Annotated in this window: 40 protein-coding genes and 1 pseudogene; 27 read left to right on the top strand and 14 right to left on the bottom strand. The window is 71.4% G+C overall.

Translation table 11 applies throughout. The features are described 5' to 3' along the window. Window positions 1–202: pseudogene (locus tag Asi02nite_RS29430) on the bottom strand (hypothetical protein); the annotation flags it as partial. An 82-nt stretch (window positions 203–284) separates the two neighbouring features. Next, window positions 285–917, bottom strand: coding sequence for a GntR family transcriptional regulator (locus tag Asi02nite_RS29425; RefSeq protein WP_203717249.1), 633 nt, complete (start codon window positions 915–917; stop codon window positions 285–287). A gap of 109 nt (window positions 918–1,026) precedes the next feature. Between Asi02nite_RS29425 and Asi02nite_RS29420 the strand changes: the two genes are divergently transcribed. From Asi02nite_RS29420 to Asi02nite_RS29405, 4 genes are read left to right on the top strand one after another with little or no spacing between them, the layout of a single operon-like run. After that, window positions 1,027–1,713 carry a 4-carboxy-4-hydroxy-2-oxoadipate aldolase/oxaloacetate decarboxylase gene (locus tag Asi02nite_RS29420; RefSeq protein ID WP_203717248.1) on the top strand — a complete coding sequence of 229 codons (687 nt, stop codon included), beginning with the start codon at window positions 1,027–1,029 and terminating at the stop codon, window positions 1,711–1,713. After that, on the top strand, window positions 1,703–2,755 hold the full coding sequence (locus Asi02nite_RS29415) for a PrpF domain-containing protein (protein WP_239127216.1): 1,053 nt from the start codon (window positions 1,703–1,705) through the stop codon (window positions 2,753–2,755). Before Asi02nite_RS29420 ends, Asi02nite_RS29415 begins: the two co-directional genes overlap by 11 nt. A 9-nt stretch (window positions 2,756–2,764) precedes the next feature. Continuing rightward, window positions 2,765–3,715 carry a VOC family protein gene (locus Asi02nite_RS29410; protein ID WP_203717247.1) on the top strand — a complete coding sequence of 317 codons (951 nt, stop codon included), beginning with the start codon at window positions 2,765–2,767 and terminating at the stop codon, window positions 3,713–3,715. Next, complete coding sequence (locus tag Asi02nite_RS29405) at window positions 3,712–4,722, top strand: amidohydrolase family protein (RefSeq protein WP_203717246.1); 1,011 nt, start codon at window positions 3,712–3,714, stop codon at window positions 4,720–4,722. The genes Asi02nite_RS29410 and Asi02nite_RS29405 overlap by 4 nt, the downstream gene beginning before the upstream one ends. A gap of 5 nt (window positions 4,723–4,727) precedes the next feature. Here Asi02nite_RS29405 and Asi02nite_RS29400 read toward each other — a convergent pair whose 3' ends face one another. After that, window positions 4,728–5,078, bottom strand: a complete 351-nt coding sequence (locus Asi02nite_RS29400; RefSeq protein WP_203717245.1) for a DoxX family protein — start codon at window positions 5,076–5,078, stop codon at window positions 4,728–4,730. Between the two features lie 48 nt (window positions 5,079–5,126). Between Asi02nite_RS29400 and Asi02nite_RS29395 the strand changes: the two genes are divergently transcribed. Further along, window positions 5,127–6,095 carry a ketopantoate reductase family protein gene (locus Asi02nite_RS29395; RefSeq protein WP_203717244.1) on the top strand — a complete coding sequence of 323 codons (969 nt, stop codon included), beginning with the start codon at window positions 5,127–5,129 and terminating at the stop codon, window positions 6,093–6,095. 7 nt (window positions 6,096–6,102) lie between these two features. Here Asi02nite_RS29395 and Asi02nite_RS29390 read toward each other — a convergent pair whose 3' ends face one another. After that, window positions 6,103–6,651: a dihydrofolate reductase family protein gene (locus Asi02nite_RS29390; RefSeq protein WP_203717243.1), complete on the bottom strand. Its 549-nt coding sequence runs from the start codon at window positions 6,649–6,651 to the stop codon at window positions 6,103–6,105. Between the two features lie 72 nt (window positions 6,652–6,723). On the opposite strand from Asi02nite_RS29390, the gene Asi02nite_RS29385 reads away from it, so the two are divergent. Next, on the top strand, window positions 6,724–7,473 hold the full coding sequence (locus tag Asi02nite_RS29385) for a 2-phosphosulfolactate phosphatase (protein ID WP_203717242.1): 750 nt from the start codon (window positions 6,724–6,726) through the stop codon (window positions 7,471–7,473). On the opposite strand, the gene def is transcribed toward Asi02nite_RS29385, so the two are convergent. Next, window positions 7,439–7,975, bottom strand: a complete 537-nt coding sequence (gene def / locus Asi02nite_RS29380; protein ID WP_239127215.1) for a peptide deformylase — start codon at window positions 7,973–7,975, stop codon at window positions 7,439–7,441. The two genes, Asi02nite_RS29385 and def, sit on opposite strands and share 35 nt — an antisense overlap. A 59-nt stretch (window positions 7,976–8,034) precedes the next feature. On the opposite strand from def, the gene Asi02nite_RS29375 reads away from it, so the two are divergent. Together Asi02nite_RS29375 and Asi02nite_RS29370 are read left to right on the top strand one after the other, a co-directional pair. Continuing rightward, complete coding sequence (locus Asi02nite_RS29375) at window positions 8,035–8,541, top strand: winged helix-turn-helix domain-containing protein (RefSeq protein ID WP_203717240.1); 507 nt, start codon at window positions 8,035–8,037, stop codon at window positions 8,539–8,541. Beyond that, on the top strand, window positions 8,538–9,065 hold the full coding sequence (locus Asi02nite_RS29370) for a GNAT family N-acetyltransferase (RefSeq protein ID WP_203717239.1): 528 nt from the start codon (window positions 8,538–8,540) through the stop codon (window positions 9,063–9,065). Before Asi02nite_RS29375 ends, Asi02nite_RS29370 begins: the two co-directional genes overlap by 4 nt. Here the strand turns inward: Asi02nite_RS29370 and Asi02nite_RS29365 are convergent. Further along, entirely contained in the window at window positions 8,987–9,610 is a 624-nt protein-coding gene (locus tag Asi02nite_RS29365) for an NUDIX domain-containing protein (RefSeq protein WP_203717238.1), read from the bottom strand. The two genes, Asi02nite_RS29370 and Asi02nite_RS29365, sit on opposite strands and share 79 nt — an antisense overlap. Window positions 9,611–9,692: 82 nt before the next feature. On the opposite strand from Asi02nite_RS29365, the gene Asi02nite_RS29360 reads away from it, so the two are divergent. Then, window positions 9,693–10,487, top strand: a complete 795-nt coding sequence (locus Asi02nite_RS29360; protein ID WP_203717237.1) for an SMP-30/gluconolactonase/LRE family protein — start codon at window positions 9,693–9,695, stop codon at window positions 10,485–10,487. Here Asi02nite_RS29360 and pdxR read toward each other — a convergent pair. Then, window positions 10,484–11,845 (bottom strand): MocR-like pyridoxine biosynthesis transcription factor PdxR, encoded by a 1,362-nt coding sequence (gene pdxR / locus Asi02nite_RS29355; RefSeq protein ID WP_203717236.1) that lies wholly within the window; start codon window positions 11,843–11,845, stop codon window positions 10,484–10,486. The genes Asi02nite_RS29360 and pdxR overlap by 4 nt on opposite strands. Before the next feature lie 47 nt (window positions 11,846–11,892). Between pdxR and Asi02nite_RS29350 the strand changes: the two genes are divergently transcribed. From Asi02nite_RS29350 to Asi02nite_RS29340, 3 genes are all read left to right on the top strand, one after another. Beyond that, complete coding sequence (locus tag Asi02nite_RS29350) at window positions 11,893–12,342, top strand: carboxymuconolactone decarboxylase family protein (protein WP_203717235.1); 450 nt, start codon at window positions 11,893–11,895, stop codon at window positions 12,340–12,342. After that, a complete protein-coding gene (locus Asi02nite_RS29345; RefSeq protein ID WP_203717234.1) occupies window positions 12,339–13,064 on the top strand; it encodes an isocitrate lyase/PEP mutase family protein in 726 nt (241 codons plus the stop codon). The genes Asi02nite_RS29350 and Asi02nite_RS29345 overlap by 4 nt, the downstream gene beginning before the upstream one ends. Window positions 13,065–13,159: 95 nt before the next feature. After that, complete coding sequence (locus Asi02nite_RS29340) at window positions 13,160–14,350, top strand: endonuclease/exonuclease/phosphatase family protein (protein ID WP_203717233.1); 1,191 nt, start codon at window positions 13,160–13,162, stop codon at window positions 14,348–14,350. Window positions 14,351–14,412: 62 nt separating this feature from the next. Here Asi02nite_RS29340 and Asi02nite_RS29335 read toward each other — a convergent pair whose 3' ends face one another. Further along, the gene (locus Asi02nite_RS29335) at window positions 14,413–15,324 is read right to left on the bottom strand and encodes a sulfite exporter TauE/SafE family protein (protein ID WP_203717232.1); all 912 of its coding nucleotides are present in this window, start codon (window positions 15,322–15,324) and stop codon (window positions 14,413–14,415) included. Here Asi02nite_RS29335 and Asi02nite_RS29330 point away from each other — a divergent pair. Further along, window positions 15,257–17,317 (top strand): propionyl-CoA synthetase, encoded by a 2,061-nt coding sequence (locus Asi02nite_RS29330; protein ID WP_308440187.1) that lies wholly within the window; start codon window positions 15,257–15,259, stop codon window positions 17,315–17,317. The genes Asi02nite_RS29335 and Asi02nite_RS29330 overlap by 68 nt on opposite strands. A 4-nt stretch (window positions 17,318–17,321) precedes the next feature. Here Asi02nite_RS29330 and Asi02nite_RS29325 read toward each other — a convergent pair whose 3' ends face one another. Further along, complete coding sequence (locus Asi02nite_RS29325) at window positions 17,322–18,638, bottom strand: NAD(P)/FAD-dependent oxidoreductase (RefSeq protein WP_203717230.1); 1,317 nt, start codon at window positions 18,636–18,638, stop codon at window positions 17,322–17,324. Between the two features lie 234 nt (window positions 18,639–18,872). Here Asi02nite_RS29325 and Asi02nite_RS29320 point away from each other — a divergent pair, with 234 nt between their 5' ends. From Asi02nite_RS29320 to Asi02nite_RS29255, 13 genes are all read left to right on the top strand, one after another. Further along, a complete protein-coding gene (locus tag Asi02nite_RS29320) occupies window positions 18,873–22,007 on the top strand; it encodes a glycosyl hydrolase family 95 catalytic domain-containing protein (RefSeq protein WP_239127210.1) in 3,135 nt (1,044 codons plus the stop codon). Between the two features lie 114 nt (window positions 22,008–22,121). Beyond that, entirely contained in the window at window positions 22,122–23,273 is a 1,152-nt protein-coding gene (locus tag Asi02nite_RS29310) for a ThuA domain-containing protein (protein ID WP_373312346.1), read from the top strand. A 137-nt stretch (window positions 23,274–23,410) separates the two neighbouring features. Further along, window positions 23,411–26,284, top strand: a complete 2,874-nt coding sequence (locus Asi02nite_RS29305) for a ricin-type beta-trefoil lectin domain protein (RefSeq protein ID WP_203717228.1) — start codon at window positions 23,411–23,413, stop codon at window positions 26,282–26,284. Between the two features lie 81 nt (window positions 26,285–26,365). Beyond that, on the top strand, window positions 26,366–28,477 hold the full coding sequence (locus Asi02nite_RS29300; protein WP_203717227.1) for a ThuA domain-containing protein: 2,112 nt from the start codon (window positions 26,366–26,368) through the stop codon (window positions 28,475–28,477). Window positions 28,478–28,488: 11 nt separating this feature from the next. Continuing rightward, window positions 28,489–31,320: a PQQ-dependent sugar dehydrogenase gene (locus Asi02nite_RS29295; protein WP_239127209.1), complete on the top strand. Its 2,832-nt coding sequence runs from the start codon at window positions 28,489–28,491 to the stop codon at window positions 31,318–31,320. Window positions 31,321–31,452: 132 nt separating this feature from the next. Further along, entirely contained in the window at window positions 31,453–32,760 is a 1,308-nt protein-coding gene (locus Asi02nite_RS29290) for an L-fuconate dehydratase (protein WP_203717225.1), read from the top strand. 46 nt (window positions 32,761–32,806) lie between these two features. Next, window positions 32,807–33,865 carry a sugar ABC transporter substrate-binding protein gene (locus Asi02nite_RS29285; RefSeq protein WP_203717224.1) on the top strand — a complete coding sequence of 353 codons (1,059 nt, stop codon included), beginning with the start codon at window positions 32,807–32,809 and terminating at the stop codon, window positions 33,863–33,865. Next, window positions 33,865–35,463 carry a sugar ABC transporter ATP-binding protein gene (locus Asi02nite_RS29280; RefSeq protein ID WP_203717223.1) on the top strand — a complete coding sequence of 533 codons (1,599 nt, stop codon included), beginning with the start codon at window positions 33,865–33,867 and terminating at the stop codon, window positions 35,461–35,463. Before Asi02nite_RS29285 ends, Asi02nite_RS29280 begins: the two co-directional genes overlap by 1 nt. Continuing rightward, complete coding sequence (locus Asi02nite_RS29275; RefSeq protein ID WP_203717222.1) at window positions 35,460–36,485, top strand: ABC transporter permease; 1,026 nt, start codon at window positions 35,460–35,462, stop codon at window positions 36,483–36,485. Before Asi02nite_RS29280 ends, Asi02nite_RS29275 begins: the two co-directional genes overlap by 4 nt. A 12-nt stretch (window positions 36,486–36,497) precedes the next feature. Continuing rightward, window positions 36,498–37,169, top strand: coding sequence for a FadR/GntR family transcriptional regulator (locus Asi02nite_RS29270; RefSeq protein ID WP_203717221.1), 672 nt, complete (start codon window positions 36,498–36,500; stop codon window positions 37,167–37,169). Between the two features lie 107 nt (window positions 37,170–37,276). Further along, window positions 37,277–37,729 (top strand): hypothetical protein, encoded by a 453-nt coding sequence (locus Asi02nite_RS29265; protein WP_203717220.1) that lies wholly within the window; start codon window positions 37,277–37,279, stop codon window positions 37,727–37,729. Next, window positions 37,726–39,294, top strand: a complete 1,569-nt coding sequence (locus Asi02nite_RS29260; RefSeq protein WP_203717219.1) for a multicopper oxidase family protein — start codon at window positions 37,726–37,728, stop codon at window positions 39,292–39,294. The genes Asi02nite_RS29265 and Asi02nite_RS29260 overlap by 4 nt, the downstream gene beginning before the upstream one ends. An 86-nt stretch (window positions 39,295–39,380) precedes the next feature. Continuing rightward, on the top strand, window positions 39,381–39,926 hold the full coding sequence (locus Asi02nite_RS29255; protein WP_203717218.1) for a hypothetical protein: 546 nt from the start codon (window positions 39,381–39,383) through the stop codon (window positions 39,924–39,926). Window positions 39,927–39,946: 20 nt separating this feature from the next. On the opposite strand, the gene Asi02nite_RS29250 is transcribed toward Asi02nite_RS29255, so the two are convergent. From Asi02nite_RS29250 to Asi02nite_RS29235, 4 genes are all read right to left on the bottom strand, one after another. Next, window positions 39,947–43,174 carry an EAL domain-containing protein gene (locus Asi02nite_RS29250; RefSeq protein ID WP_203717217.1) on the bottom strand — a complete coding sequence of 1,076 codons (3,228 nt, stop codon included), beginning with the start codon at window positions 43,172–43,174 and terminating at the stop codon, window positions 39,947–39,949. A 380-nt stretch (window positions 43,175–43,554) separates the two neighbouring features. Continuing rightward, a complete protein-coding gene (locus tag Asi02nite_RS29245) occupies window positions 43,555–44,160 on the bottom strand; it encodes a hypothetical protein (RefSeq protein WP_203717216.1) in 606 nt (201 codons plus the stop codon). Window positions 44,161–44,227: 67 nt separating this feature from the next. Next, window positions 44,228–45,013, bottom strand: coding sequence for a MerR family transcriptional regulator (locus Asi02nite_RS29240; RefSeq protein ID WP_203717215.1), 786 nt, complete (start codon window positions 45,011–45,013; stop codon window positions 44,228–44,230). 4 nt (window positions 45,014–45,017) lie between these two features. Beyond that, on the bottom strand, window positions 45,018–46,130 hold the full coding sequence (locus Asi02nite_RS29235; RefSeq protein WP_203717214.1) for a serine hydrolase domain-containing protein: 1,113 nt from the start codon (window positions 46,128–46,130) through the stop codon (window positions 45,018–45,020). Between the two features lie 125 nt (window positions 46,131–46,255). Here Asi02nite_RS29235 and Asi02nite_RS29230 point away from each other — a divergent pair, with 125 nt between their 5' ends. Beyond that, window positions 46,256–46,864, top strand: a complete 609-nt coding sequence (locus Asi02nite_RS29230) for a short chain dehydrogenase (RefSeq protein WP_203717213.1) — start codon at window positions 46,256–46,258, stop codon at window positions 46,862–46,864. A gap of 875 nt (window positions 46,865–47,739) precedes the next feature. Here Asi02nite_RS29230 and Asi02nite_RS29225 read toward each other — a convergent pair. Further along, window positions 47,740–48,171 carry a peptidoglycan-binding domain-containing protein gene (locus Asi02nite_RS29225; protein ID WP_203717212.1) on the bottom strand — a complete coding sequence of 144 codons (432 nt, stop codon included), beginning with the start codon at window positions 48,169–48,171 and terminating at the stop codon, window positions 47,740–47,742. Window positions 48,172–48,353 lie beyond the last annotated feature (182 nt).

The following is a 48,353-nucleotide window of genomic DNA, read 5'->3' as shown; positions in this document are numbered from 1 at the left end:
CCGGCTCCCGCTCGCCGCGTGGCGCCGGCTCCCGCTCGCCGCGTGGCGCCGGCTCCCGCTCGCCGCGTGGCGCCGGCTCCCGCTCGCCGGCCGGCGCCGCGGGCCGCGGGTCGTAGCCGCTCACCTCCGCACCGGCCCGCACCAGATCGGCCGCGAACCGCCCACCCGCCTCACCGAGCCCCAGCACCGCGAACGCGGTCATGCCGACTCCTCGCCCGCGACGCACGGCGACGCCGGTCGCGCGCAGGTGCCCGGCTCGGCCTCGCGGCGTGGGCGCCGGCCCGTCATGGCGTGCCGTCCAGGGTGTGCAAGGCGTCGATGACGCTGGCGATGTGGGCGCGCATCGCCGCCTCCGCCGCCGCCGGGTCGCGGGCCAGGATCGCCGTGATGACGTGTTCGTGTTGCGCGAGCGAGACCGCCGGTCGCCCGGGCAGGAGCGAGAGCATGAACTGGTGCCGGACCAGTTGCCCGTGCAGCCGGCCGATCAGGTCGTCGGCCGTGCGGTGCCCCGCGATCCGCCGGATCAGCGCGTGCAGCCGCTGGTTGAGGTCGCTGTAGCGGCGGAACTCGCCCGCCTCGACCGCCGCCCGCATCAACCCGCCGACCTCCGCCAACTCGGCCGCGCCGGCGTCGTCGACGGTGGCCGCCGCCCGGGACGCGACCAGGCCTTCGAGGACCATCCGTACCTCGGTGATCTCGATGGCCTCCGCCAGGGAGACCTTGCGGACGTGCGCTCCGCGGTGGGGCTCGGCCACCACGAGGCCCTCGCCGGCCAGGTCGCGCAGCGCCGCCCGTACCGCGGACCGGCTCGTCTGGAAGTGCGCCGTGAGCTGCGCCTCGACCAGTCGCTCGCCGGGCAGGTAGGTGCCGCCCAGGATCGCCGCGCGCAGCGCCGTGCGGGTCTGTGCGGGGGTCATGGCGCGACGGTAAGCCGGAACGCATCGACGGGACAAGATGGTCGACAGGATTGTTGACAATCCGCCGCCCGAGCGCGCATCGTGGCCCGTGAATGGGAAAGGGGGCGCCGTGCGTACCGTCGTGATCACCGACCCGCCCCGCGCGGACGTCGCCGTCGCCGCGGACCTGGCCGGGCACGGGGTGGCGACCGTGCACGAGGCCCTCGGCCGGGTCGGCTATCTCGGCCCGGAGTTCCGGCCCGCCTGGGCCGGCGCCCGAACCGGCGGCACCGCGGTCACCGTGCTCTGCTGGCCCGGCGACAACCTGATGATCCACGTCGCGGTGGAGCAGTGCCGCCCCGGCGACGTGCTGGTCGTGGCGACGACCTCGCCGTCCACCGACGGGCTGTTCGGCGAACTGTTCGCGGTGTCGCTGCGCCGGCGCGGCGTACGCGGGGCGGTCCTGGCGACCGGGGTGCGGGACGTCGCGGCGCTGCGTGAGATGGAATTTCCCGTCTGGTCGCGGGCGGTCAGCGCGCAGGGGACCGTCAAGGCCACCGCCGGCGCCGTCAACGTGCCGATTGTGCTCGGCGGCCAGACCGTGCACCCCGGCGACGTGGTGCTCGGCGACGACGACGGGGTGCTGGTGGTGCCACGCCTGGACGTGCCGCGGGCCCTGGCCGCCGCCCGCGCGCGCACCGAGAAGGAGGCCGCGACCCGGGCCGCGTTCGCGGCGGGGGAGGTGGGCCTCGACCGGTACGGGCTGCGGGAGCGCCTCGCCGCGCTGGGCATCGAGTACGAGCGCCATGGCGGGTGACTACGACGCCACCGGGGTGCGGTGCATGATGCTGCGCGGTGGGACGTCCCGGGGCCTCTACTTCCTCGCCGACGACCTGCCCGACCCGCCCGACGAGCGCGACGACCTGCTGCTGCGGCTGATGGGTTCGCCCGATCCCCGGCAGATCGACGGCCTTGGCGGCGCGACGTCGCTGACCAGCAAGGTCGCGGTCGTCTCGGCGGGCGCCGACGGCGTCGACTACCTGTTCCTGCAGGTGGGCGTCGAGGAGGCGACGGTCAGCGACCGGCAGAACTGCGGCAACCTGCTCGCCGGGGTCGGGCCGTTCGCGGTGGAGCGCGGCCTGGTCGCCGCCGACCCCTCGGAGACCAGCGTCCGGGTACGGATGGTGAACAGCGGAGCCGTCGCCGTGACCACCTTCCCGACGCCGGGCGGTCGGGTCGAGTACCGCGGCGACGTCGCGATCGCCGGCGTGCCGGGGACGGCGGCGCCTGTGCTGGTGGCCTTCGAGGACACGGCCGGCGCGCGCGGGTTGCTGCCGACCGGCCGGGTGCGCGACGTCGTCGAGGGGATCGAGGTGACCTGCGTCGACAACGGGATGCCGGTCGTGCTGGCGCTGGCGTCGTCGTTCGGGCTGACGGGGTATGAATCACCATCCACTTTGGAGGCTAGCGGTGCGCGGATCGACGTCGTGCGGCGGGCGGCCGCCGTCCTGATGGGACTCGGCGACGTCGCCGCCGCGCCCGTCCCCAAGACCGTGCTGCTCGCGCCGCCCCGCGCCGGTGGGCAGGTGTGCACGCGGTCGTTCATCCCCGTGCGGCCGCATACCGCGATCGGGGTGCTCGCCGCCGTCAGCACGGTGACCGGGATGCGATTGCCGGGTGCGGTCGGCCACGCGCTGACCGCCGGTTGGGCCGGGCCGCGGGTCGAGGTCGAGCACCCGACCGGCTCGATGCTCGTCGACGTCGTCGTGGACACGGCCACCGATCCGCCCCGCGCCGTCCGCTCCGGCGTCGTGCGTACCGTCCGCAAGCTCTTCGACGGAGTCGCGTACCCCCGCTGAAGGAGACCCATGCCACCCTTGCACGACGTCGCCCATCTGGCCCATGTGGAGCTTCGCACGCCCGTACCCGAGGAGAGTCTGCTGTTCTTCACGCGGTTTCTCGGGCTGCACGAGAACGGCGCGGCCGGCGACTCGGTCTTCCTGCGGGCGTTCGACGACTACGAGAACATCACCGTCAAGCTGACGGCGCACACCACCTCCGGCGTGGGGCGCACGAACCTGCGCGCGTCGAGTCCCGCGGCGCTGGCGCGACGGGTCGCCGCGGTGGAGTCGACCGGGCGGGGGATCGGTTGGCAGGACGGGGATCCGGGCTACGGACCGACCTATGTGTTCACCGACCCCGACGGGCACGAGTTCGGCCTCTACCACGAGAGCGCCTGGTACGAGCCGCCCGCCGAGTTGCGGCCGGCGTTGAAGAACCAGGCCTCGGCGTACCCGGGTCGCGGGGTCAGCGTCCGCCGCCTGGACCACGTCAACTTCCTCGGCGTGGCGGTCGAGCCCAACCGCGACTACCTGCGCGACACGCTCGGCGCGATGGTGACCGAGCAGATCGTGCTCGACGGCGGCGCCGTGGCCGGAAGCTGGACGACGTTCACCAACAAGGGGTACGACGCGGTCTACACGCGGGACGGCACCGGCACGGCGGGGCGGCTGCACCACCTGGCGTTCGCGGCGGACACCCGCGAGGACATCCTGCGGGCGGCCGACATCGCGCTGGAGCAGGGCGTGTTCATCGAGACCGGGCCGCACAAGCACGCGATCCAGCAGACCTTCTTCCTGTACGTCTACGAGCCCGGCGGCAACCGCATCGAGCTGTGCAACGCCGGCGCGCGGCTGGTCCTGGCGCCGGACTGGCAGCCGGTCGACTGGACGGAGGCGGAACGGGCCAAGGGTCAGGCGTGGGGCCTGAAGACGATCCCGTCGTTCCACACGCACGGCACGCCGCCGGTGACCCCGTGATCATCGACTGCCACGGCCACTACACGACGGCGCCGGCGGCCCACACGCGGTGGCGGGCCGCCCAGCTCGCCGCCTACGACGCGGGGGTCGCGCCGCCGCCGTACCCGGTGTTGTCCGATGAGGACCTGCGAGCGTCCGTCGTGGACAGTCAGCTCGCGCTGATGCGGGCGCGGGGCGTCGACCTGACGCTGTTCTCGCCGCGGGCGTCGGCGATGGGCCACCACGCCGGTGACGAGTCGGTCAGCGTGGCCTGGACCACGGCCTGCAACGACCTGATCGCGCGGGTGGTCGGGTTGTTCCCGGAGTCGTTCGCGGGCGTGGCCCAGCTCCCGCAGTCGCCGGGGGTGCCGATCGCGCGGTCGGTGGGCGAGCTGCGGCGCTGTGTCGAGCAGCTCGGCTTCGTGGGCTGCAACCTCAACCCGGACCCGAGCGGCGGGCACTGGACGTCGCCGCCGCTGACCGACCGTGCCTGGTATCCGCTCTACGAGGCGCTGGTCGAGCTGGACGTGCCGGCGATGGTGCACGTGTCCGCGGTGACCAACCCCAACTTCCACGCGACGGGCTCCCACTACCTGAACGCGGACACGACGGCGTTCATGCAGTTGCTCCAGGCGGTCCTGTTCCACGACTTCCCGACACTGCGGCTGGTGATCCCGCACGGCGGCGGCGCGGTTCCGTACCACTGGGGTCGTTTCCGTGGCCTGGCCGACATGCTCGCGCGCCCGGCGCCGGAGGACGCGCTGCTGGGCAACGTCTTCTTCGACACCTGCGTGTATCACCAGCCGGGCATCGACCTGCTGTTCGCCGTGCTGCCCGTCGAGAACCTGCTGTTCGGCTCGGAGATGATCGGCGCGGTTCGCGGCATCGACCCCCGGACCGGCGACCACTTCGACGACACCCGCCGGTACGTGGACGCGCTGGCGCTGGCGCCGGCCGACGCCGCCGCGGTCTACGAGCGCAACGCCCGCCGGGTCTATCCCCGCTTGACCACAGGCAGCGGAGGCTGACCTGATCACAGGTAGCAGAGGCTGACCAGCGCCGAGGTGAGGCCGAGCGCCGCCGCGTTGCGGAAGTTGCGGCCGAGGTCGCGGGCGCGGATGTGCATCGTGACCGCGATGGCGAAGTAGGCGACCAGGGCCGCGCAGGTGAGCACGCCCAGGTACGGGACGACCAGGCCCAGCAGGAGCCCCGAGCCCGCCGCGATCTTGATCGGGGTGAGCAGGCGGCGGACCAGCGGCGGGGCGTGCACGTCGTCCAGGCAGCGGCGGACCGCGTCGACGGGGCGCCAGCAGACGGCCGCGTCCACGTACTGGATCGTCGCCAGGAGCGCCACCGGCCAGATCGGGTCAGCGAGGATGGGCATGGTCACAGGACGGGATGACCATGCGGGACGTGACATAGGTTCGACGGCGTGCGATGGGTGATCGTGGGTGCGGGCGCTGTCGGTGGTGTGGTCGGTGGGCGGTTGGCCCTCGCGGGACACGAGGTCGTGCTGGTCGCGCGCGGTGCGCACCTCGACGCGATCCGGCGAGACGGGCTCGCGCTGCACTCGCCGGAGGGCCGCCGGACCCTGCGGCTGCCGGCCGTCGGCGCCGTCGACGCGCACGAGTGGCGGGCCGGCGACGTCGCGGTGCTGGCCGTGAAGGGCATGGACACCGACGGCGTGCTGCGCCCGCTCGCGGCCGTCGCGCCGCCCGAGACGCCGGTGCTCTGCCTGCAGAACGGCGTCGCCAACGAGCGGGCCGCACTGCGGCAGTTCGCCAACGTGTACGGCGTGCACGTCATCCTGCCCGCCACCCACCTCGCTCCCGGTGTCGTGGTCGCGCACAGCGCGCCGACCCCCGGCGGCCTGGACCTGGGCCCCTACCCGGGCGGCGTCGACGAGACCGCCAGGACGCTGGCCGCCGGGTTGCGGGAGGCCGGGTTCGCCAGCGAGGCGCGGGCGGACATCATGCGCTGGAAGTACGCGAAGCTGCTGATGAACCTCGGCAATGCCATCCAGGCCCTGTGCGGCCCGGACGCCGACGGGATCGACAAGGTCGACGCCCTCCTGCGCGCGGAGGCCACGGCCGTGCTCGACGCGGCGGGCATCGACGTGGCCAGCCCGGCCGAGGACGCGGCCCGCCGTGCCGGCCTGCTCACGATCAAGCCGGTCGACGGCACCGCCCGGGGCGGCGGCTCGACCTGGCAGAGCCTCACCCGCGGCACGGGCTCGGTCGAGGCCGACTATCTCAACGGCGAGATCGTGCTGCTCGGCCGCCTGCACGGCGTGCCGACGCCGGCCAACGAACTCGTCCGCCGCATCGTCAACCGCGCGGCCCGCGACCAGGCGCGCCCAGGCGCCCTCACCCCCGATGCCTTCCTCGCGATGGTGCCGTGACGCGGCGTCAGGACGACACCCGGTAGGTCAGGTAGGCGAACGGGCCCGACTGCTCGACCCCGGTCAACGCCAGCCTGGCCGAGGTCAGGCGGCGGGGTAGGAGTGGGGCGCCCGAGCCCAGCGTCACCGGTGCCACGCCCACGATGATCTCGTCGAGGAGGCCCGCGTCGGCGAACGAGCCGACCAACTCGCCGCCGCCGAGCAGCCAGATGTCGCGGTCGCCCGCCGCCTCGGTCATCGCGGCGTGCACCGGCCGGACGTCACCCGAGACGAACGTGATCGCCGCGCCCGGGATCCGGGGTAGCTCACGGTGCGTGAACACCCAGGCCGGGCGGTCCGCATACCACTCCTGCCATTTGGCCGGCTGCTCCAGCAGCTTCTCGTGATCGAGCACCCACTCGTAGGTCGTGGCGCCCATCGCCATCGCGCCGATCGACGCGAAGAACGGGCTGAACTTGTCGTCGCGCTCGCTGACCTCGAAGAGCCAGTCGAGCGAGTTGTCAGCATCGGCGATGAAGCCGTCGAGCGAGGTCGCGGTGTAGTAGCGGGTAGCCATGCGACAACGAGACCACGGGGGTACGACAGAAAATCAGAGGCTGCCGCGCCAGGGCTGTGTGACCCTCGCGGCGTGGAGGAGTGGCTGCAGCACGGGTACGGCGTGCGGTTCGACTGGGGCCCGGAAGGCGCGCGCCGGCTCGCACCGGGCAGCGCGTACGCCGTGATCGTCGACGTCCTCTCGTTCACCACCTCGGTGTCGGTGCTCGTCGACGCCGGCACCCGGGTCCACCCGCGCGCCTGGAGCGAAACCCGGACAGAAGGCGGCCCACCGGTCGCGGTCGGCCGCCGCGCCGTGACCGCCGATCGGCCGTGGTCGCTCTCGCCGGCGGCTTTGCGCCGCGCGCCGCGCGTCCCGGACCTGGTGCTGCCGTCCCCGAACGGCTCGGCCATCGCGGCCGCCGTCAAGGATTACTGCGGCCTCGTCGCCGCGAGCCTCCGCAACGCCGGCGCGGTCGGTCGGTGGTTGCGAGAGCAGGGCGTGGGTACGCCCGACCGCCCGCTGACCGTCATCGCGGCGGGGGAGCGCTGGCCCGACGACACCCTGCGCCCGGCCCTGGAGGACCTCCTGGGCGCGGGCGCGGTCATCGCCGCGACGGGCGCGACGGACCTCTCGCCGGAGGCCCGCGCCGCCGCGAGCGTCTACAAGGGAATCGACGACATCGCCCGCGCCGTCGTCGACAGCGCATCCGGACGCGAACTCGCCGCGCAAGGCTTCGCCGAGGACGTCGCGATCGCCGTCGAGACGGACGCGAGCGACGCCGTCCCGGTCCTGCGCGACGGCGCGTTCACCGCAGCAGCCCCCGGATCGGGTGTGGACTGACCTTCACCGCGCCGCCCCACGGGGCGTCCCGGATGTCCCGCATCGCCACGCGCCGCGTCGCCGGGTCGAGCCGGTCCAGGAACAGCACGCCGTCGAGATGGTCGGTCTCGTGCTGCAGGCAGCGCGCCACCTCGGCCGTCCCGACCACCTGGGCGGCCCGCCCGTGCTCGTCGACGCCGCGCCCGACCGCGTGCATCCGCCGTCGCGTGTCGTAGTAGAGCCCCGGAATCGACAGGCATCCCTCCGGCCCGACCTGTTCCTCGTCGGACGGGAAGTCCAGGGCAGGGTTGACGAGATGCCCGCGTACGCCGTCGACGTCGAACACGAACACCCGCAGCGGCACGCCGATCTGCGGTGCGGCGAGCCCCGACCCCCGCTGGTCGCGCAACGTCTCCGTGAGGTCCTTGACCAGCGTCCGCAAGGACTTGTCGAACTCCGTGACCGGCTCGGCCGTCATCGTCAACACGGGATCGCCGAAGAGCCGCACCGGCCGGACCGTCACCGCTGACCTCCTCGCAAGACTTTGCAAAGCTTTGCAAATCAGAGGGTACGATGCGAGGCGTGATCGGGCAAGAGTCGGAGATGGCGCTGCGGCACCCGCTGCGGGTGGCGCTGCTCGACCTCCTCGCGGACGCCGGCTCCGTGACCGCCAACGAGGCCGCCCGGCGGTTGGGGGAGAGCTCCGGGGCGTGCTCGTTCCACCTGCGACAGTTGGAGCGCTACGGCTACGTCGAGCCGGTCGCCGGCGCGCACGGCCGCGCCCGCCCGTGGCGGCTGCGGGCACCCACCCCGCCGCGGCCCGGCGCCGACCTCGGTCCGCTGGCCCGCGAGCTGGAGGACGAGGGCTACCACCGCTGGCTGGCCCGCCGGGCGACGGCGCCGGAGCGGTGGCAGCGCGACGAGGCGTTCAGCGAGGTGCTGCACCTGACCCCCGCCGAGCTGACGACGGTGGCCGACGAGATCCGGGCGGTGCTGGCCCCCTACGCCCGCCGCCGCGCACCCCGGGGCAGCGCTCCGGTCGGCGTCGTCGCCCGCGTCTTCCCGCTGCTCCCGGAGGCGGACGCGTGATCGAGCTGATCCACACGAGCGCCGCGGCGCCGGCCGCGCTGGGCGCCGCGTACCGCCTGCTCGAACTGGTCTTCGAAGGCGACTTCGGCGCCGAGGACTGGGAGCACTCGCTCGGCGGCATGCACGCCCTCGCCTGGGAGGGCGACACGCTGGTGGCACACGGCAGCGTCGTCCAACGCCGGCTGCTCCACAACGGACGGGCGCTACGCTGCGGCTACGTCGAGGGCGTCGGCGTCCACCCGGACCACCGCCGCCGCGGCTACGGAGCGGCGGTGATGGCGGCACTGGAGGGCGTCATCCGCGGGGCTTACGACCTGGGCGCGCTCGGCACGACGGACGAGGGCGAGCCTCTGTACCGCGCCCGCGGCTGGCTGCCCTGGACGGGCCGACTCTCGGCCCTGACCCCCACGGGCCTGACCCCAACCCCGGAGGAGGAAGGCGCGGTCTACGTCTTCCCGGGCGTGCTCCCCCTGGACCTGACGGCCCCGTTGACCTGCGACTGGCGCGACGGCGACGTCTGGTAACCGACGGGCTGGCCGTTCCCGGGCGCGAGGTCGCTCGTCGTGAGCGCCGCCTCGACCCCCGACCCGCGCGACGGAGCGGGCTCGTAGCCCTCCTCCAGGTAGACCGGCGTGTTCGGGTCCAGCGCCGCCACGACCCGGCGGGACAGGCGGGGCGGGAGGAACGATGGCAGGTCCGTCGGTGGCACGAAGCGGAACTCCGACAGCTCGTCGGCCGGCAGCACGATCCGGGCGGTGACCTCGGGGTCCAGGACGCCGCCGTCGAAGATGAACATCAGGCCGGCGTCCCATGGGGGTGTCGCGGCGATCCAGTCCAGCACCAGGAGGCGGCCGATCGGGGCGGTCACGCCCAACTCCTCCCGGACCTCCCGGTGTGCTGCCGCCAACGGCGACTCGTCGGCCTCGATGCCGCCGCCCGGCACCTCCCAGCCGTCCTTGTACGTCGGGCGGACCAGGAGCACCCCGCCCGCCGCGTCGCGGAAGAGCACGCCCGCGGCCGATCGGAGGCGGGGTAGGCCGGCGATGTGGGCCAGCAGGTCGAAACTCACCCGGAAATTCTTCCCGAGGGATGTCGAGAATCCGGCGCCGGGTGGCACGTACCAGGTGAAGGCAGCATTCGAGGAGGACGAGATGAGCGAGCTTCGTACGTTGGTGTCCGGTATCGCGATGGGTGAGTCGCCCCGCTGGCACGCCGGGCGGTTGTGGTTCTGCGACTGGGGCGCCGGTCAGATCGTCCGGGTCGAGTCCGACGGCGCCGCGACCGTCGTCGCCGAGGTCGGTGACATGCCGCTCTGCATCGACTGGCTGCCCGACGGCCGGCTGCTCGCCGTCTCCAGCCAAAAGGGGATGCTGCTGCGGGTCGGCGACGACGGCACCCTGGAGCGGCACGCCGCGCTCGGCGCCGGGCAGTGGAACGAGATCGCCGTCGACCGGCGCGGCAACGTCTTCGTCAACGACATCGGGTTCGAGTTCCCGGGTGGCGAGTTCCGGCCCGGCCGGATCTGCGTGCTCACCCCGGGTGCGGACGGGCCGCGCGAGGTCGCCGGTGGGCTGGCCTTCCCGAACGGCATGGTGGTACGCGGCGACACGCTGATCGTCGCCGAGTCGTACGCCGGCCGCCTCACCGCCTTCGACATCGCCCCCGACGGCGCCCTCGAGAACCAACGGGTGTTCGCGGCCGTCGACGGCTCGGCGCCGGACGGCATCTGCCTCGACGTAGACAACGACGACGCCGCCGTCTGGTTCGCCGACGTCCCCAACCAGCGCTGCGTCCGCGTGGCCGAAGGCGGCGAGATCCTGTCCACCGTGGACGCCGACCGCGGCTGCTTCTCCTGCGCCCTGGGCGACGAAACCCTCTACATCACCGCCAACCGGTGGAGCGACCAGGGCGTCGGCGACGGTGTCGTCTTCGCGGCAACGCTCTAAGCACGCAGCACCCGGGCGAGCACGTCGAGCGCCGCCGGATACCGGCTCTCGCTCGGCGTGCCGTACCCGATGATCAGCCCTTGTGGATGGTCACCCGGCGCGTGCCAGTGACTGCCGAGGTCGCCCAGCGCCAGCCCACGCGACGCCGCCGCGGCCAACACGTCCCGCTCGAGCGGCCCGCCCGGCGGCAGCGGGAACAGCGCGTGCAACCCCGCCGCGACCCCGCCCAGCGCCGCGCCCCGCAGCCGGGCCAGCAGCAGATCGCGGCGCGCCCGGTAGCGGGACCGGACCGCCCGCACGTGCCGGTCGTACCCGTGGCTCGTGATCAACTCCGCCAGCGTGAGCTGGCCGACCACCTCGGTGTGGTAGTCGCTGTGCCGCTTGGCCTCCACCACCGGCTCGACGAGCCGCTCGGGCAGCACCACCCACCCCAGCCGCAGTCCTGGGCCCAGCGTCTTGGCCGCCGAGCCGACATAGGCGACCTGCTCCGCCGCCACGCCCTGCACGGCACCCACCGGCTGCCTGTCGTAGCGGAACTCCCCGTCGTAGTCGTCCTCGATCACCAGCGCGCCGTGCTCCCGCGCCCAGTCGGCCACCAGACGGCGGCGGGCCGGCGCCAGCGTGACCCCGGTCGGGTACTGGTGCGCCGGCGTGAGCACCACCGCGTCCACCGTGGACTCCAGCAGGTCCGTGCGAGCGCCGGCCGCGTCGACCGGCACCGGGACCACCCGGGCGCCGGCCCGCCGCACCACCTCGCGGTGGAACGCGAGGCCCGGGTCCTCCATCGCCACCACCCGGTGCAGCCCGGCCAGCAGCGCCAGCGCCTGCACGTAGCCCGACGTGACCACGATCCGGTCGGGATGGGCCAGCACACCGCGGGCGCGGCCCAGGTACTCGGCCAGCGCCGCGCGCAGCGCCGGGTGGCCGCGCGGGTCGCCGTAGTCGAAGGCCGCCGCCGGCGCCCGCGACAACGCCCGCCGCGTCGCCCGCAGCCAGGCCGACGTCGGGAACGAGGTCACGTCGGGCGCGCCGGGCCGCAGGTCGAATCGAGGCGCCGGGGGCGCCGCGGCGGCGGCCGGGACCGGTGACGCGGGCGGCAGCAGCGCCACGGTGGTGCCCGAACCGGTCCGCGCCGTCAGGTAGCCCTCCGCGACGAGTTGGTCGTAGGCGGCCGCGACGGTGCCCCGGGCAACCCCGAGCTCGGCGGCGAGCGTCCGGGTCGCCGGCAGGCGGCTGCCCGGCGCCAGCCGCCGCGACCGGATCGCCGCGCGCAGGGCCTGCTCGAGCCCGGCCCGCCGCTCACCGGCGGGCAGGTCGAGATGGAGATCGACACCAAAATCGGCCCAATCAAACGCCACGGTATTGGACCTTAGCGTCAGGCCATTCGCGCCCTAGCGTGGTGGGCATGACGACCTCGACCATCCGCCTCGCGGCCGACAAGCTCGCGCCGCACATGAACAAGGCCATGAATGCCTTCGACGCCGCCTCCCGCAGGACCACGCTCGAGGCACCCCTGCTGGAGCTCGTCCGGGCCCGCGCCTCGCAGCTCAACGGCTGCGCCTACTGCGTCGACACCCATAACGCCGACGCCCGGGCGGGCGGCGAGACCGAGCGCCGGCTCTACGCGCTGCCGGTCTGGTCGCAGACGCCGTTCTTCACGGAGCGGGAGCGGGCCGCCCTCGCGCTCACCGAGGCGATGACCCGGCTGACCGACGGGCCGGTCCCGGACCCGGTCTTCGCGGCGGCGCGGGCCCAGTTCGACGAGACCGAGCTCGCGGAGCTGGTCTGGTCGATCACGGTGATCAACGCCTGGAACCGGGTCGCCGTCACCACGCACGCCTGGCCGCTGTCGTGAGCGCCGAGCAGCTGCGCGCGCTGCACCGCCCCGGCCACCCCGTCGTGCTGGCCAACGCCTGGGACGCCGCCTCCGCCCGGGCCGTCGAGGCGGCGGGCTTCCCCGCCGTCGCGACGAGCAGCGCCGCGGTGGCGCTCAGCCTCGGCTACGCCGACGGCGAGGCCACCCCGGTCGAGGAGATGCTCGACGCGGTGGCGCGGATCGCCCGCGCGGTCGACGTGCCGGTCACGGCCGACCTCGAACGGGGGTACGGCCTGCCGCCCGCGCAGCTCGTCGAGCGGCTGCTCGCCACCGGCGCGGTCGGCTGCAACCTGGAGGACTCCGACCCGCGTACCAAGGAACTGGTCGATGTGGACGGACAGGCCGACTTCCTGGCGGCGGTGCGCGCGGCGGCCGGCCCGGACGTGGTCCTCAACGCCCGGGTGGACGCGTACATCCGGGGAGTCGAGGATCCGCTGGGCGTGGCCGAGGAACGGGTCCGCCGCTTCCTGGCGGCCGGCGCGGACTGCGCGTACCCGATCATGGCCACCGACATCGCCGCGCTGGCCGCTCTGGGCCCCGTCAACGTCCTGTTCACCCCGCACACGCCGAGCCTGCCGGACCTCGCCGCCCTGAACGTGGCGCGGATCAGCTTCGGCGACGGCATCCACGAGGCGCTCACCGCCCGGCACGCGCGGATGCTCGCCGCGATCGCCGACGGTGCCTCGCCGTACGCGGAATGACCGGGTGGCCATCGTCCGCGAGCTGACAGGCCACTTTCGAGGGTCGCGTCGGGCGGCCGACACTTCGGCGGCGAACCCGGTCGTACGGTGCGGGCGTGACCCTCCGGCTGGCGACGTTCAACGTCGAGAACCTGTTCGCGCGCGCCAAGGCGCTCGACACCGAGGACCGTGACGAGGGCCAGCCGGCCCTCTCCGCGTTCGAGACCTTCAACCGCATCGCGAGCAAGCCGGTCTACTCCGACCCGGACAAGGCCGAGATGCTCACGGCGCTGACGACCCTGCGCGTGCTCGTCGAGACGGAGCAGGGCCTGCGCCTCAACCCCGCCCAGTTCGACAACGCCTGGGCGCTGCTGCGGGAGAACCGCGGCGACTTCCTCGCGGCGCCGGGCAACGCACCGCCGCGGATCGTCGCGAAGGGGCGCGGTGACTGGCTCGGCTGGGTCGAGCTGACCGTCGAGCCCGTCGACGAGACCTCGACCCGGATGACCGCCAAGGTGATCCAGGACCTGGCCCCCGACATGCTCTGCGTCGTCGAGGCCGAGAACCGGCCCGCGCTCGCCCGGTTCAACGAGGAGCTGCTCGACAACCGGTTCGCGCACTGCATGCTGGTCGACGGCAACGACCCGCGCGGCATCGACGTCGGGCTGTTCTGCACCGACCGGGTCACGGTGCGCTGGGTGCGCAGCAACGTCGACGTGCCCGACCCCAAGCGCAAGGGCAAGCGGCTGTTCAGCCGGGACTGCCCGGTCTACCAGCTCCGGATGCCGGGCGGGCAGGACCTGTTCCTGCTGCTCAACCACCTCAAGAGCCAGTCGTTCAGCAGCGGCGACCCGGACCCGCTGCGCACCCGGCAGGCCGAGGAGGTCCGCGCGATCTACGACGGGCTGCGGGCCGAGGGCGCCGACTTCGTCGCGGTGCTCGGCGACCTCAACAAGGGGCCCGTCGGCGACCGGCACCCGACCCTGGAGGCGCTGATCGGGCCGGGCTCGCCGCTGGTCGACGCGTACGGGCACGAGAGGTTCTCGCAGCTCTTCGGTGACAAGGACGTCGACCACGAGCGCCCCGGCAGCTTCCAGTCGTGCTCGCTGAAGAACCGCCTCGACTACATCCTGCTCTCGCCGGAACTGGCCGAGCGGGTGGTCGACGGCGGCGTCTTCCGCAAGGGGCTGTGGGGCACGCCGAGCAACATCAAGCCGCCGAAGCTGTGGACCGTCTACGACGAGATCACCGCGGGCCGGCACGGCGCCTCCGACCATGGCGCCGTCTGGGTCGACCTCGACCTGTGAAAGGAACGGTCCGTTATTAACATCGCCGCTCAGCAGCGTTAATAACGGACCGTTCCTTCGCCTTAGACGCGGGCCGCCTGCGGGGCGGGGGCTTCCGCGGCGGCCGCGCGGTTGGCGGCCAGGTGCGCCCGCACCGAATAGGCCACCGCCGCGGCCCAGGCCGCGTAGATCACCGCGTACACCGTGTAGCGCACGCCGTCCGAGGCGTCGATCCAGTCGCTGCGCAGCAGCGTCCGGCTGTTCGTCAGGATGATGACGCCGCCGACGGCGGAGCCGAGCACCCGCGGCGGGATGTGCCGGACCAGCCAGGCGGCGATCGGCGCGGCGATCACGCCACCGGCCAGCAGCGCGAGGACCCAGCCGAAGTTGATCTGCTCGGAGCCGATGCCGACGATGAAGCCGATGCTGGCCGCGATCGCGACCAGGAACTCGCTCGTGTCGATCGAGCCGATCGTCTTGCGCGGCTCCAGCCGCCCGCTGGCGAGGATCGCCGGGGTGCCCACGGGGCCCCAGCCGCCGCCACCGGTGGAGTCGACGAAGCCGGCGACCAGGCCGAGCGGGGTGAGGAACCGCTTGCGCAGCGGCTTGCCGAGGTTGCCCTTGGGCAGGCCGGAGACGGTGAACCGGGTCAGGATGTAGAGACCGAGCGCCAGCAGGATGATCGACATCAGCGGCGCGGCCGTCTCGGTGGACAGGTTCGACAGGAACGTCGCGCCGGCGAAGGCGCCGATCGCGCCCGGGATGCCGATCTTGGCGACGACCTTCCAGTCGACGTTGCCGAAGCGCCAGTGGGAGGCGCCGGAGACCAGGGTGGTGCCGATCTCGGCCAGGTGGACCGTGGCCGACGCGGCGGCCGGGTTGGTGCCGATCGCGAGCAGGAGCGTCGTCGACGTGACGCCGTAGGCCATGCCCAGGCTGCCGTCGACGAGCTGGGCGCCGAGCCCGACGAGTGCCAGGAGAACCAGCTTGCGCACCGTGCCACCGCCTTTCCCTAGTTTGTCGGTAGAGAATATGTATCCGGTCGGTGAAGGAGCAAGTACTGTCTCAAAACCCAGGAACCACGAGCGCGCCGAAACGCCGCGAAGGGCCGATGATGGGCGGATGGGTGCCTATGCCGACGCGTACCGGACGAGCCTGACCGACCCGGCCGCCTTCTGGGGCGCCGCCGCCCGCGAGATCGAGTGGCACCGCCCGCCCCGCACCGTGCTCGACGACAGCGCGGCGCCGTTCTACCGGTGGTTCCCGGACGGCGAGCTGAACACCTGCTTCAACGCGCTCGACCGGCACGTCCGGGACGGGCGGGGCGAGCAGGCCGCGATCGAGTACGACAGCCCGGTCACCGACAGCCGGCGCACCCTGACCTACCGCGAGCTGCTGGACCGCACCGCGCGCTTCGCCGGCGTGCTCCGGCATCTCGGCGTCGGCCGCGGCGACCGCGTGGTGATCTACATGCCGATGGTGCCGGAGGCGGTCGTGGCGATGCTGGCCTGCGCCCGGCTCGGCGCCGTGCACTCGGTGGTGTTCGGGGGCTTCGCGCCGCGCGAGCTCGCCGCCCGGATCGACCACGCCCGGCCGACCGTGCTGGTCACCGCGTCCTGCGGCATCGAGGTCAAGCGGATCGTGGAGTACCTGCCGATCGTCGACGAGGCGCTGGCCCAGGCCGAGCACCGACCCCGCAGCGTGGTGGTGCTGCAGCGCCCGCAGGCGCCGGCCACCCCGCGGGCCGGCCGCGACGTCGACTGGGACGCGGCGCTCGGCGAGGCGGAGCCCGTCGCGTGCGTGCCGGTGGCGGCGACCGACCCGCTCTACATCCTCTACACCTCGGGCACGACGGCCCGGCCCAAGGGCGTGGTGCGCGACAACGGCGGCCACGCGGTCGCGCTGCGGTGGAGCATGCGGCACGTCTACGACACGCATCCGGGCGAGACGATGTGGACCGCCTCAGACATCGGATGGGTCGTCGGGCATTCCTACATCGTGTACGGGCCGCTGCTCACCGGCTGCACCTCGGTGCTCTACGAGGGCAAGCCGGTCGGCACCCCCGACGCCGGTGCGTTCTGGCGCGTGGCGGCGGAGCACGAGGTCAAGACCATGTTCACGGCGCCGACCGCGTTCCGGGCGATCCGCCGCGACGACCCGACCGGCGCCCACCTCGACCGGTACGACCTGCGGAAGCTGCGCTACCTGTTCCTGGCCGGCGAGCGGCTCGACCCGGAGACGTACGCCTGGGCCGGCGACCGGCTGGGCATCCCGGTCGTCGACCACTGGTGGCAGACAGAGACGGGCTGGCCCGTGGCGGCCAACCCGATGGGCCTCGAGCCGCACCCGCCGCGGCCGGGCTCCGCGACCGTGCCGATGCCCGGCTACGACGTCCGCGTCGTCGACGACGACGGCGAGCCGGCCCGCGAGGGGCAGATCGTGATCAGGCTGCCCCTGCCGCCGGGCACGCTGCCCACGCTCTGGCAGGACGACGAGCGCTACGTGGCGTCCTACCTGAGCGCCCATCCCGGGCACTACCTGACCGGCGACGGTGGCTACCTCGACGAGGACGGCTACCTGTTCGTCATGGGCCGCACCGACGACGTGATCAACGTGGCCGGCCACCGCCTCTCCACGGGCGCGATCGAGCAGGTCCTGGCCGCCCACCCGGCGGTCGCCGAGTGCGCCGTGATCGGCGTCGCCGACGACCTCAAGGGCCAGGTGCCGCGGGCGCTGGTCGTGCTCAAGGCCGGCGCCGAGCCCGGCGACCTCGAGGCCGAGCTGAAGGCGCTGGTCCGCGAGCGGATCGGCGGGATCGCCGCGCTGCGCCGCGTGGACGTCGTGACCGCGCTGCCGAAGACCCGCTCGGGCAAGATCCTCCGCAAGACGATGCGCGGGCTCGCCGCGGGCAACACCGACGAGCCCGTCCCGTCGACGATCGAGGACCCGACCGTGCTGGACGCCCTGCGCCCGCTGCTGGCGCCGTGAGACGCTACTGGGACCGGCTCGGCACCGGCCGGCGCACCGGCAGCTCCGGGGCCGCGTTGTCGAGCGGCACCTCGGGCGCGCGGATCAGGCCGAGCTGCACCGCGTGCCGCGGCAGGAACGCGTGCAGGAGCCAGTCGCCGACCACCCGGATCCGGTTGCGGGGCAGCGAGAGCAGGTGATAGCCGCGGGTCGCGGCCATGCCCGGCAGGCCCGAGAGATGGACGCCGAGCGGGTTGGCGGTCGCGTCCAGCCCGCCGAGGTCGACCACGAAGCCCAGGTCGCGGTGCCGGTAGGGCTTGCGCCTGCCCGTGCCATATTCGGCGGCGATGTTCTTCGCGACCTGCTTGCCGTGCCGCACCGCGTGCTGGGCGGTCATCGGGGTGGCCCGCCCCGGGTTCTCCGGGTCGGGCACCGCCGCCGCGTCCCCGATCGCGTAGACCCGGGGATGGCCCGGCACGTTCAGGTATTCGTCGACCACTATGCGGCCGTGGTTCGTGGGCAGGCCCAGGTCCTCGACGACCGGGTCGGGGCGGACGCCGACGCACCAGACGAGCGTGCGGGTCGGGATGTAGCGGCCGTCGGTCAGCCGGACGCCGTCGTACATGGCCTCCTCCACCGAGGTGCCCATCAGCACCTCGACGCCGCGCTCGCGCAGCACCCGGTCGGCGTCCTTGGACATCCGCTCGTCGAGCTCCGGCAGCACCCGCTTGGCCAGGTCGAGCAGCACCCACTTGGGCTTGATCGGCGCCTTCTTCTGCTTGGCCACCATGTCGGTGAACTGCACGCCGTGCGCCGCGACCTCGGTGCCGGTGTAGCCGGCGCCCACGACGACGAAGGTGCACCGGGCCGCGCACTCGCCCGGATCGGGCTCGGTCAACGCCAACTCGATCTGGCGGACCATGTGGTCGTGCAGGAACAGTGCCTCCGGGATGCCGCGGAAGCCGTGCGCGTGGTCGGCGACCCCGGGGATCGGCAGGAGCTTGTTGACGCTGCCCAGGGCGATGACCAGGCGGTCGTACGGGACGTGCCCGTCGCGACCCTCGGGGTTCTTGAAGTGGACCCGGTTCTGCTCGAGGTCGAGGGAGTGTGCCTCCCCGAGCACCAGCCGCACGCGGGGCAGTGACGAGGTGAGCGAGACCGCGATCTGCGGCGGCTCCAGCACCCCGACCGCCACCTCGGGCAGCAGCGGGACGTAGAGGAGATAGTCCGTCGGGTTGATCAGCGTGATGTCCGCCCGCCCGCGGGCGAGCCGGGTCAGTTTGTGCGCGGCATGGAAACCGGCGAAGCCGCCGCCGACGATGACCACCCTGGGACGAGCCATGCCTCTCACGTTAGTGCGATCTGGGGTGTCCGGCACGCTATGTGCCCAAATCGTCGGCGCGACCATACCTCCGATGTCTTCCGACCTGCTAGGGAAGAACCTGGGGGCCAGGCATCGAAGTTCGGGGATTGACGGCGCGAGACATCCAATGTTGACTACACGTCACAGATGAAGGTCGATGCCCATTTCGGCGGATGGGCACCGGACGAAACGATCTAGAAGGGATCGTGTCGGATGAAGGTGCGTTCGCCGATTGTGCGGGCCAGCGTGCTCGTCCTCCTAGCGACGGGCGGCCTCGTCGCCGTCGCGTCGAACCCGGCCGGTGCGGCACCCACCGATGCCGCCTACAACGCGGGCACCGGCGCGCTCAACGTCGACTACGCCAACTACCTGTCGAAGCACGACGTCGTCTACAACCGCCCCAACACCAACCCGCTGCACGGGCTGACCGTCGGCAACGGCCGCACGGGCGCGATGGTGTGGAACCAGAACGGGCTGACCGCCCAGGTGTCCGGTGTGGACCTGGCGCAGCAGTCGACCTACGCGGCCGGCAACCTGAACCTCTCCACGTCGCCGCAGATGGACACCGGCTACAGCACGTTCCAGCAGCGGCTGTCGCTCTACGACGGCACGCTGACCACCAAGTACGACAGCAACCGCACGGTGACCGTCTTCGGCGCGCCCAACTCCGAGGTGATGGGCATCCACGTCGAGGACTCCCGGCCGGGCGTGTCCAGCATCGGGCTCGACCTGTCGCTCTGGGACATGAACACCGTCCAGAACATCGCCGACGTGCCGAACCTGACGACCTGGCGCACGGTGAGCACGTTCGCCGACTCGACCGGCGTGGGCCTGTCCCGCGGCCAGGCCGACCCCAACAACTTCGGCTACACGTTCGCCGCGACCGTCGAGGGCGCGAGCTACACGGCGCAGACCGTCAACGGCACCCGGGTGCGGCTGAACATCACGCCGACCTCGAGCTACACGATCTGGTTCACCGCTGCCAGTCGGGTCAACTCGCCCGGGCAGAACTCGGTGCAGCAGGCCCGCAACCAACTCGCGGCGGTCAAGGCGGCCGGCTACACCAGCACGCTGAACGCCTACAAGAACTGGTGGCACGCGTTCTGGGCCAAGTCGTTCGTGCAGTACGGCGGCAGCGCCGACAACGACTACCTGGAGAACGCCTACTACCTGTTCACCTACATGATCGCGGCCGGCGGCTACGGCAACTACCCGTTGCACTTCATCAACGGCAACTTCCGGGCCACCCAGGACAACTCCAAGTGGTCCAACGGCTACTGGTACTGGAACCAACGCGACGTCTACAACTCGTTCTACAGCTCGAACCATACGGAGCTGATGCGGACGTTCAACAACCTCTACTCCCGCAACTACGCCGCGATGAAGAGCTACACGCAGACGCGGTACGGCACCGACTCGCTCTGGGTGCCCGAGACGATGGGCTGGGACGGCAACGCCCGCGGCACCATCAACAGCGACTTCGTCAACGACACCTACTCGACGGGCACCGAGGCCGCCTACAACATGTACCTCTACTACCGGTACACGAACGACGCGGCCTACCTGCGGGACGTCGCCTACCCGTTCATGCGGGACGCGGCGCGGTTCTACCAGAACCGGCTGTCCCGCAACGGGGCGCAGTACTACATGGCGAGCTCCAACGCGCACGAGACCTACTGGGACGTGAAGAACGCGCTCACCGACCTGGCCGCGATCCGGTTGCTCTACCCGTTGACGATCCAGGTGTCGACGCAGCTCGGGCTCGACAGTGGACTGCGGGCCGGCTGGCAGGACGTGCTGAACAACCTGGCTCCCTACCAGATCTCCAACGGCGCCTACCTGCCGCACGACCCACCGACGTCACCGACCCGCAACGGCGAGAACGTCGCGCTGGAGCTCGTCTGGCCCTACGACCAGAGCGGCATCGGCTTCCCTGACCACCAGACCAGCATCACCACGTGGAACGTGCGGCCGCACCCCTACGGCAACGTCTGGGCCAACGACCACGTGCACGCGGCCCGGCTCGGGCTCGGCCCGCAGGCACAGGCCGGCATGAAGACGATGCTGCAGAAGTACCAGAACTACCCCAACGGCATGACCAACAACACCAACGGGGTGTACGAGTACATCGGCATCCACCTCGCGGCGATGAACGAGTCCCTGATGCAGTCGTACAACGACAAGATCCGGGTGTTCCCCGCGATCCCGTCGGACTCCGGCTTCGTCGGCAAGTTCACGTTGCTGGCCAAGGACGGCTTCCTGGTCAGCGCGGAGCGCGAGGCCCAGGAGACCAAATATGTAGGCGTCCGCAGCCTGCACGGCAAGCAGGCCCGGGTCGTCAACCCGTGGGGCACCCAGCAGATCCGGGTGCGCCGCACCAGCGACAACGCCATCCTCACCACGGTCTCGGCGGCCGAGGTGACCTGGGCGACGGCGGCGAACACCAGCTACGTGGTGGAGCGGGTGGCCAAGCCGCTGACCTCCTACTCCGCGACCACCCTGACCGGCACGGCCAACCAGGGCGTCAAGTCGCTCTCCGGCACCGCCTCCACGTTCGGCCTCGGCCCGGCCGGTCAGGGCGGGCTGGTCAACAACACCGACCTGACCTACGGCCCGAACTGGCACCTGACCACGGCCCGCGGCTACGGCGACTACAACGACGACACCCACCACAGCACCACCGTCAACGCGGAGGCGTCCTACACGTTCACCGGCACGGGCGTGGAATATCTCTCCGAGCGGTTCAGCGACATGGGCAACGTCGACGTCTACCTCGACGGCGCGTTCCAGGCCAACGTCAACCTCAACGTCAGCGGCGCGCGCCAGGCGCAACAGGTGGTCTGGAGCCGGACGGGGTTGACCAACGGCCAGCACACGATCCGCATCGTCAACAAGACGACCTCGGTCGGCATGATCGACGCGCTGCGGATCCTCACCGGCGGCGGCAATCCGGGCACGGGCGGCACCGCGCTGCGGGCCGGGGCCAACAACCTGTACGTGACGGCCGCGTCCGCCACCACACCGCTGATCGCCAACGGCACGACGATCGGCGGGACGCAACGGTTCGACGTGGTCGACCTCGGCGGCGGCAACGTGGCGCTGCGATCGCGGGCCAACAACCAGTTCGTCTGCGCGGAGGGCGCCGGCGCGCAGGCGCTGGTCGCCAACCGCGCGAGCGCCGGAGCCTGGGAGACGTTCGCCCGGGTCAACAACTCGGACGGCACGATCAGCCTGCGAGCCACCGTCAACAACAAGTACGTCGTCGCGGAGAACGGCGGTGCGGGCAACCTCATCGCCAACCGCGACGCCATCGGACCGTGGGAGAAGTTCACGCTCGTCGCGGGCTGAACCCACCGCAACGGGGGCCAGGGGAGTGGCACACCCTGGCCCCGCACCACCCCCGTCCCATGCCGAGCGTCGGCGGCCCGGCTCCGATCCAACCCCCATCGGAGGAGCGCAGTGTTGAGACGTTTGGCGGCAGCCCTGGTCGGGCTCGCCGTGGTGCTGGTGGCCGCGCTGTACGCGGCACCGGCATCGGCGGCGCCAGTGACCAGGGTCCTGGTGTTCTCGAAGACGGCCGGTTTCCGGCACTCGTCGATCCCCAACGGCATCGCGGCCATCCAGCAACTCGGGTCGCAGAACGGCTTCACGGTCACGGCGACCGAGGACGCCAACCAGTTCACGACCGCGAACCTGGCGCAGTACCAGGTCGTGGTCTTCCTCTCGACGACCGGCGACGTGCTGAACGCGACGCAGCAGACCGCGTTCCAGTCCTACATCGCCAGCGGCAAGGGCTACGTCGGCGTGCACGCGGCCGCGGACACCGAGTACGACTGGGCCTGGTACGGCGGCCTCGTGGGCGCCTACTTCCAGTCGCACCCGGCGATCCAGCAGGCGACGCTGCGCGTCGAGGACACCACCAACCCGGCGTCGGCGCACCTGCCGGCCAACTGGACCCGCTCGGACGAGTGGTACAACTACCGGACCAACCCCCGGCCGAACGTACGCGTGCTCGTGCGGCTCGACGAGGCCACCTACAGCGGTGGCTCGATGGGTGACCACCCGATCACCTGGTGCCAGAACTACGGCGGCGGCCGGTCGTTCTACACCGGACTCGGGCACACCGAGGCCTCGTACACCGAGTCGAACTTCACCCGGATGCTGCTCGGCGGCATCCAGTGGGCGGGCGGCGCGGTGACGGCCACCTGCACGCCGGGCACGACGCCACCGGTGACCGGCACGGCGGTGCGCGCGCTGGCCAACAACCGGTTCGTCACCGCCGGCTCCGGCAACCTGATCGCGAACGCGACCGCGGCGTCCACCACCGCGCAGCGCTTCGACGTCATCGACCTCGGCGGGGGCAACGTCGCACTCCGCTCGAAGGCCAACGGCATGTACGTCTGCGCGGAGAACGCGGGCGCCAACCCGCTGATCGCCAACCGGGCGGCCGTGGGCGGCTGGGAGACCTTTGCGCGCGTCAACAACTCCGACGGCACGGTCAGCTTCCGCGCACAGGCGAACGGCCGCTACGTGGTGGCCGAGAACGCCGGCGCCGCGGCCCTGATCGCCAACCGCACCGCCATCGGCCCCTGGGAGAAGTTCGCCCTGAGCTAAGGAACGGTCCGTTGTTAACGGTTTCCGTATAACAACGGACCGTTCCAATCGTCCGTCGTCCCGCACGGCCGCGTCGGCCGTGCGGGCAACGGTCTCGCCCATGCTCCGCAACCCCTACCCACCACGGGAGCATCCACATGCGACGTACGTCCCTGCGCCGCAGACCGCGCCTCCTGGGCGCGCTCTTCGCCGCCATGCTCATGGCCGCCAGCCTGGCGGCGCTGACCGTCACCCAGACGCCCGCAGCCGCCGCGCCGCCCGCGACCAACCTGTTCGAGAAGGTCAAGCTCGACGGCGGCACCTCGATGGGCGAGCCCATCGAGCTCGCGGTGGCGCCCGACCAGAAGGTCTTCTACATCAACCGCGGCACGTCGTCCGGCGGCGGCCAGGTCCGCCTCTACAACCCCACCACCCGGACGACGACGGTCGCGCTCACGCTGGCGCTGGACGCCCGGTTCGAGGACGGCCTGATCGGCATCACGCTCGATCCCGGCTTCGCCACGAACCGCTGGCTCTACCTCTTCTACTCGCCGGCCCAGTCCACACTGGTCAACCGGATCTCCCGGTTCACCTTCAACGCGGGCACGAATGCCATCGACCCGGCGTCCGAGGACATGATCATCGAGTGGCCCACGGAGCGGCGGCTCTGCTGCCACAGCGCAGGCTCGATGACCTGGGACACCGCCGGCAACCTCTACTTCGCGGTCGGCGACAACACCAACTCCGGCGGCGACTCGGCCGGCATGGCGCCGATCGACGAGCGCACGAACCGCGACGCGCAGTACGACGCCCAGCGGACGAGCGGCAACACCAACGACCTGCGTGGCAAGATCAACCGGATCAAGCCGCAGGCGAACGGCACCTACACGATCCCGAGCGGCAACCTGTTCGCGCAGGGCACGGCCGGGACACGCCCCGAGATCTACATCATGGGCACGCGGAACCCGTACCGGATCTGGGTCGACAAGAAGGCCAACAACACCCTCTACTGGGGCGAGGTCGGGCCCGACGCCGGTGCGACGGTCGCCAACCGCGGCCCGGCGGCCTACGACGAGTTCAACCGCGCCACCGCGCCCGGCAACTACGGCTGGCCGTACTGCGGTGGGCCGAACGTCGCCTACAACGACTGGGACTTCGCCGCCAACGCGCCGCGCGGCTGGTTCCCGTGCGGCGGCTCGACCGGCCCGGTCAACAACTCGCCGCGCAACACCGGCCTGCAGCAACTCCCGCCGACGAAGCCGGCGCTGGTCTGGGAGCAGCACGGCGGCAGCCGCGAGTGGCCGGCCCTGGACAACCCGGGCGGCTGCGGCTCGCCGAACCACACCGAGGTCTACCACTACGACCCGAACCTCGTCTCGGACGTGAAATGGCCGCAGTACTACGACAACAAGTGGCTGATCTCCGAGTACTGCCGCAACTGGATCAAGGAGGTCCAGTTCGACAACGGCAACCCCGTCACCGGCAACCCGACGGTGATCGAGCCGGTGCTGGCCGGCATGCAACTCGTGCACCCGATCGACATGGAGTTCGGCCCGGACGGGTCGCTCTACCTGCTCGAGTACGGCAACGGCTACTTCTCCGGTGACGTGGCGGCCGGCCTCTACAAGATCAACTACGTCGCCGGCGGGCGGGCACCGGTCGCCGTCGCGTCGGCCAACCGGGACAACGGCCTCGCCCCGCTGCAGGTCACCTTCTCCAGCGCGGGCAGCACCGACCCCGACGGCAACCCGCTGACCTACCAGTGGGACTTCGACAACAACGGCACGGTCGACTCGACCGCGGCCAACCCGACCTACACCTACACCACGGTCGGCGACAAGCGGGCGCGGCTGACGGTCAACGACGGCACCGGCCGCAGCGGCACCACGCTGCTGCCGATCGTCGTCGGCAACAACCGCCCCACGGTCACGCTGAACGGCGTGCCGGCCGGCGGCATGATCTCGTGGGACGAGAACGTCACCACCACCGCCACGGCGACCGACCCGCAGGACGGCACGATCGCCTGCGGCAACGTGGTGATCCGGGCCGCGCTCGGCCACCAGGAGCACGCGCACGAGGAGGGTCAGGGCACCGGCTGCGGGTTCACCGTCAACACCGGCCCGGTGCACGCCGGCCCCGACTCGACGCTGTTCTTCGTGCTGCGGTCCAGCTACACCGACCGGGGCGCGACCGGGACGGTGCCGCTGACCGGCGAGAAGGAGATCACCCTCTGGCCCAAGCAATGGCAGGCCGAGCACTACACGACGCTCAACGGCCCGCAGGTCATCAACGCCTCCGGGGCCGAGGGTGGCAAGCGGCTCGGTGACATCCAGAACGGCGAGTACGTGCGGCACCACGCCGTCAGCCTCAAGGGGATCACCCAGGTCCGGGCCCGGGTCTCCTCGGGCGGCGCGGGCGGCACGGTCTCGTTCCGCTACGACTCGACCACGGGGCCGGAGGTCGCGCGGGTCGCGGTGCCCGGCACCGGTTCGTGGGACACCTACCGCGACATCACCGTGCCGGTGACCAAGCCCGACGACAACACGCACGACCTCTACATCGTGTTCACGGGCGGCAGCGGTGCGTTCCTCGACCTCGACAGCTACACGTTCCTCGGCGCCGGTGTCTCGACGCCGGTCGGTGGCGGCGGGCCGCGCACGGGTGCCATCCGGGCGCTCGGGAAGTGCGCCGACGTCAACGGCGGCGCCACCGCCGACGGCACGAAGATCCAGATCTGGGACTGCAACGGCGCGACGAACCAGACCTGGACAGTGGGCACCGACGGCACGATCCGCTCACTCGGCAAGTGCATGGACGTCCAGTCCAGCGGCCTGACCAACGGCACGAAGATCCACCTCTATACGTGCAACGGGACGGGCGCCCAGCAGTGGGTGACCGCCGCCAACGGCGGCCTGCGCAACCCGCAGTCCAACAAGTGCCTCGACATCCCCGGCTCGAACACCACCAACGGAACCCAGCTGCAGATCTACGACTGCAACGGCACCGGCGCCCAGAACTGGACGCTGCCGTAAGGCCGGAGCACCCAGCCGCGTGGGGTCCGGTCGCGCCGACGGCCGGGCCCCACGCCCTCAACGCCTTTAGGAGCCAACAGCATGCGCATCCGCGCCTTCGCCGCCGCCGTGGTGGTCGCCCTCGTGGCGAGCCTGCTATCGGTGGTGGCACCGGCCTCGGCCGGCCCGCTCACCCGGGTTCTGGTGTTCTCCAAGACGGCCGGTTTCCGGCACTCCTCGATCCCCAACGGCATCGCGGCCATCCAGCAACTAGGGTCGCAGAACGGCTTCACGGTCACCGCGACCGAGGACGCCAACCAGTTCACCACCGCGAACCTCGCGCAGTACCAGGCGGTGGTCTTCCTCTCCACCACCGGCGACGTGCTGAACGCGACCCAGCAGACGGCGTTCCAGAGCTACATCACCGGTGGCGGTGGGTTCGTCGGCGTGCACGCCGCGGCCGACACCGAGTACGACTGGGCGTTCTACGGCGACCTCGTCGGCGCCTGGTTCCAGTCGCACCCGGCCAACCAGACCGCGACGATCCGGGTCGAGGACCGGGGCAACGCCTCGACGGCGCACCTGCCGGCGACCTGGTCCCGGCTCGACGAGTGGTACAACTACCGCACCAACCCCCGGTCGACCGCCAAGGTGCTGGCCAGCCTCGACGAGTCCTCGTACTCCGGTGGCTCGATGGGTGGTGACCACCCGATCACCTGGTGCAAGAACGTCGGTAGTGGACGGTCCTGGTACACGGGTCTCGGGCACGTCGAAGAGGCCTACGCCGACGCCAACTTCACCCGGATGCTGCTCGGCGGCATCCAGATCGCGGCCAACAACCGGCCGGCCGACTGCCGCCCGGAGACCGGCTACACGGCGCTGTTCGACGGCACGCAGGCCAGCCTGAACAACTGGCGGCAGATCGGCGCCGGCAGCTTCAGCCTGGCCAACGGCACGCTCAGCTCGGTCGGCGGGATGGGCCTGCTCTGGTATCCGGTGCGGACGTTCAGCGACTACTCGCTGAAGGTCGACTGGATGATGCCGGGCGACGACAACGGCGGTGTGTTCATCGGGTTCCCGGACCCGGCGGGCGACCCGTGGAACCCGGTCAACCAGGGTCACGAGATCCAGGTCGACGCCACCGACGCCGACCCGACCCGGACCACCGGCAGCGTCTACAGCTTCCAGGGGCCGAACTACGCGCTGCGGGACGCGGCGCTGAACCCGCCGGGGTCGTGGAACACCTACGAGATCGGCGTGCACGGGCAGCGGGTGGAGATCTGGCTCAACGGTGTCAAGATAAACGACTACCAGTCGCCGCGGGCCATCGCCAACGGCTACATCGGCGTGCAGAACGACGGCGCCGGGCTCGACATCAACTATCGGAACATCCGGATCAAGGCGGGCGGCGGCAACCCGCCGGCCACCGACATCGCGCAGGGCAGGCCGGTAGCCGTGTCCAGCGTGGAGGGCGGGAACCTCGCCGCTCACGCCACCGACGGCAACCCGGCCACCCGGTGGGGGAGCCTCTACACCGACCCGCAGTCGATCACGGTGGACCTCGGGCAGTCCTACAACCTCTCCCGCGTGCGGCTCAACTGGGAGACCGCGTACGGCCGGGCGTACCAGATCCAGACGTCGCCGAACAACTCGACCTGGACGACGGTCTACTCGACCACGACCGGCGACGGCGGGGTCGACGACCTCACGCTCTCCGGCACCGGGCGCTACGTGCGGATGAACGGGACGCAGCGCGGCACCCAGTGGGGCTACTCGCTGTGGGACTTCAACGTGTACGGCACGCCGGGCGGCGGGCCTTCCCTTCTCTCCCGGAGCCAGCCGGTGAGCGTGTCCAGTGTGGAGCCCGGATCGGCCCACGCCGGCGCGAACGCGGTCGACGGCAACACGGGCACCCGCTGGGGCTCCGCCTACAGCGACCCGCAGTCGATCACGGTCGACCTCGGCTCGGCGCGGACCGTCAACCGCGTCCGGCTCCAGTGGGAAGCCGCCTTCGCGCGGGCGTACCAGATCCAGACCTCGACCAACGGCTCGACCTGGACCACCGCCTACGCCACCACGACCGGTGACGGCGCCGTCGACGACGTCACCCTCGCCACCCCGCCCACCGCCCGCTACGTCCGCGTCAACGGCACCCAGCGGGCCCTCACCCAGTACGGCTACTCCCTGTGGGAGCTCGAGGTCTACGGATCATGAAAGGAACGCCCATGCGCCCCAACCCCCGGCGCTGGTCGCGGCTGCTCGCCGTCGGCCTGCTCGGCGCCGCCAGTTCCACGCTGGCGGTGACCACGGCCGCGGCACCCGCCGCCGCGGCTCCCATCCCGCCGGCCGACTACCAGGCCGTGCAGCTCGCCGTCGGCTCGGCCGAGATCGGCGAGGCCATGTCGCTGGCCGTGCTGCCCGACCGCACGGTCATCCACACCGCCCGCAACGGCACGGTCCGCGTCACCGACCCCGCCGGCAACACCAAGGTGGCCGGCACCATCCCCGTCTACACCCACGACGAGGAGGGCCTGCAGGGCGTCGCCGTCGACCCGAACTTCGCCACCAACCGGCACGTCTGGATCTACTACTCGCCGCCGCTGTCGACACCGGGCGGTGACGCGCCGACGACCGGCACCGCGGCCGACTTCAACGCGTGGAAGGGCCAGCTCAACCTGTCGCGGTTCACCCTCAACGCCGACAACACGCTCAACATGGGCAGCCAGGTCGTCACGCTGACCGTCGCCAACGACCGCGGGCAGTGCTGCCACGTCGGTGGCGACATCGACTTCGACGCGGCCGGCAACCTCTACCTGACCACCGGCGACGACACGAACCCGTTCGAGAGCAGCGCGTACACCCCGATCGACGAACGGACCAACCGCAACCCGCAGTTCGACGCGCAGCGCTCGTCGGCCAACACCAACGACCTGCGCGGCAAGGTGCTGCGGATCAAGCCGACGGCGGCGGGCGGCTACACGATCCCGGCCGGCAACATGTTCGCGCCGGGCACGGCCAACACCCGTCCGGAGATCTACGCGATGGGCTTCCGGAACCCGTTCCGGATGAGCGTCGACAAGCCGACCGGCATCGTCTACCTCGGCGACTACGGCCCGGACGCGGGTGCCGCCGACCCCAACCGCGGCCCCGGCGGCCAGGTCGAGTTCAACCGGATCACCGGTCCGGGCTTCTACGGCTGGCCGTACTGCACGGGCAACAACACGACGACCGAGACCTACAACGAGTACACGTTCCCGAGCGGGCCGTCCCAGGCCAAATACAACTGCGCGGGCGGGCCGACCAACAACTCGTTCCGCAACACCGGCCTGACGACGCTGCCCGCCGCGAAGCCGGCCTGGATCCGGTACGGCTTCGAAGGGACCCCGCCCGAGTTCGGCGGTGGCTCGGAGTCGCCCATGGGCGGCCCGGTCTACCGCTACAACGCGTCCCTGAACTCGGCCGTGAAGTTCCCGCAGTCGCTCGACGGCCGCTACTTCGCCGGCGAGTACGGCCGCCAGTGGATCAAGGCCATCGCGGTCAACAGCAACGGGACGTACGGCGAGATCTCGGACTTCCCGTGGGACGGCACCCAGGTCATGGACATGGCCTTCGGGCCGGACGGCGCCCTCTACGTGCTCGACTACGGCACGGGCTCCAACAACCAGGCGCTGTACCGGATCGAGTACATCGGCGGCGGCAACCGCAGCCCGGTCGCGGTGGCCTCGGCCAACCGGACGTCGGGCCCGGCGCCGCTGACGATCACCTTCTCGTCGGCGGGGTCGTCGGACCCGGAGGGCGGCGCACTGTCGTACCTCTGGACGTTCGGCGACGGCACCACCTCGACGGCGGCGAACCCGACCAAGACCTACAACAGCAACGGCACGTTCACGCCGACGCTGCGGGTCACCGACCCGACGGGGCTCTCCGGCACCGCGAGCCTGGTCGTCACCGTGGGCAACTCGGCGCCGACGGTCAACCTCAGCGCCCCGGCCGATGGCGCGCTGTTCAACTTCGGCGACACCATCCCGTACACGGTGAGCGTCTCCGATCCTGAGGACGGCACCATCAACTGCGCGCGGGTGTCGGTGACCTACTTCCTCGGCCACGACAACCACTCGCACCAGATCACCTCGAAGACCGGCTGCTCCGGGACGCTCACCGTGCCCACCGACGGCGAGCACGACGCGGCAGCCAACATCTTCGGCATCTTCGTCGCGTCGTACACCGACAACGGCGGCCTGACCACGACCAACCAGAAGGTCCTGCAGCCCCGGCACCGCCAGGGCGAGCACTTCGCGGCCCAGTCCGGTGGCGTGCAGATCGCCAACCACGCGGCGGCCGAGGGTGGCGCGACGGCGGGCTACATCGACAACAACGACTGGATCTCGTTCCGGCCGTACCACCTGTCGGGTGCCACGAGCATCACCGCGCGGGTCGCCTCCGGCACCATCGGCGGCACGATCGAGGTGCGCAGCGGCTCGCAGACCGGCCCGCTGCACGGCACGCTGACGGTCGGCCCGACCGGTGGCTGGGAGACCTACGCCAACGTGACGGCCAACCTGACGAACGTGCCGTCCGGGTCGACCCAGCTGTTCTTCGTGTTCAAGGGCGGGGCGGGCAACCTGTTCGACCTGGACGCGTACACGATCAACTCGGGCGGCACGCCGCCGACCGGTGGGTCGACGCTGAAGGCGCTGGCCAACAACCAGTTCGTCAGCGCGGCGAACAGCACGACACCGCTGATCGCCAACAAGGCGACGGCGGGCGCGACCGAGCGGTTCGACGTGGTCGACCTGGGCGGTGGCAACGTGGCGCTGCGGTCGCGGGCCAACAACATGTTCGTCTGCGCGGAGAACGCCGGCGCGGGCGCGCTCGTCGCGAACCGGGCCACGGCCGGGTCGTGGGAGACGTTCACGCTGGTCCGCAACTCCGACGGCAGTGAGAGCCTGCGGGCGACCGTCAACGGCATGTACGTGGTCGCGGAGAACGCGGGCGCGGCCTCGCTGATCGCCAACCGTGCCGCCATCGGGCCGTGGGAGAAGTTCGACCTGGTCTGACGTCGCTCACGCATAGATTGGATGAATCGCCTCGGTGACGGGGCGATTCTTCCTTTGTGGAGATCGAAGGTCTTGCCATACATCCGACCACCTGGTAAACATCGGATCTATGAATGCGCGTGAGGATCATCGATGACCGCCCGCTTCGTGTCGCTGGACACCTACGACGTGCGGTTCCCGACCTCGCGCGAGCTCGACGGCTCCGACGCGATGAACCCCGACCCGGACTACTCCGCCGCCTACGTGGTGCTGCGCACCGACCAGCCAGTGGAGCCGGAAGGGCACGGGTTCGCGTTCACCATCGGGCGCGGCAACGAGGTGCAGACGGCCGCGATCGCCGCGCTGCGGCCCTACCTGGCCGGCCGCCTCGTCAAGAACGTCCTCGACGACCTGGGCGCGTTCTGGCGCGAGCTGGTGCACGACTCGCAGCTGCGCTGGCTGGGGCCGGAGAAGGGCGTCATGCACATGGCCATCTCGGCCGTGGTCAACGCGCTCTGGGACCTCAAGGCCAAGCAGGCGGGCCTGCCGCTCTGGCAGCTCCTGGGCTCGATGCCGCCCGAGGAGCTCGTCTCCCTCGTCGACTTCCGCTACCTGACCGACGCGCTGACCCCGGGCGAGGCACTCGCGCTGCTGCAGCCGGGCGCGTCGGGACGTGAGGAGCGGGTCGCCGAGCTGCTCGCGCACGGCTACCCGGCCTACGCCACCTCGCCGGGCTGGCTCGGCTACGACGACGACAAGCTGCGCCGGCTGTGCCGGGAGGCCGTCGACGCCGGGTTCGCCCAGATCAAGCTGAAGGTCGGCGCCGACCTGGCCGACGACGTCCGCCGCCTGCGGATCGCCCGCGAGGTGTGCGGCCCCGACATCCGGATCGCTGTCGACGCCAACCAGCGGTGGGACGTCGGCGACGCCATCGACTGGGTCGGCGCGCTGGCTCCGTACGACGTCTGGTGGGTCGAGGAGCCGACCAGCCCCGACGACGTCGTCGGGCACGCGGCGATCGCCCGCGGCATCGCCCCTGTCCCGGTCGCCACCGGCGAGCACGTGCAGAACCGGGTCGTCTTCAAGCAGCTCCTCCAGCTCGGCGCGGTGTCCTATGTGCAGCTCGACGCCGCCCGGGTGGCCGGCGTCAACGAGAACATCGCGATCCTCCTGCTCGCGGCCAAGTTCGGCGTCCCCGTCTGCCCGCACGCCGGCGGCGTCGGCCTCTGCGAGCTGGTGCAGCACCTCTCGCTGTTCGACTACGTCGCGGTGTCCCGCTCCATGGACAACCGTGTCATCGAGTACGTGGACCACCTCCACGAGCATTTCCTCGATCCCGTGCAGATCCGCGCCGGTCGTTACCTGGCACCCCAGGCGCCCGGCTTCAGTTCGACGATGCGCCCCGAAAGCCGGGCCCGGTTCGCCTTCCCCGACGGGCCGGCCTGGTCGCGCGCCGTCTGACCCGCACCACCCCTACCCATCCCTCTCCCCACCACAGAGGACAGTGATGAACCTGAAGAGACGCGCCGTCGTCGGTGTGGCGTTCGCCGCCGCGCTCGTCACGGCGACCGCCGGTTGCAACTCGTCCGAGCCCGCCTCGTCCGGTGGCAGTGGCACCGGCAACGCGAGCGCCCAGATCGCCGTCGACCTGCCCCGGGCCGACTCCGACTTCTGGAACTCCTACGCGAAGTACATTCCGCAGTACGCGCAGGAGAGCGGCATCAACCTGATGACGCCGACCAACTCGCAGAACGACATCGCGAAGCTGGTCGCCAACGCCCAGGCGCTCACCGCCCAGGGCGCCAAGGCGATCGTGATGGCGCCGCAGGACACGGGCGCGATCGCCTCGACGCTGGCGACGCTGGAGAGCAAGAAGATCCCCGTCGTCTCCGTCGACACCCGGCCCGACAAGGGCAAGGTCTTCATGGTGGTGCGGGCCGACAACCGCGCCTACGGCCAGAAGGCGTGCGAGTTCCTCGGTGAGAAGCTCGGCGGCAAGGGCAAGGTCGTCGAGTTCCAGGGCTCGCTCTCGTCGGTCAACGGCCGCGACCGGTCCGAGGCGTTCGCCGAGTGCATGAAGAGCAAGTTCCCCGGCATCACGGTCTTCGAGGAGCCGACCGAGTGGGAGGGCGCCAAGGCGTCCGCCGCCCTGCAGACCCGGCTCGCCCAGCACCCTGACATCAACGGCATCTACATGCAGGCCGGCGGCGTGTTCCTGGCGCCGACCCTGCAGCTGCTGAAGTCCAAGAACCTGCTGGTGCCGCCGACCGACCCGAAGCACATCTTCATCGTCTCCAACGACGGCATCCCGCAGGAGTTCGAGGCGATCCGCAAGGGCGAGATCGACGCCACCGTCTCGCAGCCGGCCGACCTCTACGCCAAGTACGCGCTCTTCTACGCGAAGGCCGCGGTCGAGGGGAAGACGTTCACCCCTGGACCTACCGACCACGACAGCACCATCATCGACGTCGGCAACGGCGTGCTCGAGGACCAGCTGCCGGCGCCGCTCGTGACGAAGGACAACGTCGACGACGCGTCGTTGTGGGGCAACCAGATCGGGAAGTGATGACCGCAGTGCTCTCCGACGCGGCCGGGAGTGGGGCTGGCGCCCCGCCCCCGGCCGTCTCGGCCAACCAGATCACCAAGCGCTTCGGCGCGACCACCGCACTGTCCGATGTGTCTCTCACGGTGCGCCCGGGTGAGACGCATGCCCTGGTGGGCCGCAACGGCGCCGGCAAGTCGACGCTGGTGTCGGTGCTCACCGGGCTGCAGCGGGCCGACGAGGGCACGGTGTCGTTCGGCGGCGAGCCGGCGCCGGCACCGTCCGACCGCGACGGCTGGCGCCGCCGGGTGGCCTGCGTCTACCAGCGGTCCACCATCATCCCGACCCTGTCGGTGGCGGAGAACCTGTTCCTCAACCGGCAGGCCGGTTTTGGTGTGATCCGTTGGGGTTCCGTGCGCCGCCGGGCCGCGTCGCTGCTGGAGGAGTACGGCGTCGCGGTCGATCCGGGCGCGCTGGCCGGGGACCTCAACGTCGAGCAGCGACAGCTCGTCGAGATCGCCCGGGCGCTCTCCGTCGGCGCGCGGTTCATCATCCTCGACGAGCCGACCGCGCGGCTCGACGCGACCGCGATCGAGCGGCTCTTCACCCGGATGCGGGCACTGTCCGCGGCCGGCGTGACGATGCTGTTCATCTCGCACCACCTGCGCGAGGTCTACGAGGTGTGCGACACGGTCACCGTGCTGCGGGACGCCCGGTGGGTGCTCACCGAGCCGGTGTCGGCGGTCGGGCACGACGCTCTGGTCTCCGCCATGACCGGCGAGGCGGTCGGGCTCACGTCCGTCGCGCCGCGGTCGGTGCCGTCGTCGGCCGCGGCCGCGCTGACGCTGTCGGGCCTCACCCTCGCCGGCGCGTACACGGGGATCGACCTGTCGGTGCGCGCCGGGGAGATCGTGGGGGTGACCGGCTCCGGGAGCAGCGGCAAGGTGTCGCTGGCCGAGACCGTCGGCGGGTTGCGTCGCGCCGACGGGGGCACGGTGTCGGTGGGCTCCGCGCCGGTTGGCGCGGGGGTGCCGGCGGCGTTGCGGGCCGGGATCGGGCTCGTGCCCGAGGACCGCCACCGCGAGGGCCTGGTGCCGCTGCTGTCGGTGGCGGAGAACGCGACGCTGCCGATCGCGGACCGGCTGGGCCCGGCGGGCGTCGTCGTGCCGCGGCGGCGGGCGGCGGTGGCCGCGGAGATGGTGCGGAAGTACGACATCCGGACCGAGAGCCCGCACGCGCCGGTGTCGAGCCTGTCGGGCGGCAACGCGCAGAAGGTGGTGCTGGCCCGCGCGCTGTCGACGGACCCGAAGGTGCTGGTGCTGATCAACCCGACGGCCGGTGTCGACGTGCGCTCGAAGGAGTCGCTGCTGGGCGCGGTCCGCGCGGCGGCCGACGGTGGCACGGGCGTCCTGATGATCTCGGACGAACTCGACGACCTGCGCCACTGCGACCGGGTGCTGGTCATGTTCCACGGCCGGATCACGGCCACCCTGGCCCACGGCTGGGACGACGCACAGGTGGTCGCCGCGGTCGAGGGCGTCGACGACGACGGCGGGGCGGCCGCCGGTGAAGGCGGCTCACGGGCCGGCAAAGGTGTTTCAGCAGAAGGAGCGGAGTCATGAGCGGCACCACGACCGCGCCCGTCGCTACGCCGGATGCGCCTGCCGCGCGCCGGTTGCGGGGGCCGCGGCTCGCGCGGATGCGGGACCTGGCGCTCGTACCCGCGATCATCGTTCTGGTCCTGGTCGGTGCTCTGATCGACCCGGTGTTCCTGAGCAGCGCCAACATCATCAACGTGCTGCAGCAGCAGACGGAACTATCGCTGCTCGTGCTGGCCGAGGCGATCATCCTGATCGGCGGCCGGTTCGACCTGTCGCTCGAGTCGACCGTCGGTCTCGCACCGGCGCTCGCCGTCGCCTTGGTCATCCCGGCGGCCAGCAACGGGCTGGGCACCGAGTGGTCCGCGGCGCTGGCGATCCCGATCTGCCTCCTCGTCGGCGTGGCCATCGGCGCGTTCAACGGGATGCTGATCCTGCGGTTCGGGCTCTCGGCGTTCATCGTCACGCTCGGCATGCTGATCGTGCTGCGCGGCCTGCAGATCGGCATCACCGGCGGGCAGAACCTGTTCGAACTGCCGTCGTCGGTGCTCTACCTGGGCAACGCGGTCTGGCTCGGCCTGCCGGCCTCGATCTGGATCTGCGCGGTGCTGTTCGCGATCGGGATCGCGGTGCTCGGGTGGTTCCGGCACGGGCGTGCGGTGTACGCCATCGGCGGCAACCGTGACGCCGCCCGCGCGGCCGGCATCCGGGCCGACCGCGTGATCTTCGTGGTGTTCATCGTCGGTGGCCTGCTCGCCGCGCTGGCGGGCCTGCTGATGACCGGCCGGCTCGGTTCGGTCGCGTCGGCGCAGGGCAACGGCATGATCTTCACGGTGTTCGCCGCGGCGGTGATCGGTGGGGTGAGCATGGAGGGCGGCAAGGGCACGCTGTTCGGCGCGCTCTGCGGCGTCGTCGTGCTCGGCCTGATCAACAACATCCTCACGCTCGCCGGCGTCTCGGCGCAGTGGATCCAGGCCATCTACGGCCTGATCATCCTGGTCGCGCTGATGCTGGCCCGGGTGACGACGGGCAAGGCCCAGGACTGAGGGGGCCGCGCGGTGGCGCTGACCGACGAAGCGATCGACAAGATCAAGGAGATGATCGTCTCCGGGGCCCTGGGCCCCGGAGACCGTCTCCCCAAGGAGGCCGACCTCGCCGAGCGGCTCGGGCTGTCCCGCAACTCGTTGCGCGAGGCGGTCAAGGCGCTCTCCATCATCAAGGTGCTCGACGTACGCCAGGGTGACGGCACGTACGTCACCAGCCTCTCGCCGGACCTGCTGCTCGAGTCGCTCAGCTTCGTGGTCGACTTCCACCGCGACGACACGGTGCTGCAGTTCCTCGAGGTCCGCCGGATCCTGGAACCGGCGGCGACGGCGCTGGCCGCCCGGCGGATGACCGAGCCGGAGGTGGCCAAGCTGCAGCGCGTACTCGATGAGCTCGGTCCTGCGCCGTCCGTGGAGGCGCTGGTCGCCAACGACCTCGAGTTCCACCGTGCGATCGCGGCCGGGTCCGGCAACGCCGCCCTGTGCTCGTTGATCGACGGGTTGTCGGGGCCGACGACGCGGGCCCGGATCTGGCGCGGGCTCACCCAGGAGGGGGCCGTCGACAAGACCCGCGAACAGCATCAGGCGATCGTCGACGCGATCGCCGCGGGGGAGCCGGAGCTCGCCCGGTCGTGGGCGACCGTGCACATCGCGGGCGTGGAGGAGTGGCTGCGGCAGGCGTTGTGATACGTCGCCGGGCGTACACCCGGATACTCCCGGCCGAGTACGGAACCGTCGTACCCCGGTCATAGAGTCATCGCGTCCAACTTCGACTTCTGCGGACGGGGTTCACGATGCGGTCGCTCTACGTCTGGCTGTCCCGGTTGATCGCCCTCGGTGTGGTGGTGCAGGTCCTGGTCATCGCCTGGAGCGCGTTCGACATCATCAACAAGGCCGGTGACGGCGTCCCGTTCACCGAGGACTCCGAGGCCAACGCCGGCGCGGTCGTGCACTCGGCCGTCGGCATGATGGTCATTCCCGTGCTCGCGCTGCTCTTCGGCATCGTCTCGTTCTTCGCCAGGGTGCGCGGCGGCGTGGCGCTGGCCTGGGCCGTCGTCGGGCTGGTGGTCCTACAGATCGCGCTCGCGTTCGCGTCCTTCGGGGCGCCGGTCGTGGGCATGCTGCACGCCCTCAACGCGTTCGCGATCGCGGGTGTCGCCGGCATGGCGGGCGCGCGTGCCAACCGGCCCGAGACCCCCGTCGCCGCCGCTCCGGTGGGTGACCCCGGGGTTCCCGCGGGCGCATGACGGCGTTGCACGACCCGGCCGAGCAGGCAGTTGGCTCGGCCGGGGCCGACAAGGCTGCCCTGGATACGGTCGAACCAACCGGCGGTGCGGAGGCTGCCGGGCCCCGGGTTCTCGGCCGGCGGTTGCTGCGCTGGGGCGCGATCGGGTTGTCGCTGGTGCTGGTCGGCACGCTCGGTTATCTCTGGTACGACAGCCGGCTGCCGTCCACGTACTCCGTCATGGACATGGGTGTCGCCGACTACGGGGGCGGGCCGGTGCCGCGGGGCGGGCACCAGCACGGGGGCGGGGTCTCGGTCGCGACCTTGACCGGGCCGGTCGACGTGGCGCCGGCGGTGGCGATGACGCTGACCGCGCGGGCCGGGTCGTTCGCGCTGGCCAGCGGGGAGCAGGTCACCGGTTACACGCTCAACGGTGGGTCGCCGGGGCCCGAGATCCGGGCGACCGTCGGTGACGTGGTCGCGGTGACGCTGGTCAACGAGTCGGTGGCCGACGGGGTGGCCCTGCACTGGCACGGGGTGCGGGTGCCCAACGCCGAGGACGGCGTGGCCGGGGTGACCCAGGACGCGGTGCCGGTCGGCGGGCGCCACACCTACCGGTTCCGGGTGACCGATGCCGGGACCTTCTGGTACCACTCCCATCAGGTGTCCCACGAACAGGTGAAAGGTGGGCTGTTCGGGGCGTTGGTGGTGCTGCCCGGCGCCGCTTCGCCGGATGTCGTCGCCCAGGTGCACACCTATGACGGGCGGCGGACGGTGCAGGGGGCGACGGGGGAGCGGCGGGTCGCGGCCGCGGCCGGGGTGCCGACGCGGGTCCGGGTCGTCAACACCGACAACGGGCCGTTGCGGGTGGCGGTGGCGGGGGCGCCCTACCGCGTGCTGGCGATCGACGGGCACGACCTGCACGGGCCCGGTGACGTGACCGACCGTGACCTGGTCATCGCGGCCGGGGGCCGGGCCGACCTGTCGGTGACGCCGCCGGCCGGCGCCGCGGTCCGGGTCGACCTCGGCGCGGGGTCGTCGCTGGTGCTCGGGCCGCCGGGCGCCGCGGCCCCGGCGGCGGACCCCGCCGGTGCGGTGCTGGACCTGCTCTCCTACGGCACGCCGGCGCCCGTCGACCTCGACACCAGCCAGTTCGACCGCGACTTCACGCTGACGATCGACCGGTGGCCGGGCTTCCTCGACGGGCGGCCCGGGCTGTGGTGGACGATGAACGGGCGGCTCTATCCCGACGTGCCGATGTTCATGTTCCGCGCGGGCGACCTGGTGCGGATGACCATCACCAACGACTCGGGCGAGGTGCACCCGATGCACCTGCACGGGCACGTCGCGCTGGTGCTCTCCCGCGACGGGGTGCCGGCGACGGGCAGTCCGTGGTGGACGGACTCGCTGGACGTCGACGAGGGCGAGACGTATGTGATCGCCTTCAAGGCCGACAATCCCGGCATCTGGATGGACCACTGCCACAACCTGCCGCACGCCGCGGACGGGATGGTCGCCCACCTGGCATATGAGGGCTACACGACCCCGTACATGATCGGCGGAAAGGCGGAAAACGAGCCTGAGTGATCAATCAGATAATGTGAATGACCTTGCATCTTTCGGTTTTCTCGGTAGCGTTCGGTGCTGGTCGTCGATCGAGATCGGGCGGGCTCATGCATGTCGAGGTCGAGAAGGTCCTGACCGGCACACGACTCGAGGAGGCCTGGCACCTCTACACGACGGCGTTCGAGGAGCTCCGCAGGGCGGCGGTGCAGAGACACGTGATGCACCGCTCGGAGTTCGACGAGGTCATGGCCGACGACCGGGTGGAGAAATACGTCGCCCTGACGCCGGAGGGCACGCTGTGTGCACTGTCGACGTTCACGAACGACCTGGACGCGATGCCGTTGATCTCCCCGGACTATTTCGCGCACCGCTGGCCGGACCACTACGCCGAACACCGCGTCTGGTACCTGGGCTTCCTCGCCATCGCCGACTCCCAACGCGGCTCAGGCGTCTTCGAAACCATGATCGAACGAATGTGGCGGATCGTGCGCGCCAACGCCGGCATCGCGGCGATGGATATCTGCGCCCGCAACGAGGCACGCCACCTGGACGGGGCGATCACCCGCACGTTGACTGCGCTGACCCCGGACGTGGTCCCGACCCGCCTGGACACGCAGGCCTTCTGGTGCTGGGAACTCCCCACCGCCTCCTGAAGCCGCGAGGGCGCCGGGGATCAGCGAAGCGGGTCGTCGTCGGAGTCGCTGTCGGCGCTCGCGGCACGACGCGCCACCTCGACCGTGTCAGGAGACTGGGCGTCCCCGGCGGGCGGAGCGGGTGTCGCCTCGCCGGCGGACCGCCGGCGGTTCCTGACCGGGATACGCGGCACGGGCTCCGTCGGCGTTGCCGGTTCGTGCCCCGGGCCGGCGTTGCCGTTCGACGGGCCTGCCGCCGGGTTGGTCATCGCGTCCAACGGACGACCGTTGGCGGCATCTGTGCCGGCGAGCACCGCGCGACCGTTGACCTCGCCGGAGTCGGCGATCTCTGCCGAATCCGCGGGGTCGCCGCCCGCGGCGAGCGAGATCATCCCGACGGGCCTGGAGTCCCGCGCGCTGCCGGGCACCGGTCGCGGCCGGTCGCGCGCCGCCTCATCATCGTCATCGCCCTGGCGGGCGGAGGCGGTTTCGCCACCCATCGTCAGCGAGATCGCCGCCGCGGCATCGGCTGCCACGTCCAGGTCCGCCTCCGTGGGCGACCGGCGATCACGGCCGTCCTGCTCCGACGACTCATCCGGCTCCGCGCCGGCTTGCGCGGTGTGAGCCTGCACCGCATCGCCCGGCGCGGCGTCGTCTCGCGCCGCGCGGGCTTGCGCCGCGTCGCTCAAAGCCGCGTTGGCCGGTGCCACGTTCGTCACCCGATCCGGCGCCTGCTCCCGGTCACCGCGACCACCGTTCCCGTTGACCACCGGTGCGGGAGTGGGCGGCTCGCCCGGGAGGGGCGCCAGCAGGCGGCGGGTCGCCTCGCTGTCGCCGTTGACGCGGGCCGGCTCCGGGCCCAGCCGCGGGAACGACTCCAGCGGCGACGACCGGACCGGCCGGTCCGGCACCGTCCGGGCCGCGCGTTCCAGGGCCGCCGCCCCTCGCCCGATCGAGGCCGGTTGGCGTAGCCGCGCGAAGGTCTCCGGGTCCTGCGGGCGGCCCCACAGCCAACCCTGCCCGTACACGACGCCCAACGCCTGCAGGACGTCGCGTTGCGCCTGGGTCTGGACGCCCTCCGCCACCACGGTCAGGCCCAGGGCCGAGCTCATCGCGACCACCGCGCGGACGATCTCCTCGTCCTCCGGGTTCGTGCCCAGGCCGCCGACGAAGGAGCGGTCGATCTTGACGCCCGTGACCGGGTGGCGGCGGAGGTAGCCCAGCGCCGAGAAGCCCGTGCCGAAGTCGTCGACGACCAGGCGTACGCCCAGGCCGCGCAGCTCGGCCATCACCTGGTCGGTGACCTGCGAGCCGTCGACCATGACCGACTCGGTGATCTCCAGCATCACCGACGAGCCGTCCAGGCCGTGTTCGACCAGGGCCTCGGCCAGCTCGCCGGGCAGGCGTGGGTCGCGGAGCTGGCGCGGCGAGACGTTGATCGACAGCCAGAAGTCCTCGCCGACCACGTCGTCCTTGCGCCACTCGGCGAGCTGGCGCAGCGCCTCGCGCATCACCCAGCGGCCCAGGTCGGTGATCAGGCCCGTCTCCTCGGCGACCGGGATGAACTTGGTCGGCGGGATCGTGCCCTTCACCGGGTGCTCCCAGCGCAGCAGCGCCTCGACGCCGGTCAGGCGGGCGCCGGCGAGGCGCACGATCGGCTGGTACGCCAGGCGGAGCTGGTCGTGCGCGAGAGCGTGGCGCAGGGCTAGCTCGATGTCGATCCGGTCGCGTACCCGGTCGTGCATGGTCGAGTCGAACAGCACCCACCGGCCGCGCCCCTCGGCCTTCGCCTGGTACATCGCGGTGTCCGCGTCGCGCAGCAGCCCCTCGGCCGTGACGAGCGCGGAACCGGCGGCGTGCGGGTCGCGTACGCCATCGTCGGTCCTCGGCTCGCCCGCCACCGTCGAACCGGCGATGCCGATCGAGCCGGACACCACCACGTCGGACGCGGTCGCCTTGAGCGGCAGCGTGAGGCTCGCCAGGATGCGCTCGGCCAGCGCGATCGCGTCGGCCTCGGTCGAGACGTGCGCGATGACGAACTCGTCGCCACCGACCCGGGCGATCGCGGCGCCGGTGGGCACGGTGCGGCGCAGCCGGCGGGCCACCTCGACGATGACCCGGTCGCCCGCGTAGTGCCCCCACGAGTCGTTGACCAACTTGAACCCGTCCAGGTCCAGGAAGAACAACCATAGTGGACGGTCCGGATCGGGCCCCTTCGCGAGCGTCTGGCCCACGTGGTCGACCAGCAGCGCCCGGTTGGGCAGCGCGGTCAGGTGGTCGTGGGTGGCCTGGTACTCGTACTCGCGCTGCGCGGCCGCGTACGCCTGCACCGCCGACACCGACCGCAACAGCAGCAACGCCACCATCAGCGCGCCGCCCACCGCGAGGACGACGCGGTCGAGCAGGCTCAGGTCGGGGATCACCGCGATCAGGACGAACGGCACCGCCAGCGCCGGGATGATCAGCAGGAGCCGGCGCCACGACCAGGCCTGGACGGGCAAGGGCGATCGGCGCCCGATGTCCCGCATGGACGGATGCAGCGCGCACGCCCCGATCAGCACGAAACCGACCAGGAACGGCAGGTCGACCCAGCGGTTGCCGCTGAGGGTGCCGTTGAGCCCGATGATGGCGTAGCCGATGTCGCCCGCGAGCAACAGCACCATCGAGCCGATGAGCATGAGGTAGCTGGGGCCGCGGATCGAGGTGGTGAACGCGACGTTCGCGACGAGCAGCACGAGGACCAGGTCGAAGATCGGGTAGAGCCCGGCCACCGTGGACACGGCCGCCGACCGGTCGTCTATGCCGGCCGCCGGCACCGAGAAGAACAGCGCGAATATCAGCCCGGCGCCGAGCCCGATCAGCAGCCCGTCGATGACGGCGTGCCGCTTGGGCCCGTGCTTGACGGTGAGGAAGCCGACCAGAGCCGCGAACATCAGCACGTATCCGGGCACGGTGAACGCGTCGGCGGTCAGTTGGGCGGTGCCGCTCTGCTCGGACGCCCACGGTCGCATGATCGCGCCGACGACGAAGAACAGCGAGGCCGCGCCGAGGAGAAACCATGGCCACCGCGGCCGAGCCCGATGCCATTGCGCGCCGGTGACGAGAGCGGCAGCCGCCCCCGCGCCGACGACCGCGAACACGACTCCACTGACGACGGCGTTGTCGACGACGATGTATGCGATTGCGGCGAACAGCCCGGCCAGGACGAAGAGCCCGGCCGGAATTGCGGTGGCCAGCGGCGTAGCGCCGGCCGAGACCGCACGTGGCATTTCATCGCCCCCTGCGCGGACTTCCGGCGACGTTTCCCCAGCGAACCACGACTGTAGCAGGATCGATCGGCAGTAAGTGACTGTTCTTCGCGTTTGTCGGCCGGATTCGTTTTGGGAAGCCTTTTGGCTGGAACGAAAGGCCTTCAGCCCCAACCGCAAAGAGCCAATCAGGACAGTTCTTCAAGGTCAATCGGCTGTCCCGGGTGCGCAGTGGGCACGACCGTCGCTCCCGCCGGAGATCGCTCGCTGCGCTTCACTCGCCAGGTCCGCGGTGGGTCGCGCACACGGCCCGGATCATGGGTGGCGGTCCGCGACCAGGGATCGAGCCCCATCGTCCGCAGGGTCATCGTCGATCGATCGCTCTCCATGGTCCTCAGATGTCACACGGAACCCTGCGGTGTCGCGGGGCTCCGGATCAGGCCGGTGATCTCCGCGGTGTCGGCCGCGGCATCGAGGGCTTCGAGGCTGCCGCCGTTGTCGAGCCAGCGGTCGGCCGCGCGGGCGTCGGCGCCGCTGGGCAGGCCTCCGGCGATCAACAGCGGAAGCGTGACGGCGTAGCGGGGCACCATGTGCGCCGGGAAACGGTACGGAACGCGCGCGACCGCGGTCGCGACCCGGATCGCGTGCTCGTTGCCGGGCGGCACCCCGGGCCGGTCCGGCTCCGCGGCGAGCCACCGCCACCCGTGCGCGGTGTCGCACTCGGCGCACCCCGTGGCCCCGGACCCGAGCGCCGCGCCGCAGGTCGAGCAGGCCGTATGGTCGAGCGCGCCGTCCAACACCCGCCACCCGACGCCCCGCGGATCGGCGACGACGGTGGCGGCGAAGGCGGGGACGTCGACGTCATCCACCTCGTACTCGCGCAGGGCGCCCCGCCACGCGGCCGCGACATCGTCGTCGAGCCACCGCGAGCAGGCCCGACAGGCCGGCGCCCGCCCCGGCCGCCGCCACCCACACTCCACACACCGCGGCAACGGTCGCAGGTCCATACCCCATGATCGCAGAGCGGAAGCACCGAGGCGCACCGGTTTCCACCGCCCGCCGCCGGCCAGGTCGTCAGTGGAGGTCGAGTACGGGGACTCGGACGCCGGCCGCGCGGAGCCTGCTCTCGAACAGCGCCGTCAACCGCGCGGTGGCGGCCGTCGGCTCCTCGCCGTGGCGGGCGATCAGCGTGTAGCGGGCCGTCGCGTCCGTGCGGGCCTGCAGCGCCGTCACCGTGCTCAGCAGTGCCGGGTCGGCGAGGTAGTGCTCCGCGGCGGCCGTCGCCAGCTCCTCGATGCGTGGGTCGTCCGGTTCCCACGTCCGGGCCTCGGCCGCCGACCTGGTGAGGGCGACCAGCCGGGGGTCCCGTACCGCATGCTCGAAGTGGGTCAGGTAGTCGTCGAATCCTTCGGGGACCAGGGCCTTCGCCAGCACCCAACCCTCCCTGGTGGCGGCGACCTCGTCCGCGGTGAAGCCCAGGTCGGGCATCTGTTCCAGGAGGGCCGCCGCGCGGTCGGGCAGCAGGGCCCGGTCGCCGTCGGCGAGGCGGTGCAGCGTGTCCCGCCGCCTGATCAGCTCCTCGATCCGCCCGGTCAACTGCCGCTCCACGTCGGCCAGGGCGGCGGCGAACCGGTCGGCGTCGGCGTCCAGCATGGGTGCGATCTCGGCCAGCGGAACGCCGGCCTCGGCCAGGGCCCGCACCTGGACGAGGCGCAGCAGGTCTTCCGACCCGTACCGGCGGTATCCCGACCTATCGCGCCCGGGCTCCTTGACCAGGCCCAGCTTGTGGTAGTGCCGCACCGTCTTGACGGTGACGCCGACGAACGTCGCCGCCTGGCCGATCGTGACCCCGTTTTCCATCCGCTCAGCCTGCCGCAGGTGCCGGATCGCTTCGCACGCCCCCGAAGACCTCCTCGAGCAGCCGGTCCTGGGCCTGCTGGAACGCGGCCCCGATCGACAGGGTGGCGTCGTCCACGCAGTTCAGGGCCGCGGTCAGGGTGCGGGTGCCGTCGGGGGTGCTGTACATCAGCGCCGCGTGGCCGACGACCGCGCCGTTGTGGCAGATGACGGTGCCGCCGCCGGGCGTGGTCAGGACGAAGAGGCCCAGGCCGTACGCCATGTTCGGGATGCCTGTCGGGTGTGGGGTGCACATCTCGGCGAGCAGCGGCGCGGGTAGCAGCGTGCCGGCGAGCAGGGCCGAGATGAAGGTGTGCAGGTCCCGGGTGGTGGAGATCAGGTCGCCGCCGGTGGAGATCCAGGACGGGTTCTGGCGGGTGACGTCGACGGTCGTGTCGTCGTGGCGGTAGTAGGCGTGCGCGTACGGCTCGGGAAGCTCCGGCGAGGCGTCCGGCACTACGGTGCCCGTCAGGGCGAGGGGTTCGAGGATCAGGCGGCGCATCTCCTCGGCGTACGCGCGGCCCGTGATCTTCTCGATCAGCAGCCGGGCCAGGACGTAGTTGGTGTTGGAGTAGCTCCAGCCCGCCCCGGGCTCGAACCGCGGCGGCTTCGACAGCGCCAGCCGGACCAGGTCCACCGGCGCGTAGGTCTTCAGGCGGTCATCGAGCCAGTCCGGCCCGGTGGCGCCGTACGGGATGGGGATGCCCAGCGTGACGGAGCCGTCCTCGTGAACCTCGCCGGTGAAGTTGAACAGGCCGCTGGTGTGCCGCAGCAGCATGCGTACCGTGATCCGCTCGTCCAGGCCGAAGTCCGGCAGGTGCGTGGCGACGGGGTCGTCGAGCCCGAACCGGCCCTCGGCCACCAGCGCCAGCACGAGCGCCGCGGTGAAGGTCTTGGTGTTGCTGCCGATCCGGTGATGCCCGTTCGCGGGTGGCGGGGTGGTGCCGCCCAGTTCGGCGAGGCCGGCGACGCCGACCCATTCGCCGTGCTCGTCGTTGACACGCAGCGAAACCCCGAGGAAGCCGGCGTCGACGATGTCGTCGATGGCCTTGCGCAAAGCTGGACGGTCGGTGTTGGTCATTGTCGCTCCCGAGGTTCTGGTCTTGTACGGTCGGCTGCGACCAGCTTCGACCCCGACCCGAGGTCAACCGCAACGGTGAGCCGGAGCACAGCAGCGGTGCTCGTGATCGACGATGGAGGCCCGTGATGAAGGTGATCGTGTTCGGCGGCGGTCCGATCGGGGTGGCGGTCCGATCGACCCTGGAACAGGCCGGCCACGCGGTGGTCACGGTTTCTCGGACGACCGGAGACGGGCGGGCCGACATCACCGACAAGGCGAGCCTGGACGCGTTGTTCGCGTCGGTGGCCCCGTTCGACGCGGTGGCGAGCGCGGTCGGCGTCGTCGAGCCGGGCCCGCTGGCGGAGGCGACCGACGAACAGTGGGCCAGCTCGATCGCGTCGAAGGGCATGGGCCAGATCAATCTGGTACGCGCGGCGCTGCCCCACATCACCGACGGCGGCTCCTTCACCCTGATCTCGGGGGTGCTGGCCGAGGAGTTCACCAGGCACAGCGCCATCGGGGCGACGGTCAACAACATGGTGGAGGGTTTCGTGAAGGCCGCGGCCACGGACCTGCCGCGGGGCTTGCGCATCAACTGCGTCAGCCCGACGGTCCTGGCGGAGTCGCCACACTATTTCCCGTACTTCCCGGGTTATGAGCCGGTGACGGCGGCCGAGGTGGGCATGGCCTATCTACGGGCGATCGCCAACCCGATCACGGGCCGCATCCTGAAGCTCCACAAAACCAACTCCTAGCCCCGGCCTTCGCGCGGCCAGCGTCAGCGGCGCGGGCCCCTCGGTCGTTGAGCGCCGGGGTGCGCGCTGCCGGGTGGGCGGCGTTTCTGTCGCAGTCGGTGGCGCTGGCCGCGGTCTTGCCCAGGGTTGGGCTTTGACCGCGCGGTGGCGGTTCTGTCGTGGACGGTCGGGCTGGGTCGGAGTCCTTCGGGCGCGCATGTTGGGCTTGATGACCGCGCCGCCGCGCCTGTCCTGGGATGGCGCTGGTTCGCGGTCAGTCCGCGGTGCGCCCTGATCGTGCGGTGACGGTCTGTTGTGGGCGGTTCCACTGGTTCGCTGCCGTGTCTGTGGTTGCGCCTCGATCACGCGGTGGCGCGTCTCTACTTTGGATCGTGGGCTGGTCGCGGTCATACCTGTGGTTCGGCTTTGACCGTGCCGTGGCTTTTCTGTTGTGGGCAGTGGCCTTGGGCCGGGGTCGTCTGGGAGCGCGGTCGGGCTGATGACCGCGGTCGCGCCTGTCTTGCGCGGTGGCTGGTTCGCGCTCATGTCCGCGGTGCGCCCTGACCGTGCGGTGGCGTTTCCTTGGGCGGTCGCGTTTGGTCGGGGTGGTTCGGGCGCACGGTTGCGCTTTGACCGCCCGCGGCGGCGCTTTGCGCCGTAAGCGGTGGCGCTGGTTCGGTCCGCGGCGACGACGGCGTCGAGGTCGAGGTCCGGACCAGGCCGAGGGCTGACCCCGACTTTCGCCCAGAGCGTGAGAGCAAAGTCCAGACGTGGGTCTCCCGGGCGCGTCGTGGCCGCCGCCGGCGTCGTCCCCGAAACCCGGTCCGTGGCCGACCGGGAAGGCGGAAGGTCGGCCCGTCGCGCGGCGGCGGGCCGACCTCGCGGGACCCCTGCCGTTATTGGTCGTACCACCAGCAGGAGTTCGGGTACTCCCAGAGCGGCCAACAGATCGAGTCCCGGGTCTGCGGCCCGTACACCCCGTCGGCGCTGATGCCGAGCCGTCGCTGCAGAGCCTTCAACGCGTTCTCCGTCGCCGGGCCGAAGTCGCCGTCGACCGCGATGGCGTAGTCGTACTGGTCACGCATGACCTGCTGCAGGTACTTCACGGCGTTGTTCTTGTTGCCTCGGCGCATGTTGCACTGGGGGCTGAGCGTCGAGTAGTAGACCGGGATGAACATGTACTTGTTCGACGCGCTGTACTTGCGGGTCGCCTCGTTGCAGGTCGGCACGGCGGCGCCGGCCGGTCCGGCGGTCGCGGCGAGCACGCCGCCACTCGCCAGGACAGCCATGGCCACCGCCGCGGCTACGGCCCTGAATCGAAAACCCATCGCGGGCTCCTCCCCGTTGCGCCGGCGGATAGGCCCCGTGCCTTCGCCCGGCGTACGGCGGACGCTAACACCGACATGGACGATCGTTGATCCCTTGGAGGGGCGCCTGCAAGAACCGGCGATGCGCTCCAGAACGGAAGGAACCGGGCACTGAGGGGGAACGGGCCTTAGAGTTCCTAACG

Source organism: Asanoa siamensis, assembly GCF_016862555.1.
Classification (GTDB): domain Bacteria; phylum Actinomycetota; class Actinomycetes; order Mycobacteriales; family Micromonosporaceae; genus Asanoa; species Asanoa siamensis.
This window is presented reverse-complemented; position numbering and strand designations above follow the sequence as displayed.

Excerpts from the sequence above, each read along its gene's own strand:
- Asi02nite_RS29320 (WP_239127210.1), top strand. The coding sequence starts at position 18,873 with ATGAAGGTGCGTTCGCCGATTGTGCGGGCCAGCGTGCTCGTCCTCCTA.
- Asi02nite_RS29285 (WP_203717224.1), top strand. The coding sequence starts at position 32,807 with ATGAACCTGAAGAGACGCGCCGTCGTCGGTGTGGCGTTCGCCGCCGCG.
- Asi02nite_RS29245 (WP_203717216.1), bottom strand. The coding sequence starts at position 44,160 with ATGGACCTGCGACCGTTGCCGCGGTGTGTGGAGTGTGGGTGGCGGCGG.
- Asi02nite_RS29280 (WP_203717223.1), top strand. The coding sequence starts at position 33,865 with ATGACCGCAGTGCTCTCCGACGCGGCCGGGAGTGGGGCTGGCGCCCCG.
- Asi02nite_RS29360 (WP_203717237.1), top strand. The coding sequence starts at position 9,693 with ATGAGCGAGCTTCGTACGTTGGTGTCCGGTATCGCGATGGGTGAGTCG.
- Asi02nite_RS29305 (WP_203717228.1), top strand. The coding sequence starts at position 23,411 with ATGCGACGTACGTCCCTGCGCCGCAGACCGCGCCTCCTGGGCGCGCTC.
- Asi02nite_RS29265 (WP_203717220.1), top strand. The coding sequence starts at position 37,277 with ATGCGGTCGCTCTACGTCTGGCTGTCCCGGTTGATCGCCCTCGGTGTG.
- Asi02nite_RS29390 (WP_203717243.1), bottom strand. The coding sequence starts at position 6,651 with ATGGCTACCCGCTACTACACCGCGACCTCGCTCGACGGCTTCATCGCC.
- Asi02nite_RS29425 (WP_203717249.1), bottom strand. The coding sequence starts at position 917 with ATGACCCCCGCACAGACCCGCACGGCGCTGCGCGCGGCGATCCTGGGC.
- Asi02nite_RS29410 (WP_203717247.1), top strand. The coding sequence starts at position 2,765 with ATGCCACCCTTGCACGACGTCGCCCATCTGGCCCATGTGGAGCTTCGC.
- Asi02nite_RS29230 (WP_203717213.1), top strand. The coding sequence starts at position 46,256 with ATGAAGGTGATCGTGTTCGGCGGCGGTCCGATCGGGGTGGCGGTCCGA.
- Asi02nite_RS29290 (WP_203717225.1), top strand. The coding sequence starts at position 31,453 with ATGACCGCCCGCTTCGTGTCGCTGGACACCTACGACGTGCGGTTCCCG.
- Asi02nite_RS29225 (WP_203717212.1), bottom strand. The coding sequence starts at position 48,171 with ATGGGTTTTCGATTCAGGGCCGTAGCCGCGGCGGTGGCCATGGCTGTC.
- Asi02nite_RS29325 (WP_203717230.1), bottom strand. The coding sequence starts at position 18,638 with ATGGCTCGTCCCAGGGTGGTCATCGTCGGCGGCGGCTTCGCCGGTTTC.
- Asi02nite_RS29300 (WP_203717227.1), top strand. The coding sequence starts at position 26,366 with ATGCGCATCCGCGCCTTCGCCGCCGCCGTGGTGGTCGCCCTCGTGGCG.
- Asi02nite_RS29235 (WP_203717214.1), bottom strand. The coding sequence starts at position 46,130 with ATGACCAACACCGACCGTCCAGCTTTGCGCAAGGCCATCGACGACATC.
- Asi02nite_RS29295 (WP_239127209.1), top strand. The coding sequence starts at position 28,489 with ATGCGCCCCAACCCCCGGCGCTGGTCGCGGCTGCTCGCCGTCGGCCTG.
- Asi02nite_RS29350 (WP_203717235.1), top strand. The coding sequence starts at position 11,893 with ATGACGACCTCGACCATCCGCCTCGCGGCCGACAAGCTCGCGCCGCAC.
- Asi02nite_RS29255 (WP_203717218.1), top strand. The coding sequence starts at position 39,381 with ATGCATGTCGAGGTCGAGAAGGTCCTGACCGGCACACGACTCGAGGAG.
- Asi02nite_RS29240 (WP_203717215.1), bottom strand. The coding sequence starts at position 45,013 with ATGGAAAACGGGGTCACGATCGGCCAGGCGGCGACGTTCGTCGGCGTC.
- Asi02nite_RS29415 (WP_239127216.1), top strand. The coding sequence starts at position 1,703 with ATGGCGGGTGACTACGACGCCACCGGGGTGCGGTGCATGATGCTGCGC.
- Asi02nite_RS29260 (WP_203717219.1), top strand. The coding sequence starts at position 37,726 with ATGACGGCGTTGCACGACCCGGCCGAGCAGGCAGTTGGCTCGGCCGGG.
- Asi02nite_RS29275 (WP_203717222.1), top strand. The coding sequence starts at position 35,460 with ATGAGCGGCACCACGACCGCGCCCGTCGCTACGCCGGATGCGCCTGCC.
- Asi02nite_RS29250 (WP_203717217.1), bottom strand. The coding sequence starts at position 43,174 with ATGCCACGTGCGGTCTCGGCCGGCGCTACGCCGCTGGCCACCGCAATT.
- Asi02nite_RS29330 (WP_308440187.1), top strand. The coding sequence starts at position 15,257 with ATGCCCAGGCTGCCGTCGACGAGCTGGGCGCCGAGCCCGACGAGTGCC.
- Asi02nite_RS29400 (WP_203717245.1), bottom strand. The coding sequence starts at position 5,078 with ATGCCCATCCTCGCTGACCCGATCTGGCCGGTGGCGCTCCTGGCGACG.